Source organism: Curtobacterium sp. MCJR17_043 (genome assembly GCF_003224315.2).
Lineage (GTDB): Bacteria > Actinomycetota > Actinomycetes > Actinomycetales > Microbacteriaceae > Curtobacterium.
On the sequence record NZ_CP126259.1, the window covers coordinates 2,346,378 to 2,404,048 of the forward strand.

At 72.4% G+C, this 57,671-nt stretch carries 32 protein-coding genes, 1 other RNA gene and 23 pseudogenes (1 of these 56 only partly in view); 30 read left to right on the forward strand and 26 right to left on the reverse strand.

Going from position 1 to position 57,671, the window contains the following annotated elements; all coding sequences use genetic code 11:
- Positions 1–52 precede the first annotated feature (52 nt).
- Positions 53–592: pseudogene (locus tag DEJ15_RS12115) on the reverse strand (NAD-dependent epimerase/dehydratase family protein); the annotation flags it as partial.
- A gap of 106 nt (positions 593–698) precedes the next feature.
- Between DEJ15_RS12115 and DEJ15_RS12120 the strand changes: the two are divergent.
- A pseudogene (locus DEJ15_RS12120) lies at positions 699–2,364 on the forward strand (ABC-F family ATP-binding cassette domain-containing protein).
- 21 nt (positions 2,365–2,385) lie between these two features.
- Entirely contained in the window at positions 2,386–2,871 is a 486-nt protein-coding gene (locus tag DEJ15_RS12125) for a tetratricopeptide repeat protein (RefSeq protein ID WP_110825143.1), read from the forward strand.
- Positions 2,872–2,892: 21 nt separating this feature from the next.
- Here the strand turns inward: DEJ15_RS12125 and DEJ15_RS12130 are convergent, their stop codons facing one another.
- Entirely contained in the window at positions 2,893–4,209 is a 1,317-nt protein-coding gene (locus tag DEJ15_RS12130; RefSeq protein ID WP_110825144.1) for a cytochrome P450, read from the reverse strand.
- Positions 4,210–4,317: 108 nt separating this feature from the next.
- On the opposite strand from DEJ15_RS12130, the gene DEJ15_RS12135 reads away from it, so the two are divergent.
- The gene (locus DEJ15_RS12135) at positions 4,318–5,244 is read left to right on the forward strand and encodes an SPFH domain-containing protein (RefSeq protein WP_284175046.1); all 927 of its coding nucleotides are present in this window, start codon (positions 4,318–4,320) and stop codon (positions 5,242–5,244) included.
- The gene (locus tag DEJ15_RS12140; protein ID WP_284175047.1) at positions 5,171–5,323 is read left to right on the forward strand and encodes a hypothetical protein; all 153 of its coding nucleotides are present in this window, start codon (positions 5,171–5,173) and stop codon (positions 5,321–5,323) included. Before DEJ15_RS12135 ends, DEJ15_RS12140 begins: the two co-directional genes overlap by 74 nt.
- A 12-nt stretch (positions 5,324–5,335) precedes the next feature.
- On the opposite strand, the gene DEJ15_RS12150 is transcribed toward DEJ15_RS12140, so the two are convergent.
- Positions 5,336–7,405 carry a GntT/GntP/DsdX family permease gene (locus tag DEJ15_RS12150; protein WP_349814706.1) on the reverse strand — a complete coding sequence of 690 codons (2,070 nt, stop codon included), beginning with the start codon at positions 7,403–7,405 and terminating at the stop codon, positions 5,336–5,338.
- A 215-nt stretch (positions 7,406–7,620) separates the two neighbouring features.
- Here DEJ15_RS12150 and DEJ15_RS18590 point away from each other — a divergent pair.
- Both DEJ15_RS18590 and DEJ15_RS12155 read left to right on the forward strand, forming a co-directional pair.
- Positions 7,621–7,815, forward strand: a pseudogene (locus DEJ15_RS18590) (FadR/GntR family transcriptional regulator); the annotation flags it as partial.
- Between the two features lie 49 nt (positions 7,816–7,864).
- The gene (locus tag DEJ15_RS12155) at positions 7,865–8,320 is read left to right on the forward strand and encodes a FadR/GntR family transcriptional regulator (protein ID WP_284175048.1); all 456 of its coding nucleotides are present in this window, start codon (positions 7,865–7,867) and stop codon (positions 8,318–8,320) included.
- Positions 8,321–8,345: 25 nt separating this feature from the next.
- Here DEJ15_RS12155 and DEJ15_RS12160 read toward each other — a convergent pair whose 3' ends face one another.
- The 5 genes and pseudogenes from DEJ15_RS12160 to DEJ15_RS12180 all read right to left on the reverse strand — a co-directional run bounded on the left by DEJ15_RS12160 (position 8,346) and on the right by DEJ15_RS12180 (position 11,758).
- Positions 8,346–8,954, reverse strand: coding sequence for a GNAT family N-acetyltransferase (locus tag DEJ15_RS12160; protein ID WP_110825149.1), 609 nt, complete (start codon positions 8,952–8,954; stop codon positions 8,346–8,348).
- A 23-nt stretch (positions 8,955–8,977) separates the two neighbouring features.
- Positions 8,978–9,666: pseudogene (locus tag DEJ15_RS12165) on the reverse strand (uracil-DNA glycosylase).
- Between the two features lies 1 nt (position 9,667).
- Complete coding sequence (locus tag DEJ15_RS12170) at positions 9,668–10,336, reverse strand: Type 1 glutamine amidotransferase-like domain-containing protein (protein WP_349814887.1); 669 nt, start codon at positions 10,334–10,336, stop codon at positions 9,668–9,670.
- A gap of 48 nt (positions 10,337–10,384) precedes the next feature.
- Positions 10,385–10,915 carry a phosphoribosyltransferase gene (locus tag DEJ15_RS12175; protein ID WP_181419527.1) on the reverse strand — a complete coding sequence of 177 codons (531 nt, stop codon included), beginning with the start codon at positions 10,913–10,915 and terminating at the stop codon, positions 10,385–10,387.
- Positions 10,916–10,958: 43 nt separating this feature from the next.
- Positions 10,959–11,758: pseudogene (locus tag DEJ15_RS12180) on the reverse strand (SDR family oxidoreductase).
- A 194-nt stretch (positions 11,759–11,952) separates the two neighbouring features.
- On the opposite strand from DEJ15_RS12180, the gene DEJ15_RS12185 reads away from it, so the two are divergent.
- Positions 11,953–12,936: an acyltransferase family protein gene (locus tag DEJ15_RS12185; protein ID WP_284175049.1), complete on the forward strand. Its 984-nt coding sequence runs from the start codon at positions 11,953–11,955 to the stop codon at positions 12,934–12,936.
- Between the two features lie 7 nt (positions 12,937–12,943).
- Here the strand turns inward: DEJ15_RS12185 and DEJ15_RS12190 are convergent, their stop codons facing one another.
- On the reverse strand, positions 12,944–13,315 hold the full coding sequence (locus tag DEJ15_RS12190) for a helix-turn-helix domain-containing protein (RefSeq protein WP_284175050.1): 372 nt from the start codon (positions 13,313–13,315) through the stop codon (positions 12,944–12,946).
- On the reverse strand, positions 13,215–13,859 hold the full coding sequence (locus DEJ15_RS12195; RefSeq protein WP_284175051.1) for an AraC-like ligand-binding domain-containing protein: 645 nt from the start codon (positions 13,857–13,859) through the stop codon (positions 13,215–13,217). The genes DEJ15_RS12190 and DEJ15_RS12195 overlap by 101 nt, the downstream gene beginning before the upstream one ends.
- A 289-nt stretch (positions 13,860–14,148) precedes the next feature.
- Here DEJ15_RS12195 and DEJ15_RS12200 point away from each other — a divergent pair.
- The 5 genes and pseudogenes from DEJ15_RS12200 to DEJ15_RS18595 all read left to right on the forward strand — a co-directional run bounded on the left by DEJ15_RS12200 (position 14,149) and on the right by DEJ15_RS18595 (position 20,277).
- A pseudogene (locus DEJ15_RS12200) lies at positions 14,149–15,481 on the forward strand (bifunctional o-acetylhomoserine/o-acetylserine sulfhydrylase).
- A 135-nt stretch (positions 15,482–15,616) separates the two neighbouring features.
- Positions 15,617–16,818: pseudogene (metX, locus tag DEJ15_RS12205) on the forward strand (homoserine O-acetyltransferase MetX).
- A 182-nt stretch (positions 16,819–17,000) separates the two neighbouring features.
- On the forward strand, positions 17,001–17,270 hold the full coding sequence (locus DEJ15_RS12210) for a hypothetical protein (RefSeq protein ID WP_284175052.1): 270 nt from the start codon (positions 17,001–17,003) through the stop codon (positions 17,268–17,270).
- Between the two features lie 25 nt (positions 17,271–17,295).
- Positions 17,296–18,159, forward strand: a complete 864-nt coding sequence (locus DEJ15_RS12215) for a sensor histidine kinase (RefSeq protein ID WP_284175053.1) — start codon at positions 17,296–17,298, stop codon at positions 18,157–18,159.
- A 1,446-nt stretch (positions 18,160–19,605) separates the two neighbouring features.
- Positions 19,606–20,277, forward strand: coding sequence for a response regulator transcription factor (locus tag DEJ15_RS18595; RefSeq protein WP_110825158.1), 672 nt, complete (start codon positions 19,606–19,608; stop codon positions 20,275–20,277).
- 227 nt (positions 20,278–20,504) lie between these two features.
- On the opposite strand, the pseudogene DEJ15_RS12225 reads toward DEJ15_RS18595, so the two are convergent.
- The 4 genes and pseudogenes from DEJ15_RS12225 to DEJ15_RS12240 all read right to left on the reverse strand — a co-directional run bounded on the left by DEJ15_RS12225 (position 20,505) and on the right by DEJ15_RS12240 (position 23,877).
- Positions 20,505–21,774 (reverse strand): annotated as a pseudogene (locus DEJ15_RS12225) (MFS transporter).
- Between the two features lie 210 nt (positions 21,775–21,984).
- Positions 21,985–22,161, reverse strand: coding sequence for a hypothetical protein (locus DEJ15_RS12230; RefSeq protein WP_181419526.1), 177 nt, complete (start codon positions 22,159–22,161; stop codon positions 21,985–21,987).
- A 131-nt stretch (positions 22,162–22,292) separates the two neighbouring features.
- A pseudogene (locus tag DEJ15_RS12235) lies at positions 22,293–22,603 on the reverse strand (thiamine-binding protein).
- A complete protein-coding gene (locus DEJ15_RS12240; RefSeq protein ID WP_110858044.1) occupies positions 22,600–23,877 on the reverse strand; it encodes a glycosyltransferase family protein in 1,278 nt (425 codons plus the stop codon). Before DEJ15_RS12240 ends, DEJ15_RS12235 begins: the two are co-directional and overlap by 4 nt.
- Positions 23,878–24,061: 184 nt before the next feature.
- Here DEJ15_RS12240 and DEJ15_RS12245 point away from each other — a divergent pair, with 184 nt between their 5' ends.
- The gene (locus DEJ15_RS12245) at positions 24,062–24,787 is read left to right on the forward strand and encodes a YceI family protein (protein ID WP_258365875.1); all 726 of its coding nucleotides are present in this window, start codon (positions 24,062–24,064) and stop codon (positions 24,785–24,787) included.
- 104 nt (positions 24,788–24,891) lie between these two features.
- Here the strand turns inward: DEJ15_RS12245 and DEJ15_RS12250 are convergent, their stop codons facing one another.
- Complete coding sequence (locus DEJ15_RS12250) at positions 24,892–25,740, reverse strand: ADP-dependent NAD(P)H-hydrate dehydratase (protein WP_110825162.1); 849 nt, start codon at positions 25,738–25,740, stop codon at positions 24,892–24,894.
- Between the two features lie 24 nt (positions 25,741–25,764).
- Between DEJ15_RS12250 and DEJ15_RS12255 the strand changes: the two genes are divergently transcribed.
- The 3 genes and pseudogenes from DEJ15_RS12255 to DEJ15_RS12265 all read left to right on the forward strand — a co-directional run bounded on the left by DEJ15_RS12255 (position 25,765) and on the right by DEJ15_RS12265 (position 29,011).
- Positions 25,765–26,388, forward strand: a complete 624-nt coding sequence (locus DEJ15_RS12255; RefSeq protein ID WP_110825163.1) for an HAD-IA family hydrolase — start codon at positions 25,765–25,767, stop codon at positions 26,386–26,388.
- 209 nt (positions 26,389–26,597) lie between these two features.
- Positions 26,598–27,877, forward strand: a pseudogene (locus tag DEJ15_RS12260) (hemolysin family protein); the annotation flags it as partial.
- 91 nt (positions 27,878–27,968) lie between these two features.
- Positions 27,969–29,011: pseudogene (locus DEJ15_RS12265) on the forward strand (hemolysin family protein).
- 78 nt (positions 29,012–29,089) lie between these two features.
- Here DEJ15_RS12265 and guaB1 read toward each other — a convergent pair.
- Positions 29,090–30,530 (reverse strand): annotated as a pseudogene (gene guaB1 / locus DEJ15_RS12270) (GMP reductase).
- Between the two features lie 189 nt (positions 30,531–30,719).
- On the opposite strand from guaB1, the pseudogene DEJ15_RS12275 reads away from it, so the two are divergent.
- Positions 30,720–34,546: pseudogene (locus tag DEJ15_RS12275) on the forward strand (multifunctional oxoglutarate decarboxylase/oxoglutarate dehydrogenase thiamine pyrophosphate-binding subunit/dihydrolipoyllysine-residue succinyltransferase subunit).
- 101 nt (positions 34,547–34,647) lie between these two features.
- On the opposite strand, the gene DEJ15_RS12280 reads toward DEJ15_RS12275, so the two are convergent.
- The 3 genes from DEJ15_RS12280 to DEJ15_RS12290 are packed head-to-tail and all read right to left on the reverse strand — an operon-like array spanning position 34,648 to position 36,204.
- A complete protein-coding gene (locus tag DEJ15_RS12280) occupies positions 34,648–35,085 on the reverse strand; it encodes a GNAT family N-acetyltransferase (protein WP_110825166.1) in 438 nt (145 codons plus the stop codon).
- Positions 35,086–35,143: 58 nt separating this feature from the next.
- Positions 35,144–35,386, reverse strand: coding sequence for a zf-HC2 domain-containing protein (locus DEJ15_RS12285; RefSeq protein WP_110825167.1), 243 nt, complete (start codon positions 35,384–35,386; stop codon positions 35,144–35,146).
- Positions 35,383–36,204, reverse strand: a complete 822-nt coding sequence (locus DEJ15_RS12290; protein WP_110825236.1) for a sigma-70 family RNA polymerase sigma factor — start codon at positions 36,202–36,204, stop codon at positions 35,383–35,385. Before DEJ15_RS12290 ends, DEJ15_RS12285 begins: the two co-directional genes overlap by 4 nt.
- 152 nt (positions 36,205–36,356) lie before the next feature.
- Between DEJ15_RS12290 and aroA the strand changes: the two are divergent.
- The 10 genes and pseudogenes from aroA to DEJ15_RS12330 all read left to right on the forward strand — a co-directional run.
- Positions 36,357–37,700: pseudogene (gene aroA, locus DEJ15_RS12295) on the forward strand (3-phosphoshikimate 1-carboxyvinyltransferase); the annotation flags it as partial.
- 72 nt (positions 37,701–37,772) lie between these two features.
- Positions 37,773–38,826 (forward strand): annotated as a pseudogene (rsgA, locus tag DEJ15_RS12300) (ribosome small subunit-dependent GTPase A).
- A gap of 113 nt (positions 38,827–38,939) precedes the next feature.
- Positions 38,940–39,701 (forward strand): annotated as a pseudogene (locus tag DEJ15_RS12305) (inositol monophosphatase family protein); the annotation flags it as partial.
- 475 nt (positions 39,702–40,176) lie between these two features.
- Positions 40,177–40,569: pseudogene (locus tag DEJ15_RS18600) on the forward strand (ATP-binding protein); the annotation flags it as partial.
- 2,191 nt (positions 40,570–42,760) lie between these two features.
- Positions 42,761–42,898, forward strand: a complete 138-nt coding sequence (locus tag DEJ15_RS18605; RefSeq protein ID WP_349814888.1) for a LuxR C-terminal-related transcriptional regulator — start codon at positions 42,761–42,763, stop codon at positions 42,896–42,898.
- Positions 42,899–43,061: 163 nt separating this feature from the next.
- Positions 43,062–43,172, forward strand: a pseudogene (locus tag DEJ15_RS18610) (hypothetical protein); the annotation flags it as partial.
- Positions 43,135–43,668, forward strand: coding sequence for a M50 family metallopeptidase (locus DEJ15_RS12320; RefSeq protein WP_284175058.1), 534 nt, complete (start codon positions 43,135–43,137; stop codon positions 43,666–43,668). The pseudogene DEJ15_RS18610 and the gene DEJ15_RS12320, both read left to right, overlap by 38 nt.
- A 139-nt stretch (positions 43,669–43,807) precedes the next feature.
- A pseudogene (locus DEJ15_RS18615) lies at positions 43,808–44,443 on the forward strand (aminotransferase class I/II-fold pyridoxal phosphate-dependent enzyme); the annotation flags it as partial.
- 232 nt (positions 44,444–44,675) lie between these two features.
- Complete coding sequence (locus DEJ15_RS18620) at positions 44,676–45,188, forward strand: PLP-dependent transferase (protein WP_349814889.1); 513 nt, start codon at positions 44,676–44,678, stop codon at positions 45,186–45,188.
- A 171-nt stretch (positions 45,189–45,359) separates the two neighbouring features.
- Complete coding sequence (locus DEJ15_RS12330; protein WP_502866167.1) at positions 45,360–46,493, forward strand: LLM class flavin-dependent oxidoreductase; 1,134 nt, start codon at positions 45,360–45,362, stop codon at positions 46,491–46,493.
- 16 nt (positions 46,494–46,509) lie between these two features.
- Here the strand turns inward: DEJ15_RS12330 and DEJ15_RS12335 are convergent, their stop codons facing one another.
- From DEJ15_RS12335 to DEJ15_RS12365, 7 genes and pseudogenes are all read right to left on the reverse strand, one after another.
- Positions 46,510–47,322 (reverse strand): hypothetical protein, encoded by an 813-nt coding sequence (locus tag DEJ15_RS12335; RefSeq protein ID WP_146232847.1) that lies wholly within the window; start codon positions 47,320–47,322, stop codon positions 46,510–46,512.
- 198 nt (positions 47,323–47,520) lie between these two features.
- Positions 47,521–47,898: a transfer-messenger RNA gene (ssrA, locus tag DEJ15_RS12340) on the reverse strand.
- 125 nt (positions 47,899–48,023) lie between these two features.
- Positions 48,024–48,501 (reverse strand): annotated as a pseudogene (gene smpB, locus DEJ15_RS12345) (SsrA-binding protein SmpB).
- A 121-nt stretch (positions 48,502–48,622) separates the two neighbouring features.
- Positions 48,623–49,538 (reverse strand): annotated as a pseudogene (gene ftsX, locus DEJ15_RS12350) (permease-like cell division protein FtsX).
- Positions 49,535–50,290, reverse strand: coding sequence for a cell division ATP-binding protein FtsE (gene ftsE / locus DEJ15_RS12355; RefSeq protein ID WP_110825177.1), 756 nt, complete (start codon positions 50,288–50,290; stop codon positions 49,535–49,537). Before ftsE ends, ftsX begins: the two are co-directional and overlap by 4 nt.
- Positions 50,291–50,366: 76 nt before the next feature.
- Positions 50,367–51,476 (reverse strand): peptide chain release factor 2, encoded by a 1,110-nt coding sequence (gene prfB / locus DEJ15_RS12360; RefSeq protein WP_110825178.1) that lies wholly within the window; start codon positions 51,474–51,476, stop codon positions 50,367–50,369.
- 81 nt (positions 51,477–51,557) lie between these two features.
- Complete coding sequence (locus DEJ15_RS12365; RefSeq protein WP_284175059.1) at positions 51,558–52,724, reverse strand: cysteine desulfurase family protein; 1,167 nt, start codon at positions 52,722–52,724, stop codon at positions 51,558–51,560.
- Positions 52,725–53,131: 407 nt separating this feature from the next.
- On the opposite strand from DEJ15_RS12365, the gene DEJ15_RS12370 reads away from it, so the two are divergent.
- The 3 genes and pseudogenes from DEJ15_RS12370 to glgB form a co-directional block, all read left to right on the forward strand.
- On the forward strand, positions 53,132–54,835 hold the full coding sequence (locus DEJ15_RS12370) for a glycogen debranching protein (protein WP_284175060.1): 1,704 nt from the start codon (positions 53,132–53,134) through the stop codon (positions 54,833–54,835).
- A gap of 126 nt (positions 54,836–54,961) precedes the next feature.
- Positions 54,962–56,922, forward strand: a pseudogene (locus DEJ15_RS12375) (maltotransferase domain-containing protein).
- Between the two features lie 377 nt (positions 56,923–57,299).
- Positions 57,300–57,671: pseudogene (gene glgB / locus DEJ15_RS12380) on the forward strand (1,4-alpha-glucan branching protein GlgB) (it continues 1,753 nt past the right edge of the window).

The following is a 57,671-nucleotide window of genomic DNA, read 5'->3' on the forward strand; positions in this document are numbered from 1 at the left end:
CTGCCCGGACGATCCACGCCGCGAGGTCCGCGACGTCGACGACCTGCACCGCCCGGTCGTCGAGGACCGGCGTCAGCACTTCGCCGCCGCGGAGGAGCCGAGCGGGCCAGTACCCGAACCGATCGCTGGGGTCACCCGGTCCGACGACGAGGCCGGGTCGGACCACGAGCGCATCCGTGCCCCGTACACGACGGGTGGCGCGCTCGCCGGTGGCCTTCGCATCGGGGTACTGCGTCACGTCCGCTGGCTCGACGACCGGGGCGTCCTCGTCATCACCGGCCCGGTCGGTCCGCGCGTACACGGAGACCGTCGACACGAACGACCAGTGTGCAGCCGCCGACGAGAGCGCCTCGAGCGCGCCCTCGACGTGCGCCGGGTCGGTCGCGAGCTCGACGACTGCGTCCCAGTCCCCGAGCACGTGCTCGTACGCGCCGGTGTCCGAGCGGTCGGACCGGACGAAGCGTGCACCGGTCGGCGGCGCCCCGGACGCACCACGGGCGAGGCAGGTCACCTCCGCGCCGTCCCGCAGAGCGGCCTCGGCGATCGCCCGCCCGAGCCATCCGGTCCCACCCAGCACCAGCACGCGTCGCATGCGGTCAGTCTGGCAGCGTGGGGACCGGACGGGAGGCACAGGACGGGCGCGCACCGCGCCTCCCGTCCGGTCGGTGGCCGGCCCGACGAGGTGGGACGATGGACGGATGACCGCCACGCTCGTCGCCAAGGGGCTCGCCGGCGGCTACGCCGCCCGCACGCTGTTCGACTCCCTCGACCTCACGGTCGCACCCGGTGACGTGATCGGCGTCGTCGGGGTGAACGGGGCCGGGAAGTCGACGCTGCTGCGCCTGCTCGCCGGGGGGCGACGAGCCGCTGGCCGGGACCGTCTCGCTGTCACCGACCGACGCGTTCGTGGGGTGGCTGCCGCAGGAGCACGAGCGCGTGCCCGGCGAGACGGTCGCGGCCTACGTCGCACGACGGACCGGCTGTGCGGCGGCGGCGGCGGAGATGGACGCGACGGCCCTGGCGCTCGGCGAGCCGGACGCCGGCGATGCCGCGGCGGACCGGTACTCGGTCGCGCTCGAGCGCTGGTTGGCCTCGGGCGCCGCCGACCTCGACGAGCGGATGCCGGTGGTGCTCGCCGACCTCGGTCTGACGCTCGACGCGCGTGACGGCTCGGTCACGGCGGACTCGCTCATGACGTCGCTGTCCGGTGGGCAGGCGGCACGGGTCGGCCTCGCGGCACTGCTGCTCTCACGCTTCGACATCGTGCTGCTCGACGAGCCGACGAACGACCTCGACCTGGACGGCCTCGACCGGCTCGAGGAGTTCGTCCGCGGCCTCCGCGGCGGGGTCGTGCTCGTCAGCCACGACCGGGAGTTCCTCGCCCGCTCGGTGACGGCCGTCCTGGAACTCGACCTCGCGCAGTCCTCGAACCGGCTGTTCGGCGGCGGGTACGACGCGTACCTCGAGGAGCGCGAGATCGCCCGCCAGCACAAGCGCGACGCGTACGACGAGTACGCCGCGACGAAGGCCGACCTGGTGTCCCGTGCGCGGACGCAGCGCGAGTGGTCCAGCCAGGGCGTGCGCAACGCGATGAAGAAGGCGCCCGACAACGACAAGATCCGCCGCAAGGCCGCGAGCGAGTCGAGCGAGAAGCAGGCGCAGAAGGTCCGGCAGATGGAGTCGCGCATCGCCCGGCTGGACGAGGTGGAGGAGCCGCGCAAGGAGTGGCAGCTCGCGTTCACCATCGGCCAGGCCCCGCGGTCCTCCGCCGTCGTGGCGACCCTGTCGGACGCCACGTACGTGCAGGGCGACTTCACGCTCGGGCCGGTGTCGCTGCAGGTGAACGGCGGCGACCGGATCGGCATCACGGGGCCGAACGGCGCCGGCAAGTCGACCCTGCTCCGCGCGTTGCTCGGGCGCCAGGAGCCGACGACGGGCACCGCGTCCACCGGGTCGAGCGTCGCGATCGGCGAGGTCGACCAGGCCCGGTCGCTGTTCACGGGGACCGAGTCGCTCGCGGCCGTGTTCGAGGGCCTCGTGCCGGAGATGAACACCGCGGACGTCCGGACCCTGCTCGCGAAGTTCGGGCTGAAGGCGGACCACGTCGGCCGTGCCGCCGGTGAGCTCTCCCCCGGCGAGCGCACCCGCGCCGGACTCGCGCTGCTGCAGGCCCGCGGGGTGAACGTCCTCGTGCTCGACGAACCCACGAACCACCTGGACCTCGTCGCCATCGAACAGCTCGAGCAGGCGCTCGAGTCCTACGAGGGCACGCTGCTGCTCGTCACGCACGACCGGCGGATGCTCGACACGGTGCAGCTCGACCGGCAGTGGCGGGTCGAGGCGGGGCGGGTCACCGAGGGCTGAGACCCGCCCTACTGTGGGCTCATGGACCTCGCGGAGTGGGAAGAGCGCGTCGACGCCCTGTGGGCGGACACGCAGGTCGACGACGAGGGCCGGATCCGGCGCATGCGTGCCCTCGCGGCGACGGCACCGCACCCGGCGCTCGGCGCGTTCGAGCTCGGTGGCGCCCACGACTCCGGTGGGCAGGAGGCCGAGGCGGACGTCGAGTACTCCCGCGCCACGGCAGCGGGCCTCGACACCGTCGACCCGACCCTTGCTGCACAGATGGTGATCCAGCACGCCTCGACGCTGCGGAACCTCGGTCGGACGGACGAGGCGATCGCCATGCTCCGGGCCGCACCGGCACACCCGGCCGTCGGCGATGCGCCGGCGGTGTTCCTCGCTCTGGCCCTGCACAGCGCAGGACGGAGCGACGAGGCGCTGCGGCTCGCCCTCGAGACCATCGAACCGACGCTGCCGCGCTACAACCGGTCGGTCCGCGCGTACGCGGCGGCGCTCACCGGCGACTGACCGGGCAGCGCCACACCGCGGTCAGTGTCCGCCGACACGGTGGAACGGGCAGCCGCCCGACCGGGTCGCGCCGCCGTGGGACCGGGAGGCCCGCACCTTCCCTCCGGACGCCGGCTTGGTGGGCAGACGGCGCCGGTTGACCCCGAGGCCCTCGTCGAGCACGGTCAGTCGCGGGTCACTGAGGGTCGCCACCGCAGCTGCGAGCCCCGCGATCGCGAGCTTCTCCCCGGGGCACCGGTGGCCGGTCGCCGGGTCCGCTCCGCCGTGCGGGATGAAGGTCCGGATCGCCTCGTAGTCGTCGACGCCGAGGAATCGCGTCGGGTCGAACCGCTCCGGCTCCGCCCAGGACGCCTCGTCCGTGTCGGTCCCGAGGATGTCGAGGACGACCCGACCGCCCGCCGCCAGGTGCTCGCCGTCGAGCTCGACGTCCTCGCTCGCCCAGCCGGGCAGCATCGGGACGAAGGGCGCCGTCCGTCGGATCTCCTGCGCGAACGCGGTCGCCAGCGGGCCGTCCACGAGGGATCCGCGGGTGCGGGCCTCCTCGGCGAGGCGCTCGCGCCACTCCGGGCGGTCGTGTAGCTCCGCGGCGGCGAACGCGACGAACCGGGCGACGGCGATCATCGGGCGGATGCTGTTCTGCAGCTCGATGCCGGCGGTCGCAGCGGGCAGGAGCAGCGCGGAGCGGTCGCGGTGCCACGCCCACTCGTACAGCGCAGTGCCCTCCGCGGGCTCGAGCTCGCCGGCCCGGACCGCGCGGATGAGTCGCTCGGCGTGCCGGTCGGACCACCAGCGGTTGGCCGCGGCGAGCAGGTACTCCGGCGAGTACGGTGCACCGAACCCGTCGACGATCTGCGCGAGGCGGGCGGCCCAGCGGGTCTTCGCATCGGCGGTCCCGGGCAGTCCCGCCCACCGCATCGACGCACGGCCGAAGGCGCCCACCGCGGCGTCGTAGGCGGACCGGCGCCCACCGGCGAGCCAGTCGTCGAGTTCGCGCTGCCACTCCTCCGCGAAGAGCTGGGTCAGCCGCGCGACCTGCTCGTCCTCGTACGCGACGTCGAGGAACGTGGCCTTGCGGTGCCGGTGCTCGTCCCCGTCGAGGCTGTGCACCGACCCGTCACCGAACAGGGTCTGCTGGACGATCGCGGGCATCGCGCCGTGGCGGGCGATCCGGTCACCGTCGTAGAAGAGGTCGACGGCCTCGCTCCCGCGGACGAGCAGGGCGTCCTTGAACAGGAACCGCATCGGCACCGCCCGGGCGCCGTCGGACGCACGGCGCCAGATGTGGGCGCCGAAGCCGTAGCCGCGGGTGAGCAGGGACACGGAGTCGTCGATCGCCATGCGCCCATGCTGCCGGGAGCCGCCCGGCCGTCCTCCCAAGGGCCGCCGCGGGAACCGTGACCGTTGGGGTACGGCAGACTGCAGAGACCAACTCCAGGAGTGTTCTTCATGTTCGTGCTCGCCATCCTCTTCCTCGTCGTCGCGCTCGCTGCGCTGTGGTTCCGCACACGGACCTACACCACCCCGGCCCGACCGGCGACGCCGGGTCGAGAGGCCCAGGAAGCGGCACCCACCCGTCGCCCGAACCGCGTCGCCGCCTGGTTCGCCGTCGGGGCAGGCTTCCTGTTCGCCGTCTGCACGCTCGCGAGCACCCTCTACGCGCAGGACACCGGCGAGTCGAAGGTCCAGGTGGACATCTCCGGCAACATCGTCGGGCAGACGACCGACTCCGGCTTCCACTTCACGGCGCCGTGGGCGACGCTGCACACGTTCAACATCCGCAACCAGACGGTGACGTACATCAACGCGGTCAACGGCTCGGACTCGGACAACAACGGCAACGTCCGCTCCGGCCCGTACGTCACCGTCCAGGACCGGGACGGCGTCTCGTCGAACATCAGCCTGAACCTGCAGTACAGCATCGACGCGAAGGCCGTCACGGACATCTACCGGTCGTACAAGACCGAGGAGAACTTCAAGACGCAGTTCATCGGCAACTCCGTGCGGAGCGTCGTGCGCCAGGTCCCGAACGACTTCACCACGATCGCCCTCATCACCAAGCGCGGGGCGGTCGAGAAGTCCATGATCCAGGCGCTCGAACGACGGTGGCAGGGCTCGGGCGTGCACGTCGACAACTTCGCACTCCAGGAGATCACGCCCCCCGAAGTCGGTCACGGACTCGTACGCGGCCGCGCAGCAGGCACAGATCCAGGTGACGAAGGAGCGCGCGCTGCTCGACGCCAAGAAGGTCCAGGCGCAGCAGCAGGTCGCCGAGGCGCAGGGGCAGGCCGACGCGAACAAGGTGCTCAACGGCCAGCCGCTGTCGGACGCCGCGCTGAAGCAGCGGGAGATCGAGGCCCTGAAGAGCGCCGGTGACAACGGCTCGCTCATCGTCGTCCCGCAGGGCAGCGACAACATCCTCAGCCTGCCCGGCACGCGCGGCGGCTCGGAGTGACGGGCGGACCGGTCAGCGCGTGCCGGAGCGCCCGCTGCTCACGCGGCCCGGAGCGCCAGCGCCCGCAGCACCTCGGCGCACTCCTCGGCAGGGGTACGGTCGGCCGCGACGGTGACGTGGACCTCGTCCGCCTGCGGCGGCTCGAGCGTCGCCAGCTGTGAGTCGAGCAACGACGTCGGCATGAAGTGCCCGGACCGTGACGACATGCGCTGTCCGAGGAGCGCCCGGTCCCCCCGCGACGTGCACGAAGACCACCCCGGAGGCCCGGAGCACGTCCCGGTAGGACCGCTTGAGTGCGGAGCAGGTCACCACCCCGTTCGTACCGGCGGCGAGGTGTCCGCGGATCCATCCGGCCACGACGTCGAGCCACGGCCACCGGTCCTCGTCGCTCAGGGGTGTCCCGGCCTGCATCTTCGCGACGTTGGTCGCGGGGTGCATGTCGTCGCCCTCGGCGAAGGCCCATCCGAGCTCCTCGGCGAGCATCGCGGCGACCGTCGACTTGCCCGAACCGGACACGCCCATGACCACGAGCACCCGTGCGTCGAGCGGTACCGGCTGCTGGTCGGTCGCGTGTCCGCTCATCGGATGAAGACCCCCCGCGACGAGCACACCGACCAGCCCGGTGACCGAGATGAGGCACTCGAGCACCGACCACGTCTTGAAGGTCTGCCCGACGGTCGTGTTGAGGTAGCCCTTGACGAGCCAGAACCCGGCGTCGTTCACGTGCGACAGGAAGACCGACCCGGCACCGATGGCGAGCACGAGCAGCGAGGTCATCGGGGACGAGAGGTCCTGCGCGATCGGGGCCATGATGCCCGCGGCGGTGACCGTCGCGACGGTCGCGGACCCGGTGGCGACCCGGACGAGCGCGGACACCACCCAGGCGACGAGCAGCACCGACACGCCGGACTCCTGGACGGCGTCGGCGATCACGCCGCCGATGCCCGTGTCGATGAGCACCTGCTTGAAGCCGCCGCCCGCGCCGACGATGAGCAGGACGCCGGCCACCGGCGGCAGGGCGCTCTCGAGGGACTTCGCGACGGCCGACCGGTCCATGCCACCGCCGACCGCGAAGAACACCATCGCGTAGACGGTGGCGATGCCGATCGCGATCATCGGCGTGCCGAGGAAGTCGAGCACGCCGACCCACGCGCCGCCGGCGTCCGGCACCGTGGCCTCGCGGATCGCCTGCGCGAGCATGAGCACGACGGGCAGCAGGATGCCGACGAGGGCGACCGCGAAGGACGGGCTGCGCGGTTCGCTGATGACCCGGGTGAAGTCGCTCTTCCCGTTCGGCAGGGACGCCGTGTCCTGCGTGGCGGAGCCGCGGCGTGCCTCCCGGCCGGAGTGCGCGGGGTCCGCGTCCCGTGAGCCGAACATGTCCGGAGCGGGGACGTCGACCCAGCGTGCCGCGAAGCGGGCGAACACCGGACCGGCGACGACGATGACGGGGACCGCGAGCACGATGCCGAAGGCGAGCGTCGTCCCGAGGTCTGCGCCGACCGTCGAGACGGCCACGAGCGGACCGGGGTGCGGTGGGACGAACGCGTGCATGGTCGACAGGCCGGCGAGGGCCGGGATCGCGATCTTCATGATCGGGACGCTGCTGCGCTTCGCGACGAGCACGATGATCGGGATGAGGAGCACGAGGCCGACCTCGAAGAACATCGGCAGGCCGATGAGCGCGCCGATGAGCGCCATCGTCCAGGGCAGGGCGGCGGCCGAGGACCGGCGGACCAGCGTGTCGACGACCCGGTCGGCGGCGCCGGAGTCGACGAGCAGCTTGCCGAACATCGACCCGAGCCCGACGAGGATGCCGACGCTCGTCATGGTCGCGCCGAAGCCGTTGCCGAAGCTCGTGACCGTCTGTTCCGGGGCGAGACCCGCGCCGAGACCGACGCCGAGCGCGCCGATCGTCAGGGCGACGAACGGGTGCACCTTGAGCCAGGTGATGAGCGCGATGATCACCACGATGCCGACGAGGGCAGCGATGACGAGCTGTGGGATCGTGCCCGACGGTTCGACCGGCTCGGGGCCCGCCGCGAGCAGGGTGCCCGCCGCCGAGGTCTGGAGGTGAGGCATCTGCGCCCCTTCCTGGTGCAGCTCCTGCGCTGCGCCGTCCTGCTGCTGGTGGCTGGTTCGTGCCGGTCACTGTCCATCCCGACCGTCGAACCAATAATCTGATTAATCAGACTACATCGTCGACGCCCGCGCGCCAGCTCGTCCTGCGCGCAGTCTGCCGCTGCAATGGGGTCCGCGTCACACACCCGTACCCGACGGTCCGACCAGGAGGAACGATGCCGACACCCCGCGGCCTGCACGCCCACGTGCTCGACACGCTCGGGCAGCGCATCGTCGACGGCGCGGTCGCCCCGGGGACGGTGCTCCGACCGGAGGACGTCGCCGCCGAGTTCGGCGTCTCACGATCGGTCGTCCGCGAGGCACTCCGCGTGCTCCAGTCGCTCAGCATGGTCCGGCCACGCCAACGGGTGGGCACCCAGGTGCTGCCGTCGTCGGACTGGGAGCTCCTCGCCCCCCTCGGTGATCCGCTGGCGCGGGGCCTCGGACGCGTACTTCACCCAGCAACGCGAACTGCTCGAACTCCGGCTCGGGATCGAGCCGGTCGCCGCCACCCTCACCGCGGACCGGGGCGGTCCGGCCGCCGACGCCGTGCTCGTCGCGGCCCGCGAGATGGTCGAGGCCGTCGGACGCGGGGACGGACATGCCTACCTCGAGGCGGACGTGCGCTTCCACCGTGCCCTGCTCACCGGATCCGGCAACACGGTCTTCGCGCACTTCGCGCACACGGTCGAGGCGCTCCTCCGCACCCGGACGAGCGAGTCCCGCGACACCATCACCCGATGGACCGCCGAGGCCGCCGCCCGACACGAGGCCGTCGGCCGGGCGGTCGTCGACCGGGAGGCCCGACTCGCGTCCGACGCGGCCGCCGCCCTGGTGCGCACCACGCGCGACGAGTTCGTCGCCGAGGCCCGCTGACCGGTGCTCGCTGAGCGGTGCTCGCTCAGCGCCCGCCGGAGGGCCGCCTGCGCAGACCGCGGAGCCGCAGGCGCATCGTCACCGTGCCGAGCCACCGGTCGTACTTGAAGCCGACCCGTCCCATCCGGCCGATCTCCTCGAACCCGAGCCGCTCGTGCAACCGGATCGAGGCGTCCGCGGACCGGTCGGCGATCACGGCGATGACCTCGCGCACGCCGGCCGCCCGGCACGCCTCGAGCAGTGCCTCCATGAGTGCCCGGCCGAGGCCCTTCCCGCCCGAGGCCGCCCCGAGGTAGATCGAGTCCTCGACCACGTGGTTCGACCGGTCCCGCGGGTTCCAGGGCTCGACGAGCGCGTAGCCGAGCACCTGCCCGGACGGTGCCTGCGCCACCAGGAACGGCAGCTTCCGCCGCTGGAGGTCGTCGTACCGGCGCTTCCACGCGGCGAAGGTGAAGGCCGCCGCGTCGAACGTCACGGAGGAGTTCCGGACGTAGTGCGTGTGGATCTCGCGCACCTCGGGCAGGTCCGCGGTCGTCGCCGGTCGGATCGCGTACGTGAAGACCGGTTCCGGCGGGGCCGGGGCACGCAGGTGTCGCGGCAGGGTCCGCCGCTGCTGGTATTCCTCCTCGAGCACGGTCCGAGCCTACGGGAGGCCCGTCACGGCTCGGTCGGCAGGGTCCAGTCGACGGGGTCCGCGCCCTGGGCGGCGAGCAGGTCGTCGACCGCGGAGAACGGTCGGCTGCCGAAGAACCCGCGGGACGCGCTCAACGGACTCGGGTGTGCCGACGCGACGACCGGGGTGTCGCCGAGGAACGGCCGGACCGACGCCGCCTGCGCACCCCAGAGCACGGCGACGAGGGGACGGTCGCGGGCGACGAGGGCCCGGACGGCCTGCTCGGTGACCGCTTCCCAGCCCTTGCCGCGGTGACTGGCGGGCGCGCCCACGCCGACGGTGAGCACCCGGTTGAGCAACAGCACGCCCTGCCGGGACCACGCCCGCAGGTCGCCGTGCGGTGGGGGGCGTCACGCCGAGGTCGTCAGCGAGCTCCCGGTAGACGTTCTGCAGGCTCCGCGGGACCGGGCGCACGTGCGGGGCGACGGCGAAGGACAGGCCGATCGGGTGTCCGGGGGGTCGGGTACGGGTCCTGCCCGACGACGAGCACCTTCACGCGGTCGAACGGGTCCTCGAAGGCACGGAGGACCGCCGGTCCGGCGGGCAGGTACGGTCGGCCCGCCTCGTGTTCGGCCCGGAGCCACGCACCGATCCGGTGGACCTCGTCCTCGACCGAGGCGAGCGCCTCGGCCCAGCCGGGGTCGACGAGCTCCGCGAGGGGCTTCGGCTGCACGCTAGGCGCCCATGGTGGCGACCGAGACGGACTCCTCGCCCGCCATCACCCGCCAGACGCTCCCGGTGCCGCGGACCTCGAGCGCACCTTCGCCGACGACGAGCGCGGTGTCCTCGTCGATGGCGAGACCCGCGGTGACGAACTCGGCCTCGGCGCTCGCGACGAGGCGGGCGAGGGTGCCGGCCTGCGCGGCGTGCACGTCGATGGTGAGGTCGACGAGTCCGAGTCCCTCGCGGAGCTCGACCTCGTCCAGGCCCTCGGAGGCGTCCTCGGGGCAGACCTCGACGCCGCCGATCCGGTGTCCGCCGACCAGGGCGCGGTCCGCGGCGATCATCGCACCGGCGGAGTACCCGAGGTACGGCAGACCGTCCGACACGAGCAGGCGGATCTGGTCGACGAGCGGCGTGACGGCGTCCAGGTAGTCCGGGGTCCGGCCGCCGCTGACGACCAGGGCGTCGACGTCGCTGAGGACCGTCGTGTCGAAGACCCCGCCGGCGGGGACCTCGGTGACGAGGACCTCGGCCGCGCGGGCACCGCCGAGGACCTCGGCGATGTCGGCGGTCGAGCCGGGCGACCTGCCGTCGGCACCGGCGACGGACAGCAGCGCGATGCGGGGGGACGGTGCGCCCGACCGCGGCGGAGCGAGCGGTGGCCTCGGCGGTGAAGGCAGCGGCGACGTCCGCGGCGACGAAGGGGCCGCCGCCGACCAGGTGGATGCTCACGACTCGGCCGTCACCGGCGCGAGGGCGCTCCACGGGAACGTGATCCAGCCGTCGACCCGGCGCCACACGTGGTCGGGCTCGAGCACCGTGCCGGGCTTGGAGTAGAGGCAGGCGCTGCGGACGTCGGCACCGGCGTTCCGGATGATGTCGACCACGAGCGCGAGGGTGCGGCCGGAGTCCGACACGTCGTCGACGACCAGGACCCGCTTGCCGGCGAGGCTCGGCGCGTCGAGGGCCGGCGCGAGCACGACCGGCTCCTCGAGGCGCTGCTCGACGTCGGTGTAGAACTCGACGTTGATCGAGCCGCACTCCTTGGTGCCGAGCGCGTAGGCCACGGCACCGGCGATGATGAGTCCGCCGCGAGCGACGGCCACGACCACCTCGGGCTCGAACCCGGCGGACAGGACGTCCTTGGCGAGCAGGCGTGCGGCGTCGCCGAACTCGAGCCAGCCGAGCACCTCCGGTCCGCTCGTCACGGTCACGGTCGACGAGGCGGACGGCTCCGCTGGTTCGCTGCTGATCGGCATCCGCCCACGGTACCGGCAGGGGTGCGCCGCCCGCGACCCGTCGTCACCGCCCGGGCGCTGCGGCCTGCCCCTTGGGCGTGAGCGGCCCGCGGGCGAGCTTGTGCTGCGCCGACTGCGCCACCGGACGGACCGTCACGAGGTCGAGGTTGACGTGCGGCGGCAGCTCCACGGCGTGCACGATCGCCTCGGCGACGTCGTCCGCCACGAGCGGCGCCTCGACCCCGTCGTAGACGGCCGCGGCCGCCGCGGTGTCGCCGCCGAACCGCACGACGGAGAACTCCTCGGTCTTCACCATGCCGGGGGGCGATCTCCACGACGCGGATCGGCTCGCCGTTGAGCTCGAGCCTGAGCACACCGACGAGGGCGTGCTCGGCGTGCTTCGCGGCCACGTAGCCGCCGCCGTTCTCGTAGGTGACGAACCCGGCCGTGCTCGTCACGGTGACGACGTCCGCACCGCCCGTCGCCGCGGCACGGCGGCGCAGCGCCGGCAGCAGCGCCGCGGTGACCCGCTTCGTGCCGAGGACGTTCACCTCGAACATCGCGCGCCAGTCCTCGACATCGGACTCCTCCACGGACGCCGAGCCGAACGCTCCCCCCGGCGTTGTTGACGAGCACGTCCGCCCCGCCGAGCTCGTCCACGCGGGCGGCGAGCGCCGACACGTCCGCGTCCGAGGTGACGTCGACGACGAGCGTGTCCGCACCGGTCTCCGCGGCGAGCGCCTCGAGCCGGTCGGCCCGGCGCGCGACCGCGAGGACGTCCCACCCGTGCTGGCGGAAGCGCCGGACGGTGGCGGCCCCGATCCCCGAACTGGCTCCGGTGACGACGGCTCGACGGTTGCTCATGGTGCTCCTCGTGGTGGTCGGTGGTGCGGGGTGTCGTCAACGCTACCGACACGCCGGGGGGCCGCCGGACGGTAACGTGCGGGAGATGACGACGGACGCCGCTCCTCCCGCGCCTTCGGTCCCGGCCGCTCCGCTCGAGGCGGGCCGGTCGAAGCGCCGCATCCCCCCTGTGGGACACCTCGCGGTTCGTCGCGGTGACCCTCGTGGTGATCGGGCACGCGATCCAGCGGCAGACGACGGGCAGCGAGCACGCTCTGGCGCTGTACACGTTCATCTACGCCTTCCACATGCCGGCGTTCGGCGTGATCAGCGGGTACTTCTCGTCGGCGGACACCCCGACCGCGCAGCGCATGCGGCGGACGTTCACGGACATCGTCGTGCCGTACATCGTCATGCAGACGATCTGGACCGTGGTGCAGGCGATCGTCGAGGGCGGCAAGGAGTTCAACCCGACGAAGCCGACGTGGACGCTGTGGTTCCTGCTCGCGCTGGGGATCTTCCGGCTGATCCTGCCGTACCTCGCGCAGCTGCGGTGGCCGCTGTTCTGGGCGGTGGTGCTGAGCATCGGCGTCGGGTACTTCGACAACGTCGACTCGACGCTCTCGCTGTCGCGCGCGATCAGCCTGCTGCCGTTCTTCCTGCTCGGGTGGCAGGTCAAGCAGTGGGGCGTGTTCGACCGCTGGTACGAGGCGCCCCGCCGGGTCGTGGTCCGGGTGCGGGTCGTCGCGGCGCTGCTCTTCGCCGCGTGGGCGGCAGCGTGCGTGCTGTTCACCCCGCAGTTCGAGCAGTTCGACCTGCACCACTGGTTCTTCTACGACGACTCGTACTCCGGGCTCGGCGAGGACACGTGGTGGGCCGGTGGCGTCCGCTTCGGGCTGATGCTGTTCGCGGCGCTGCTCACGGCGGCGTTCCTGCTGCTCGTGCCCCGCCGGACGGTCTGGCTGACCCGGTTCGGTGCGGCGACGATGTACGTCTACCTCCTGCACACCTTCGTGCTCTACCCCATCCGCGAGTCCGGGATCCTGGCCGGGGAGCACTCGGCGTGGCCGTACGTGCTGCTCATGGTGCTGCTCGCGTGCGCGGTGAGCCTGTTCCTCGCGCAGCCGTTCGTCCGGCGCGGGATGCGGTGGCTGCTCGAGCCGAAGGTCGACTGGTTGTTCCGCCGCGACCCGGTGTGACGCGCGGTCAGGACCGGAGCGTGTCGTTCGGACGTTCGCCGAACCGCTCGGCGTAGTAGCCGGCGAAGCGGCCGAGGTGGACGAAGCCGTGCGCCCGTGCCACCGCTGCGACGCTGTCCTCGCCGACGCGCCCGTCGGCGAGCGCCGTGCGGACCCGTCGGAGTCTGGCTTCGCGGAGGGCCTCGAGCGGTGTCGGGAGGTCGTTGCGGGCGAACGCCTGCTGGAGTCCGCGCTGGCTGAGGCCGGCGGCACCGGCGATGTCGGCGGCGGTGACCGGCTCACCGAGGTGCTCCTCGATGTACTCGAGCGCTCGGGAGACGTTGCGCGGGTGTCCGGCGTGGTGCGGTGCCGCCGGAGCAGGGACGAAGGCGTCGAGCATGCGACGGCTCAGGGCGTCCACGTGTCGAGCACGCTCCAGGCGGTCGGCGGCGGGGTCGAGGAGGACGGGGGCCGAGGCGGAGAGCACGGCGCGCAGGGCGGCGAGGCCCTCGGCGTCCGGGCGTCGGGCGATCGTGAGCGGTCGGGGGGGCGGTGCCGGTGCGGGCGGCGTGCAGGTCCTCGAGGGCGCGCGCGTCGACGTCGATGGTGTGCAGCGTGATGCCGGCGGGCGCCTCGATCGTGAAGGGGCGGCCGGTCGGGTACACCGCCGGCACTCCCGCGTGGGCGACGAGCTCCTGGTCCGCCCCGGCGTCGAAGGCGAGCTGTCCGTCGTGCGCCCACGCCACGAGGATGCGACCGACGGGTTCGATGCGGCCCCAGCGGTCGGCGCTGAGGGCGGAGCTGCGGAGGCGGAGTCGGTCGTCACCCACGGCACGGAACCGGAACCCGAACGGCCGCGACTCGTCCTGCGTGAGCCGGACCTCGTGGGCGTCGTGCACCCGCTCGTAGAACCTCGTCGCTTCGTCCACGTCCCGCCCGGCCACGTCGTCCCGGCGCACGGCGGCGTGCCCGGGTCCGTGCTGCGGTCCGCGGTCCGGCGGCGTCGGCGGGGGAGGTCATGACGGCAGAACTGTAGGCCATCCGCCGCCTGACCGCCCTCGCCCCGGACGGGATGCGCATCCTGCGTCGCGCGAGCGCGTTACGCCCGACGACGCCCGCGCTGGTAGCAGCCCCGCCATCTGCGTAGCGTGAGGCGTGACGGACAGACGCGGCGGTCCTCCCGGCCCGCGTCCGTGTCGACCCGACGACCACGGTGACGGACAGGAGCTCCCGATGACCACGAACGACGCAGCCGCCTGGCGGTTCGAGACCACGCAGGTGCACGCGGGTGCCGCTCCGGACCCGACGACGGGTGCCCGGGCGACGCCGATCTACAAGACGACCTCGTACGTGTTCGAGAACTCGGACCACGCCCGCGACCTGTTCGCGCTGGCGCAGCCGGGCAACATCTACTCGCGGATCATGAACCCGACGAACGACGTCGTCGAGCAGCGGGTCGCGGCACTCGAGGGCGGCACCGGCGCCCTCCTCGTGTCGAGCGGCCAGGCGGCGGAGACATACGCGGTGCTCAACATCGCGGGCGCGGGCGACCACATCGTCTCGTCGTCGTCGATCTACGGCGGCACGTACAACCTGTTCAAGTACACGCTCGCCAAGCTCGGCATCGAGACGACGTTCGTCGAGGACCAGGACGACCCCGAGGAGTGGCGTCGCGCGGTCCGCCCGAACACGAAGCTGTTCTTCGCCGAGACGATCGGCAACCCGCGGATCAACGTGCTCGACATCGAGACCGTCGCGGGCGTCGCGCACGAGTCCGGGGTGCCGCTCATCGTCGACAACACGATCGCGACGCCGTACCTCATCCGGCCGTTCGAGCACGGGGCGGACATCGTCGTGCACTCGGCGACGAAGTTCCTCGGCGGGCACGGCACGGTCATCGGCGGGCTCATCGTGGACGGCGGCACGTTCGCCTGGTCCGAGCACGCCGAGCGGTTCCCGGAGTTCAGCACCCCGGACCCGTCGTACCACGGGGCGGTGTTCTCGCAGGTCGTCGGCGACGCGGTCGCGTACATCGTCAAGGCGCGGGTGCAGCTGCTCCGTGACCTCGGCGCGTCGAACTCCCCCCGACACCGCCTTCGCACTCCTGCAGGGCATCGAGACGCTCAGCCTCCGGATGGAGCGCCACGTCGCGAACGCGCAGGAGATCGCCGAGTGGCTCGACCGGCACCCGGACGTCGCGACGGTGGCGTACGCGGGCCTGCCGACCAGCCCCTGGTACCCCGCCGCGACGAAGTACGCGCCGCGCGGTGTCGGTGCGGTGCTGTCCTTCGAGCTCAAGGGCGGTGTGGACGCGGGCCGCGCGCTCGTCGACGAGCTGCAGCTGTTCTCGCACCTGGCGAACATCGGCGACGTCCGCTCCCTCGTCATCCACCCGGCGTCGACGACGCACTCGCAGCTCACGCCCGAACAGCAGCTCACGACCGGTGTGACGCCGGGGCTCGTCCGCCTGTCGGTCGGGATCGAGAACGTCGAGGACCTCAAGGCCGACCTGGAGGCCGGGCTCGCCGCCGCACGGGCCGTCGCCCAGGCGGGCCTGCGCGCCTAGCCCCGCCGCACGGAACGTGGGCGGTTCCCCGCAGCGGTCCACCGCTGCGCGGACCCGCCCACGTCGCGTTCCGCGGCCCGTCGCGACGTAACACGGCGACGGTGCGGCGGGCCTCCCGGCAGACTGGACCCCACGATGGACTGGCAGACGACCCCCCGAGGACTCCGTGCCGTCCACCCTGGTGCCCGGCGCCGAACTCCGCACGCTCGGCAAACCGCCCGTGACCGGTGCGTGGCGACCGGGTGACCCGCCCGGGGCACGCCGGTTCGAGGACCTCGGCGAGCAGACCGTCCGCGGCGGGCTCGTCCCCGCCGTCCGCGTGGCGTACGAGACCTGGGGGGACGCTCTCCCCCGCGCGGGACAACGCCGTCCTGGTGCTGCACGCCCTGACCGGCGACTCGCACGTCACCGGACCCGCCGGCCCCGGCCACCGCACCGCCGGCTGGTGGGGCGACGTCGTCGGGCCGGGGCGGGCGATCGACACCGACCGGTTCTTCGTCGTCGCGCCGAACATGCTCGGCGGGTGCCAGGGCACGACCGGCCCCTCATCGCTGGCACCGGACGGCGTCGAGTGGGGCTCCCGCTTCCCGTTCGTCACCGCCCGCGACCAGGTGGCGACGCAGCTGCGGCTGGCGGACCGGCTCGGCATCGACCGGTTCGCGGCCGTCGTCGGCGGCTCGATGGGCGGCATGCACGCGCTGGAACTCGCGGTCACCGCCCCGGAGCGGGTGGCGCGCCTCGCCGTGCTCGCGACGACCGCGCAGACGACCGCGGACCAGATCGCCGCGAACTCCCTGCAGCGGGCGGCGATCCAGATGGACCCGGGCTTCGCCGGCGGCGACCACCACGACGCCGAACCCGGCGAGGGGCCGCACCGGGGGCTGGCGCTCGCGCGACGCATGGCGATGATGACCTACCGCGCCTCGGACGAGCTCAACGGCCGGTTCGCCCGGACGTGGCAGAGCGACGTCTCCCCGCTCGGCGACGACGGCCGGTTCTCGGTGGAGAGCTACCTCGACTTCCACGGCAACAAGTTCACCCGGCGGTTCGACGCGGCCTCGTACGTCGCGCTCACACACGCGATGGACTCGCACGACGTCGGGGCCGGCCGCGGTGGGGTCGCCGCGGCCCTGGCCCGTGTGACCGCACGGACCCTCGTCGTCGGCGTCTCGAGCGACCGTCTGTTCCCGGTCGAGGACCAGCACCGCATCGCCGCCGGGGTGCCCGACACGCTCGACGGTGACCGGGCCGCGGTGATCACGAGCGAGTTCGGCCACGACGGCTTCCTCATCGAGTCCGAGGCCGTCGGCGCGCATCTCCGGCGCCTGCTCGTCTGATCGGGGTGCAGCGCGTGTCCTCGGAAGACGGGACACCCGCAGACCGATCCGTCGACCCCCCGCGCGCCGAACACCCCACAACGAGTGTCGCCCGTGGAATGATGCAGAGTGCACGGTCTCGACCAGTGCTCGGTTTCCCAAGACCAACCAGTTTCCCGAACCAGGAACAGCCAGGACCAACGATGGAACTCCTCGCGCAGGAACGCGACCGCCTCCTCCGGTCGACGACGCGTGTCGTGGGCATCGTCTGCGCGCTCGTCAGCGTCGTCGCCGTGGCCACGTCGCTCGCCGTGCCCGCGCTGCCGCTCGTGGTCGGGTTCACGTGCATCGCCGTCATGATCGGTGCACTCGTCGCCTTCGGGTGGAACGGGTCGACCTGGTGGACCGCCCTCACGGTGCTGAGCGGTCTCGGCGCCGTCGCGGTCCTCGCCACCGCCGTCGCCCCCCGATGACCGCGGAGTCATCGCGAGCGCGCTCGTGCCGCTCGCCGGCGGCGGACTGGCCTCGCTCCTCATGGCGCAGCGCGGACACCCCGTCGGCCTCGGCATCGCGGCCGCCGCCGGTGTCGTCTCGGTCACCGTGATGTCGCGGGCGAGCGGCACGGTCCTCTCCCTGCCCGTCAGCGGTGTCCTGCTCGGCTGGGTGCTCGTCGCCGTCGTCGCGGTGTGGATCAGCCGGAGCATCCCCCGCGTGGCGCGACGCATCTACACGATCGGGACAGCGCACCGCGCCGAACGGCAGGCCAGCGAGACCGAGGCGCAGCGGCGGCAGGGAGCACGCCTGCTGCACGACACCGTCCTCGCGACCCTGACCCTCCTCGCGCACAGCGGTGTCGGCGTCTCCGAGCACGCGATGCGCGAGCAGGCCGCCGAGGACGCCCGCCTCCTCCGCCACCTCCGCCTCGGCGCGACCCCGCAGCCGCAGCAGTCCGGGGACTACTCGCTCACCCGCACCGAGGAGTCCCCGCTCGGGCAGACCCTCGAGTCGGTCAAGCAGCGGTTCGGCCGGATGGGGCTCGAGGTCGCCTGGCACGGCACCGGACAGGTCCTCCTGCCGACCCACGTCCTCGACGCCTTCCTGCTCGCGCTCGGCGAGTGCCTCGAGAACGTCCGTCGGCACGCCGGGGTCCCCGAGGCACACGTCACGATCGTGCACGACGAGGCGATGGTCCGCGCCATGGTCACCGACTCCGGCGTCGGCTTCGAACTCGACGCCGTCAGCTCCGAACGACTCGGCTTCAAGGAGAGCGTCGTGAACCGTCTCCGTGAGGTCGGCGGCGACGCCCGGCTCTTCTCCGCGCCGGGCTCCGGCACCACGGTCGTGTTGGAGGCACCGCGGTGAGCCGCATCCCCGAGGACACCATCAGCCGGGGGGCTCACCGGTGACCAGGACGCACCCCGTACCCGCCGGGAGGCCCGGGAACGGTACCGGGGCACCGAGCGTCGGCAGGCGCGCGGCCTCCCCTCCACGTCGACCGGTGCACGTTCGCTCCGCCAGGCCGCCCAGCCCGGCGCCTCCCTCGGAGCCGGCCACCTCGGGCTCGGTGCGGCCGTCCTGACCGGTCTCGAGGCACTCGGCGGCATCGTCTTCTTCCTCGTGCACTGGGAGGACTACGGCAACCCCTGGTTCACCGCCAGCGCGTGGCTCCTCTTCGTGGCCGCCGCGACCTGCGTCATCGCCATCGTCCTCACCTACGGCGAGCGGTTGACCGGTCTCGCGTTCGGCCTCATCTGCGTCGTGCTCGCCAGCGTCGTCGCGCTCGACTTCATCGGCATCTGGTCCCAGCACGACCTCGGGCACACCTCGACCGCGTCGATGGCGGCCGGGTTCGCCCTCCTGCCGATCACGACCCTCCGGCCCGCGCGCGAGGTCATCGCGGCGATCGTCGGCCTCGGTCTGGCCTTCGTCGTCTACGCGGTCGTCTCGACGCCGATCAACCCCGAGACGCTCCCCGGCCTCGTGACGCTCCTGTCCGTGACGGTCGTGCCGCCGTCGCTCGCGCTCTTCGTCGTGCACCGGTTCCGCCAGCTCGTGCAGCGCGAACTCGACCGGGTCCTCGTGCAGAGCAACGTCGGTGCGCCGCAGTTCGCCGTCGGGATGCTCGCGTCGGACGAACTCGCCCGGCTCGACCTCGCAGCCGAGAAGCTCCTCGACGCCGTCGCGAACGGATCCGACCCGTTGCCGCTGTCGGACGCGTCCGCCTCCGTCGCCGCCTCCCTCGCGACCGAACTCCGCCTGCACCTCATCGAGGGGGCGTCGCGAGACGTGGCTGTACCACGCCATCACGGAGTCGGACCGGCTGGGTCGCGCCGTCGCCGTCGCCGACCCCGGTGCCCTGGCCGGACACCTGTCCCCGGCGCAGCGCGACGGTCTGCTCCAGGCCCTCTGGCTGATGGTCGGCGACGGCCGGAGCCAGCAACCCGGCGCCCCCCGTCGTGTCGGTCACCCTCGGACCGGTCGGGACCGACGGCCACCCGGTCAGCGACGACCGAATGGACGTCCCCGTCGTCATCGAGTCCCGCGGGGTCCCCCGTCGGCGCCTCGGGCCCGCAGCGTGGGCCGCCCTCCAGCGCATCGGCCCGTACACCGACAGCGTGCGGGACGGCGTGCTGCACGTCACCGCGCACTGCGTCGTCGACCGGCACCCGCAGATGTGACGCACCCCGCGCCTCCCGGCACCGTCGACGTGCGTCATGCGGACAACCAGGCCAGCCTCCCCAGACCGGACCACCGACCCTCCTAGGATCGGCAGGCCCCGGACGGACACCACGAGAAAGGACGCCGAGCATGGCGACTCCAGCGGAACCGATCAGACTCGCACTCGTCGACGACCACCGGATGCTCCTCAGCGCCCTGACCGAGTGGATCCGCAACGCCGCGGACGACATCCAGATGGTCACCGCGGTCACCACGTGGCCCGAGCTGCTCACCAGCCCGGGGTTCCCGGTCGACGTCGTGCTCCTCGACCTCGACCTCAAGGACTCCATCCCGGTCTCGCTGAAGATCTCGACGCTGAAGACCGCCGGCGTGAAGACCGTCGTGATGAGCACGTACTCGGAGCCGAACGTCGTCCGCGAGGCCCTCGGCGCCGGCGCCCTCGGCTACCTCGTCAAGAGCGAGGACGCGGCCATGATCGTCGAGGCGATCCGGACGGCGCAGCGCGGCGAGCAGTACGTCTCCGCCGAACTCGACCTGGCCATCAACTCCGGTGACGTCGGCGGCGTCCCGAAGCTCAGCGCGCAGGAGCGTCGCGTGATGGCGCTCTACGGCGGTGGCGAGCCCGTGAAGAGCGTGGCGTACCAGCTCGGCATCTCCGAGGAGACCGCGAAGAGCTACCTCAAGCGCATCCGCGAGAAGTACCGCGTCGCCGGCTTCGACGTGGGCACGAAGGTGGCGCTCCGGAAGCGGGCGATCACCGACGGCATCATCCTGCAGGACGGGTCCCCGCACGGGCTGTAGCAGCGCGCCGACCCGCCGCGCCCTGCCGCGCCCCGCCAGGTTCCGGAATCTCGGCATCTCGAGCGTCGAGATGCCGCAATCGTGGAACCGGAACGGTGCACACGCGGCGCGTCGTGGAACCGCGACGACAGCAGCCGGATGCGTCGACAGCGCTGTGCGCACGGGAGGCGCGGCACCAGTCAGCGCGCCCCGTCGAGCCCGACGGACGCCGGGTGGGGCCGGACGCGTCAGTGCGTGGACACGACCTCGCGGATCGGGCCGGTGCTCGCACCCGCCGTCCGGAGCGCCGCTGCGCGACGCTTCGAGCGGCCCTCCACCGCGTAGCTGATCACCGCGACGACGACGCCGAGCAGCGCCAGACCGATGCCGAGCCAGCCCGGCGCGAGGAACCCGAAGCCGGCCGCGATGACTGCCCCGCCGAGGGCCGCACCGAGCGAGTTGCCGAGGTTGAATGCCGAGTGGTTGAGCGCTGCCGCGATGGTCCGGGCGTCGCCGGCGATGTCCATCAGGCGGGACTGCACCGCCGGCGGGATCGCGGACGAGGTCGCTCCGAGCAGGAACGCGCCGACGAAGAGCCCGACGACCCACTGCGCGGTGAGCACCGTCACGAGCAGCGCGCCGATCAGGGCGAAGAGCCCCACGAAGATGGTGGCCTTCACGCTGTGGTCGGCCAGGAACCCACCGAGCAGGCCGCCGACGACCATCCCGAGCCCGACGACGACGAGCACCAGGGGAACGGTGGACTCGGACAATCCGGTGACGTTCTGCACGAGCGGCGAGATGTACGAGTAGACGGCGAAGAACCCGCCGAACCCGACCGCGCCGAGGCTCATCACGATCCACGCCTGCGGCAGGCGGAAGACCCGGAGCTCACGGCCGATGGTCGCGTGGACATCCCGGGCGCTGCGGGGCACGAACGCGGAGACCGCGAGGAAGGTCAGGGCGAACAGGGCGGCGACGACGCCGTAAGCGACACGCCAGCTCGCGACCTGCCCGATCCACGTCACCGCGGGCACGCCGACGACGTTCGCGACGGAGAGGCCGAGCAGCACGAGCGCGATGCCCTTGCCCCGCTTGCCCGGGCCCATGATGTCGCCGGCGACGATCGAGGCGATGCCGAAGTACGCGCCGTGCGGGAGTCCGGCGACGAAGCGTGCGACGACGACGAGCCCGAAGGACGGCAACACCGCGCTGGCGACCGTCGCGACCGCGAACCCGATCAGCAGCACCATGAGCAGGCCCTTGCGGGGGGAACCGGGCCGACATCGCGGCGATCGTCGGCGCTCCGACGACCACACCGAGGGCGTATGCGCTCACGAGCCATCCCGCGTGCGCGACGCCGCCCTCCGGGTCGGCCGCGTACTGCCCGGGCAGGAGCGCCTCGGCGATGTTCGGCAGCAGACCCATCGCGACGAACTCGGTCGTGCCGATGGCGAACCCACCGAGCGCGAGGGCGAGGATGGCGAGCGTGCGGCGGGCCGGCGTGAGCTGCGACATGGGACCTGTTCTCGTGCCGGAGCACGGTGGGATCGGAGGCGGTGGACGACCGAGGTCGCGGCTGGAACAGTGTAGACCGCTCCAACACCGCGGCGGAAGGAACTGGTCGCATCGATTCGATCCGCTGGCAGGAGCGGACGACGACGAGGGGACAGAACGCGGCCCTGCCGACCGGGATTCCCGATCGGCAGGGCCGCGGACACGGGCGCCTCAGGCTGCGCGCTGCTCCGGCGCACGGGAGGCGGTGCGCGCCTCCGGCAGCTCGTCGCGGTGCACCCAGCCGGTGCCGCACTCGGTGCAGCTCGCCCAGGCGTTGTCGCCCTGGTCGTCGACGTCGATCACGGCCGAGCGGAGGTCACAGTCCGGGCACCAACCGTCGTGCATCATGAGCGGGCTCCTTCCGTCGTGGTGCCGGTGCTCGTGCACCGGCTGATGGAGACAGCACACACCCGACCGCCGACATCACGGCGATGTCAGCGGCGTGTCGGGCGGACCCACACCAGCCGGTCGGGCGGGGCTCAGTCCCCGAGCGCCGCCTCGAGCCGCTCGAGCTTCCCGTCGATCTCCCCCCGTGTGCCCCGGCCGGATGTCCGCCTTGAGCACGAGCGAGACACGGGTGCCGAACGGTGCGACGGCCTCGGTCGCCCGCTTGACGACGTCGAACACCTCGTCCCACTCCCCCCTCGATCTCGGTGAACATCGACGAGGTGCGGTTCGGCAGTCCGGACTCGCGGACGACCCGGACGGCCGCGGCGACGGCGTCGTGCACGGAACCGTCCTCGTTCGCAGCGGGTCCGCCGGACGGGGCGATGGAGAAGGCGACGATCATGCGCCCATCCTGCCCCGCTCATGGTCCGCGTGCGCGGGTCCGGTGGCCGGACGGGAGGCCCGTGGCTCGATCCCGTCCCGACACATCCGGACCAGGACGACGACCGTCCAGACGAGCACCGCGACCTCCAGCAGGTTCCGCAGCGACAGCACGACGAGGATCCACGGCTGCACGCCGAGCACCTGGTCGTAGTACGCCGGGTAGACGAGCTGCGTCAGGAAGGCCATCGGCAGCATCGCCCCGGCGACCGGCAGGAACCGCCACGCACTGCCGCGCCCGGCGACGAGCCCCCAGACCACCGGCACGGCGAACCAGCCGATGTACTGCGGTGACCCGACCTTGTTCGTCGCGATGAGCGCCGCCACGAACAGCAGCGCGAGGACCGGTGCCACCCGTGCCCGCTGCGCGCCGGTGCGGACGGCGAGCAGGGCGAGGACGACGCCCACCACGACGACGACGGCCATGAGCGGGGTCGAGAGCGCTGCGACGACCTCCGTCCCGGCACCGGACACCTCGAAGGTCAGGATCTCCTGGTCGTAGAACACCGCGGCGCCCGGCACCCGCGCCGCTGCCGCCCACAGGTACGGCGTCGCGAGCGGTGACTCGATCTGCAGGCCGCGCCCGGTCTGTTCACCGATGAACGAGAACAGGTGCGCGGCGCCGCCGAACAGCACGTCAACGAGCACCACGAGCGCGGTCACGGTGAGCGCTCCCGCGACCACCTCGACACGACGCCCGCGACGGAGGACGACGAGCACGCCGACGAGCGCCGCCGGCCAGACCTTGACCCAGGCGGCGACGGTGAACACCGCGGCGGCGATCCCCGGACGGGCCGCGACGGACGCGACCCCGACGAGCGCGACCGCGGTGGCGACGGTGTCGACGCGTCCGAGGCCGATCGGCCCGAGCGCGAGCAGGAACGCCAGCCACCACCAGACGACCCGGACGCCGAACGCCCGGTAGCGCCAGAGCACCGCGCAGACGACCGCGTGCAGCAGCACCATGAGCAGCAGCCAACCGGTGCCGATCGCCGCGGTCCCGCCGAGCGATGCGGCCGCCATCGGCACGATCGCCAGGATCGGGTACACCCACGGGGCGTCGATCCCCACCCAGAAGTGCGAGGCGTGCCCGGACTCGATCCAGCGACGGTACGTGATCGTCACGTCGCCGATCGGCTGGTTCGGGACGACGAGGGTCAGGGTCCAGAGCAGCGCGTGCACCGCGGCGAACGCGACCACGAACGCGACGATCTCCGGCCACGGGTTCCTGCGCACCGGACGAGCGTACCGAGTCGGGACGGGCCGACCGCCGCTGTCCACAGGGCCGGTGACGCTGCCACCGCCGTCCGGGCACCACGGCGGCCCTGGCCCACAGCCGATCCGGATCGACAGCCGATCCGTATCCACAGCCGACCCGGATCCACAGCCGATCCGGAGAGTGACGTGTCACCGTCCTCCTGTGACCCCAGCACCGGACCGTCCCGCGCCCCGCCGCCCGCGCCGCCGTCTCCTGACGTGGCTCGTCATCGCCGTCGTCGTCCTGGCCGTCGCGGTCGTCGCCGTCGTGGTCGGCACCCGCGCCTACACGTCCACCGAGAACGCGAAGGCCTCGGCCACACCCAGCGTCGCCGCCACCCGCGCGCCCTCCACGCTCGAGCCGGAGGACCTGTCCGGCGAGTGGACGATCGGCGACGGGTCCGAGGCGGGCTACCGCGTGCACGAGGTCCTGAACGGCTCCGACGTCACCGTCACGGGTCGTACGTCGAGCGTCACCGGCACGGCGACCGTCGACGGGACGACGATCAGCGCGGCCACGATCACGGTGCAGGTCGGCGACATCGCCACCGACTCGGAGCAGCGCGACTCGTACTTCCGCGACTCGGCGCTCGACACCCAGGCGTTCCCGACCGCCACCTTCACGCTCACGGAGCCGATCGAGGACGCGGTCCCGTCGGGCGACGCCACCACCGAGGTGCGGGCCACCGGCACGCTCGACCTGCACGGCGTCACGAAGCCGGTCACCGCGACGCTGCAGGTCGGACTCAGCGGTGACGGCGTCGACGTCTCCGGCTCGGTCCCGATCACGTTCTCGGACTACTCGGTGCAGGCCCCGGACCTCGGGTTCGTCAAGGTCGACGACGCAGGCGCGGTCGAGTTCCTCGTGCACGCCACGCCCGCCTCCTGACCACCCGTCCGGAAGGTCGCGACGCGGCCACCTGACGGCCGGGAGGCGCGGCACCGGTCGGCACCGCGCCTCCCGTCGGTCCCTCGGTCCAGACCGGCGGCCCGTCAGTCCGCCTGCGCGTCGCCCCGCACCGCGAGGTCCCGCACCACACCCGGCAGCTGCTCCACGAGTCCCGTCATCGGGAACGGGCCACCACGCGACGCCCGACGTGCCGCGACCCCGTGCACGACCGCAGCGGCGGCGGCGAGGTGCGCCAGCTCCTCCGACCCGACCTCGCTCGTCCCGGCCCGCGCTGCGACGAGGGCTCCGAGCACCCCGCCGAGGACGTCCCCAGCACCGGCCGCGGCGAGCCACGGCGTCGCCGAGGACGCCACCAGCCGGACCCCGCCGTCGGGCGTGACGACGTGCGTGTCCGCACCCTTGAGCAGCACGACGCTGCCGGTGCGCTCCGCCGCACGCAGCGCAGCACCCTGCGGGTCCCCCTCGACCTCGTCACGGGAGACCCCGAGCAGGGACGCGGCCTCGCCGGCGTGCGGGGTGAGGACCGCGAGCGGCCCGAGGTCGACGAGCGGGATCGCACCGGCGTCGACGACGACCGGCACGCCGTCCTCGGACGCGCGCGCGAAGCCGTCGCGGGTCGTCGCGTCGAGCTCGTCCAGCGAGGCCGCCGAGATGCCCGACCCGACGAGCCACGCCTGCACGCGGCCGCCCCCGGCGACGATCTCCGGCCGTCGGGCCAGCACGAAGTCGGTGGCACGGTCGGGTCCGACGTACCGGACCATGCCGAGCCCGGTGTGCACGGCGGCGTCGACGCCCATGACCGCGGCACCCGGGTAGGCGGCGGAGCCGGTGGCGACCCCGAGGACCCCGCGCCGGTACTTCGAGGTGTCCCCGGTGGGCACGGTGATCCAGGCGGCGGCGTCGGCGGGTCGGACGGAGACGAAGTCGTTCATCGTCCCCACGGTACGGTGACGGGCATGAGCCTGTCCCTGCCCGGCCGTGTCGTCGTCTTCGACTACGGCGAGGTGATCAGCCGCACCCCGCACGCCGCCCGTGCCGCACTGCTCGAGGCGACGCGGCTCGAGGCCGACGAGCTGTTCCCCGTGTACCAGGAGCTCCGGAACGACCTGGACCGTGGCGACCTGTCTGTGCTCGCCTACTGGCGGGCGATCGGCGAACGGACCGGACGGTCCTGGTCGGTGACCGAGATCCACCGGTTCTGGGCGCTCGACTACACCGGGTGGTTCGACGTCGACCCCGAGGTCCTGGCGCTCGTCGAGGAACTGCACGACGCCGGCACGCGCCTGGCGCTCCTGTCGAACGCGGGGTTCGACTTCGGCGACCCCTACCGGTACTCGCCGATGGGCTCGATGTTCGAGACCGTCGTGGTGAGCGCGGAGGAGCACGTGCTCAAGCCGGACGCGTCCATCTACCGCGACACGTGCGACCGCCTCGGGATCGAGCCCGCCGCGATGGTGTTCGTCGACAACCGTGCGGAGAACGCCGCCGGCGCGGACGCGGTCGGCGCGGTCGGCGTGCACTTCACCTCGGCGGCGGCCCTGCGGTCGGCGCTCGAGGAGCTCGCCGCCCCGACGGGGTGACGGCGACCGACGGCGTGACGGCGGGCCGGGATCGGTCGGGAGGCCCGGCGCACCGTCCGGGCGCCTCCTCGGTTCCTCCGAGCGAGCGCCCGGTACGATTCCCTCATTGTGGACGACCCTCCTAGTTGCGCTGACCATCACATGCCCGCCGCTCACACAGTGAGCTGCCCGACTTCGAGGTGTGCCTCGTGAGCCCCGTCGACGTCCTCATGCTGATCGGCGGCATCCTGCTGACGCTCGGCACCGGGGTCTTCGTGGCCTCCGAGTTCTCGCTCGTGAACCTCGACCGCGCCGACGTCGAAGCCCGCCGCGACCGCGGCGAATCCGGCCTGAGCCCCGTGATCGGTGCGCTGAAGGTCACGTCGACGCACCTGTCGAGCGCCCAGCTCGGCATCACCCTGACGACCCTGCTCACCGGGTACCTGCTCGAACCGTCGATCGCGAAGCTGCTCGAGGCACCGTTCCTCGCGATGGACCTGCCCGAGGGGGGGTCGTCGAGACCGTCGGGTCGATCGTCGCCCTCGTCATCGCCACCCTGCTGTCGATGATCCTCGGCGAGCTCGTGCCGAAGAACTTCGCCCTCGCGCTGCCGCTCCAGACCGCGAAGCTCGTCGTGCCGCTCCAGGTGGGCTTCACGACGGTGTTCAAGCCCGCGGTCGCCGTGCTCAACGGCACCGCGAACGCCGTGCTCCGCTCGATCGGCATCGAGCCGCAGGAGGAGCTGTCCGGCGCCCGGAGCGCCGAGGAGCTCACCTCGCTGCTCCGCCGTTCGGCGTCCGAGGGGTCGCTGGAACAGGACACCGCGACGCTCCTCGAGCGGACGCTGGCGTTCTCCGAGCTCAACGCGAGCGACGTCATGACGCCCCGGCCGCGACTGTCGACGATCCGTGTGTCCGACAGCGCCGACGCCGTGATCGCCCTCGCCCGCCGGACCGGCTTCAGCCGCTTCCCGGTGATCGAGGAGGACGCGGACGACGTCGTCGGACTCGTGCACGTCAAGCAGGCCGTCTCGGTCCCGCGCGAGAAGCGCGCCGAGGTCCCGGTCGGCGCGCTGATGACCGACGCCGAGCGCGTCCCCGAGACCATGCCCGGCGACACGCTGCTGACCGAGGTCCGCGGCCGTGGGTACCAGATGGTCATCGTCGTGGACGAGTACGGCGGGACGGCCGGTGTCGTCACGCTCGAGGACCTGGTCGAGGAGATCGTCGGCGAGGTGTCGGACGAGCACGACCGCGCCCGCATCGACGTCGTGCGCAGCCGCGGCTGGCTCACCTTCCCCGGGCTGCTCCGTCCGGACGAACTCGAGGACCGCGCGAGCGTCACGGTGCCCGAGGACGGCCCGTACGAGACCGTCGGCGGGTTCCTCATGCAGGAGCTCGGACGGCTCCCGGTGGTCGGTGACGAGGTCGCGATCGACTCGGGCGTGTTCCGCGTCGAGCGCCTCGACGGCCGTCGGATCGACCGCATCCGCTACACGCCGAACCCGGTCGACTCCCCCCAACGGAAGCGCCCCCCACCCCGACGGGGAGCACCACGAAGACGACGAGCACGACGACGACCGACACCGCGGAGGCCGACCGATGAGTTCCGACTGGTGGGGCATCTTCTGGCTCTTCGTCCTCCTCGGGGGGCAACGCGTTCTTCGTCGCCGCCGAGTTCGCCGTCATCTCGGCACGCCGCTCGCAGATCGAGCCGCGGGCCGAGCAGGGCTCCCGTGCCGCGCAGATGACGCTGTGGGCGATGGAGCACGCGACCCGCATGCTCGCGACCACGCAGCTCGGCATCACGGTCTGCTCGCTGCTCATCCTGAACGTGTCCGAGCCGGCGATCCACCACCTGCTCGAGGTCCCGCTGCACCTGACCGGGGGGGAGCGCCGAGGTCATCGGCGTCGTGGCGTTCGTGTTCACGCTGCTGCTCGTGTCGTTCCTGCACGTCGTGTTCGGCGAGATGGTCCCGAAGAACATCTCGTTCTCGATGCCGGACCGGGCCGCGCTCATGCTCGTCCCGACGCTCTGGTACATCGGCCACGGCCTGCACTGGGTGGTCGTCGGCCTCAACGAGGTCGCGAACGGCGTCCTGCGGCTCTTCAAGGTGGAGCCGAAGGACGAGGCGGTCAGCGCCTACACGGTCGACGAGGTGCAGACGATCGTCGAGCAGTCCCGGCGCGAGGGCACCCTCGCCGACGACTCGGGCACGCTCCGGATGGCGTTCGAGTTCACCGAGAAGAAGGTCAAGGACGTCGCCGTGCCGATGTCCGGGCTCGTGACGCTGCACGAGGACGCCACCCCGGCGGACGTCGAGCGGATGGTCTCGCAGCGCGGGTTCTCGCGCTACGTGCTCGTCGACGACGCTGGTGACCCGACCGGGTACGTGCACGTCAAGGACGTCATCGACCTGCGGCCGGACGAGTTCGACGACCCCGTGCCGCCGAAGCGCATCCGCCAGCTCATCTCGCTGTACACGGAGATGGACCTCGAGGACGCGCTCGCCACCATGCGCGGGGCCGGGCGCCACGTGGCCCGGGCGTTCGACGCCGAGGGGCGGACGACGGGCGTGCTCTTCCTCGAGGACATCCTCGAGGAGCTCATCGGCACCGTCGAGGACGCCACCCGGCGTCGCTGACGCCGGTCGCTCCCGCGACCCGGGACGGACGGGAGGGGCCCACCTCCCGTCCGTCGTGGCGCCGGCGGCGCGACCGCGCTACCAGCTGACCGGCAGGGGCTTGCCCTCCTCGTACCCGGCGGCGGACTGGATGCCGACCAGCGCGCGGTCCGAGAACTCGGCCAGGCTCGTCGCGCCCGCGTACGTGGCGGAACTGCGGAGCCCCGTCGTGATCATGTCGAGCAGGTCCTCGACGCTCGGACGCTCCGGGTCGAGGAAGATCGTCGACGACGAGATCCCCTCGGCGAACAGCGCCTTGCGAGCACGCTCGTACGGGTCGAGCCGCTCGAACCGCTCCCGCACGGCCTTCGCGGACGCCATCCCCCCAGCTCTCCTTGTAGGCGCGACCGGCTGGGTCGCGGCGGAGCACGCCGGGCGCCTCGAGCGTGCCGGCGAACCACGAGCCGATCATCACGGCGGACGCCCCGGCGGCCAGCGCGAGCGCGACGTCACGCGGGTAGCGGACGCCGCCGTCGGCCCAGACGTGCGCGCCGAGCGACCGGGCGGCCGCGGCGGTCTCGAGCACCGCGGAGAACTGCGGGCGCCCGACGGCGGTCATCATGCGCGTCGTGCACATGGCACCGGGGCCGACACCGACCTTGATGATCGACGCGCCGGCGGCGACCAGGTGCGCGACGGCGTCGGCGGTGACGACGTTGCCGGCGACGAGCGGGATGCCGAGCTGCAGGGCCGACACGGCACGGAGCGCGCGGAGCATGCCCTCCTGGTGGCCGTGGGCGGTGTCGAGGACGAGCACGTCGACCCCGGCGTCGGCGAGGGCCGAGGCCTTCGCGGCGACGTCGCCGTTGATGCCGACGGCCGCCGCCACCCGGAGCCGACCGGACGCGTCCACGGCCGGTCGGTAGATGTCGGAGCGGATGGCGCTCGTCGGGCTCGTCGTGCCGACGACCTTGCCGTGCCGCACGACGGGAGCGAAGTCCACGCCGGCCGCGGTCAGCACGTCGTACACGTGCCGCGGGGTGCCGGCGTCCTCGGCGTCGATCGCGACCGTCGCGCCGTGCAGCAGGTCGCCGAGGACGGCGTCCGCGCCGGCGGTCGCGAGCCGGGTCGCCGGCACGCAGCCGAGGTACTCGCCCGCCGGGTCGCGCACGACGATGCCACGGCCCTCGACCGGCAGGAGCTGCTCGAGCGCCTCGGCCACGGTCGCGTCGGCGCCGAGCTCGAGTGCGGAGTCGTACGCGACCGGCTGCGCCTTCACCCAGCGGATCGCCTCGGCGAGGTCCTGCAGGTGCATGTCCTGCGGCAGCACACCGAGACCACCGCGTCGGGCGAGCGTCGCGGCGAGGCGGGGACCGGTCACCGAGTTCATGTTCGCGCTGACGATCGGGATGGTCGCGCCGGTGCCGTCGTCCGTCGCGAGGTCCACGTCGAAGCGGCTCGTCACGCTCGACCGACTCGGGACGAGGAAGACGTCGGAGTAGGTCAGGTCGTGGGTCGGCCGCGTCTCGTAGAACCTCATGGGGCCAATCGTACGGCGGGCAGCGTACGGCCCGCCCTGGAGGCCCAGGACGCCCGCCGGGAGGCCCGACTCGCCCGACGTCTCCCACCTCGCGGCCACGGAGGAGCGGCTAGGGTTGACGGCGTGCAGGACAGGGTTGCCCCGCACGACACACACGAGCATCAATCGACGGAGAGTGGGCGATCGGCTGTGTCGAGCCATCTGACCGGAACGGACGAGACCGCGGGCGATTTCGGCGCGAACGAGTGGCTGGTGGACGAGCTCTACGAGCAGTTCGTGGCCGACAGGAACAGCGTCGACGAGTCCTGGTGGCCCGTCCTCGAGAGCTACCACCGGACGCAGGCCGCCACGACGGACGCCGCCTCCGGCAGCCCGGTCGACACCGGCTCGGGCACCCCGGCCGCCGCCGACTCGAGCACCCCCCGCCCGGGCACAGGCAGCCGCCGCGCAGGACGCCCCCCGCCGGTCAACCCGCCGCCGCCTCCGGCCCCTCCTCCACGCAGCAGCCCGCCACAGGAGAGGCGAAGACCCCGCTCCAGGCCCGCACCACCTCGCGCCAGCCGTCCCCGCAGCCGATCCCCGCCGAGGCGAACGACGCGGCGGACGACCACGAGGAGACCCACGAGGACGTCGCCACCCCGCTGCGCGGCATGGCGAAGACCCTCGCGTCGAACATGGACGCGTCGCTCACCGTCCCGACCGCGACCAGCGTCCGGACCATCCCGGCGAAGCTGATGATCGACAACCGGATCGTCATCAACAACCACCTGCGGCGTGCCCGCGGCGGCAAGATCTCCTTCACGCACCTGATCGGCTGGGCCATGGTGCAGACGTTGAAGGAGTTCCCGAGCCAGAACGTCTCGTACGAGGAGCGCGACGGCAAGCCCTTCCTCGTCACCCCGGCGCACGTCAATCTCGGCATCGCGATCGACGTCCCGAAGAAGGACGGCACGCGCTCCCTGCTCGTCCCGAGCATCAAGCGCGCCGAGGCCCTGACGTTCGGCCAGTTCCTCTCCGTGTACGAGGACGTCGTCAAGCGCGCCCGGGACAACAAGCTCACCCCGTCGGACTTCCAGGGCACGACGATCTCCCTCACGAACCCGGGCGGCATCGGCACCGAGCACTCGGTCCCGCGTCTCACGAAGGGGCAGGGCTGCATCGTCGGCGCCGGCGCCCTCGAGTACCCGGCGCAGTTCCAGGGGTCGGCGCCGAAGACCCTCATCGAGCTCGGCGTCGGCAAGACCATCACGCTGACGAGCACGTACGACCACCGTGTCATCCAGGGCGCCGGGTCGGGTGAGTTCCTCAAGAAGGTGCACGAGCGGCTCATCGGCCAGCACGGCTTCTACGACGACATCTTCGCCGCGCTCCGGATCCCCTACAAGCCGATCCAGTGGGCGAACGACATCAACGTCGACCTGGCGCACCGGGTGAACAAGACCGCGCGCGTGCAGGAGCTCATCAACAGCTACCGCGTCCGCGGGCACCTGATGGCCGACATCGACCCGCTCGAGTACCGGCAGCGCACGCACCCCGACCTCGAGATCGAGAGCCACGGGCTGACCTTCTGGGACCTCGACCGGGAGTTCGTCACGGGCGGGCTCGCCGGCACGACGACCGCTCCCCTGCGCGACGTCCTCGGGATCCTCCGCGACGCCTACTGCCGCACGGTCGGCATCGAGTACATGCACATCCAGGACCCGGAGCAGCGTCGCTGGGTGCAGGAGCGCATCGAGGTCCCGTACTCGAAGCCGTCGAAGGACGAGCAGCTCCGCGTCCTCGGCAAGCTCAACGAGGCCGAGGCCTTCGAGACCTTCCTGCAGACGAAGTACGTCGGCCAGAAGCGGTTCTCGCTCGAGGGCGGCGAGTCGACCATCGCGTTCCTCGACACGCTCATCCAGCACGCCGCCGTGGACGGTCTCGACGAGGTCGCGATCGGCATGGCGCACCGCGGCCGCCTCAACGTGCTGACGAACATCGCCGGCAAGACCTACGGCCAGATCTTCCGCGAGTTCGAGGGCACCCAGCTCCCGGGCACGGTCTCCGGTCAGGGTTCCGGCGACGTCAAGTACCACGTCGGCACCGAGGGCGTGTTCCGCGCCTCCGACGGGTCCCGCATCCCCGTCACGATCGCCGCCAACCCGTCCCACCTCGAGGCCGTCGACGGGGTGCTCGAGGGCATCGTCCGCGCGAAGCAGGACCGGAAGCCCGCCGGCACGTTCGGCACGCTCCCCGTGCTCGTGCACGGCGACGCGGCGATGGCCGGCCAGGGCGTGGTCGTCGAGACCCTGCAGATGTCGCAGCTGCGGGGCTACCGCACCGGCGGCACCGTGCACCTCGTCATCAACAACCAGGTCGGCTTCACGACGCCGCCCGAGTCGGCGCGCACCTCGGTGTACTCGACCGACGTCGCGAAGACGATCCAGGCGCCGGTCTTCCACGTGAACGGCGACGACCCGGAGGCCGTGGCCCGCGTCGCGGACCTGGCCTACGCGTACCGCGAGGAGTTCCACCGCGACGTCGTCATCGACCTGGTCTGCTACCGCCGCCGCGGTCACAACGAGGGCGACGACCCCTCGATGACGCAGCCGCTCATGTACAACCTCATCGAGGCGAAGCGCTCGGTCCGCACGCTGTACACCGAGGCCCTCGTCGGCCGCGGTGACATCACGCAGCAGGAGTACGACGACGCGCACCGCGACTTCCAGGACCGCCTCGAGCGTGCCTTCGCGGAGACGCACGAGGCGCAGACGGGCTCGGTGTCGACGCCCGCCACGGACGACTCCGGTGCCGTGAACGGCCTCGAGCGCCCGACCTCACAACGCGACGACTCCGAGCTCGAGGTGCACGACACCGCGGTCTCGCAGGAGCTCGTCGAACTCATCGGCGACGCGCACGGCAACCCGCCGTCGGGCTTCTCGATCCACCCGAAGCTGCAGCAGCTCCTCACCAAGCGCCGCGAGATGACCCGGACCGGCGGGATCGACTGGGCCATGGCCGAGCTGATGGCGATCGGCTCGGTCCTGACCGAGGGCAAGCCGGTGCGGCTCGCCGGGCAGGACGCCCGTCGTGGCACGTTCGTCCAGCGCCAGGCGGTCTTCCACGACCGGACCAACGGCCAGGAGTGGCTGCCGCTCGCGAACCTCACCGAGGACCAGGCACGCTTCTTCATCTACGACTCGCTCCTGAGCGAGTACGCGGCGATGGCGTTCGAGTACGGGTACTCGGTCGAGCGTCCCGAGGCCCTCGTGCTCTGGGAGGCGCAGTTCGGCGACTTCGCGAACGGCGCCCAGACCGTGATCGACGAGTTCATCTCGTCCGCCGAGCAGAAGTGGGGCCAGCGCTCCGGCCTGGTGCTCCTGCTCCCGCACGGCTACGAGGGTCAGGGGCCGGACCACTCCTCCGGGCGCATCGAGCGCTACCTGCAGCTGTGCGCGCAGGACAACATGGTGGTGGCGCGCCCGTCGACCCCGGCGTCGTACTTCCACCTGCTCCGGCGCCAGGCGTGGGCGAAGCCGCAGAAGCCGCTCATCGTGTTCTCCCCGAAGGCGATGCTCCGCCTGCGACAGGCGACGAGCGCGGTGACGGACTTCACCTCCGGCACGTTCCAGGAGGTCCTGGACGACGACCGCCTGCAGGCGAACGGTGTCGACCGCGGGTCGGTGCGCCGGGTGGTCCTGCACTCGGGCAAGATCCACCACGACCTGCGTGCCGAGGCGGAGAAGCGCGGCGTGACCGACGTGGCACTGGTCCGGCTGGAGCAGCTCGCCCCGCTCCCGCTCGACCGCATCCTCGAGGTCATCGCGGGCTACCCCGAGGCCGAGGTCGTGTTCGCCCAGGAGGAGCCCGAGAACCAGGGCGCCTGGCCGTTCGTCTGCATGAACCTGTCCCCGCACCTGGACGGTCGGCCGCTGTCCGTCGCGGCCCGGTCCGCGAGTGCGGCGCCGGCGACCGGCTCGTCGAAGCGCTCCGCCGCCGAGGCGGCCGAGGTCATCGACCGGGCGTTGAGGGCATGAGCGCTTGAGCGCGTCGGCCTGATGACGAGGGAGCGCCTCGTGCAGGAGTCCGTGGGACTCCAGCACGAGGCGCTCCGACGTCCGCGAGGGATCAGTACAGTTCAAACCAGCCTGGTGTAGCGGACGCCCGCCTCGTGGTAGCCGCGGCGCTGGTAGAACCGGTGCGCGCTGTCCGTCGCGGCGGCGCTCACGGCGCTCAGCTGGCGCGCGCCCTGCTCGACGGCCCACGTCTCGAAGGTGCCCAGGAGCGCAGAGCCCGTGCCGTGCCTCCTGGCCGTGGGGTCCACGACGAGGAGGAGCAACTGCGCGGTCGGCGCATCCCCGGCGTACGTCCACGTGAGCTGCGCCCCGGCGACCGCGACGGGCCGACCGTCGTCCCCGCGCACGACCCACGTACGGTGCCCGGCCTCGGCGGTGAGCCGGTCGAGGCGCGAGCGCATCGACGCGGGCTCGACCTGGTGGCCGAGCAGGCGCACCAACTCGGTCACCGCGACGACGTCGGGTTCGGTCCAGGTGCTGATCGGCTCGGCGTCGGTCATGCCCGCACCCTACCCGCTCGCGGCGCCGCGGCCGCCGGTGTGACGCGGCCGGGTGCCGTCAGTGTGTGGACTGCACTGCGCGGAGCCGGGCGAGGACCTCGCCGCGGAGCTGCTCGGGAGCGGTCTCCTGGCAGGCGCGCTTCACGGTCTCCATGAGCACCACGCCGACGCGGTGTTCCGTCAGGCAGTCCTCGCAGCCGTCCATGTGCTCGCGGATGTCCGCGGCGTCCTCGTGACGGAGCTCGTCGTGGAGGAACTCCTCGAGTTCCGCCTTCGCCTTCGAGCAGTCGCACCCGCTCATCGTGCGTCCTTCCGGGTCGTGCGGGCACCGGCCGTCGTGGCCGCCCGCGTACCTGCACCACGGCCTCGCCCGCGCATCGTCGCCGTCGACGCTGCGTCCGGGACGACACCGGTCTCGCGTGCGTGGTCCGCCAGCAGCCCACGCAGGAGCCGGCGACCACGGTGGAGGCGGCTCATGACCGTCCCCACGGGGGTCTTCATGATGTCGGCGATCTCCTGGTAGGAGAACCCCTCGACATCGGCGAAGTAGACCGCCATCCGGAAGTCCTCCGGGATGGCCTGCAGCGCGTCCTTCACGGCGGAGGACGGCAGGTGGTCGATGGCGTCGGCCTCGGCGGACCGGGCAGAGATCGACTGCGTCACGCTCTCCGCGCCGCCGAGCTGCCAGTCCTCGAGCTCGTCGATGGTGCCCTGGTACGGGTTCCGCTGGTTCTTGCGGTACGTGTTGATGAACGTGTTCGTCAGGATCCGGTACAGCCACGCCTTGAGGTTCGTGCCCTGGCGGAACTGCCGGAACGCGGCGAACGCCTTGACGAACGTCTCCTGCACGAGGTCCGAGGCGTCGGCGGGGTTGCGCGTCATCCGCATCGCCGCGCCGTACAGCTGGTCCATGAACGGCAGCGCCTGGTCCTCGAACAGGCGGCGCAGCTCGTGCTCCGAGACCGTCTTCGCGTCGACCGGCTCGTCGTCGGCGGTCGGGTCGTCCGACTCGTCCACCGTGTCCGACGCGGCGAGGTCCTCGTCCTCGACGGCGTCGAGCTGCGCCTCGGTCTCCTCGACCAGGTCGTCCGGTGCGTGCTGCGGTTCGTCGGTCGTCATCGCCCGCCAGTCTAGGCGGACGAGGACGTCCGGGCCCTGCGGCTCGGTCAACGTCGTGACGACCGTCGGCAGCTGGTCCGCGGCGGCCGGTCGTGACGGTGCGAGTGCGATCACCGTGCTCCTCCCGATGGGTTCAGTAGTGTGGTGAACCGATGGCAGCCACGACGCATTCCCGCCCCTGGACCGCCCCCGTCGCGCCGGGCCCGCTCGCCGGGGACGTCGCCCTGCCCGGGTCGAAGTCGCTGACGAACCGCGAGCTCGTCCTCGCCGCGCTCGCCGACGGCCCCTCCACGATCCGGCTGCCCCTGCACTCCCGGGACTCCGCCCTCATGACGACCGCGCTCCGCCAGCTCGGCGTCGGCATCGACGAGGTCGAGCCGGTCGCGGGTGACCCGGCGAACCCGTACGGACCGGACCTCCGCGTGGCGCCCGCCGCCATGCACGGCGGTGTCCGTGTCGACTGCGGCCTCGCGGGCACCGTCATGCGCTTCCTGCCGCCCCTGGCGGCACTGGCCGAGGGACCGGTCACGATCGACGGTGACCCCTACGCCCGCAAGCGACCGATGGCTGCGATCATCCGCGCGCTCGTCGACCTCGGCGTGGACGTCACCGACGACGGCGGCGGCGCGATGCCCTTCACCTTCGTCGGCAGCGGTTCGGTCCGGGGTGGGACGCTCGAGATCGACGCCTCGGCGTCCTCCCAGTTCGTCTCCGGCCTGCTGCTCTCCGCGCCCCGCTTCGACGAGGGCCTGCACCTGCGGCACGTCGGCGACCGGCTGCCGAGCATGCCGCACATCGCGATGACGGTCGCGGTCCTCCGTGCCCGCGGCGTCCGCGTCGACGAGCCGGGCGTCGGCGAGTGGGTCGTGCACCCCGGACCCATCGCGGCACGGGACGTGACGATCGAACCGGACCTCTCGAACGCCGCACCCTTCGCGGTCGCCGCACTCGTCGCCGGTGGGACGGTCCGGATCCGGACCTGGCCGACCGGGACGACGCAGGTCGGTGCCGACCTCGAGACGCTCCTGCCGCTGTGGGGCGCGACCGTGACGCGGGACGGTGCGGACCTGGTGTTCGACGGCGGCGTCGGGGTCCGGGGTGGCGCCTCCCTGCCGGGTCTGGAGCTGGACCTGACCCGCGGCGGCGAGCTCGCCCCGGCACTCGTCGCGCTGGCGGCCCTGGCCAGCGGCCCGAGCGAGGTCTCCGGGATCGGGCACCTGCGCGGGCACGAGACGGACCGGCTCGCGGCGCTCGCGGCGGACCTCAACGGGCTCGGAGGCGCGGTCACCGAGCGCGAGGAGGGCCTCCGGATCGAACCGGCGCGGCTCTCGGGCGGTGACTGGGCTGCGTACGAGGACCACCGGATGGCCACCGCAGGTGCCGTCGTCGGTCTGGTGACCGAGGGCGTCGCGGTCGACGACATCGGCTCCACCGCGAAGACGTTGCCGCAGTTCCCGGAGCTGTGGGCCGACCTGGTCGCCACGGCGGGCCGGACCGCTCCGGCAGACCGGGACACCGACGTCGCGGGAGCAGCGGGCGCGGCCGAGACAGCAGAGGGGGGCGCCGGCATGAGCTGGTGGGACGACACCGACGGCGGCGACGAGGACGAGCCGTACGGCCAGTACGACGAGTCGAGCGTCCGCGTCCGGCCGAACCCGAAGGGCAACCGACCCCGGACGAAGACCCGACCGACGTACGAGGACGCGCCGTCGGGCTGGGTCACCAACGTCGACCGCGGACGCTTCGGCGTGCTCGTCACCGACGCGGACGGGGAGCACGTCATCACCGCGACGAAGGCCCGCGAGCTCGGCCGGAAGTCGGTCGTCACCGGCGACCACGTCTCGCTCACCGGCGACGTCTCCGGCAGCGAGGGCTCCCTGGCCCGCATCGTCCGGGTGGCCGAGCGGACGACCCTGCTCCGGCGGAGTGCGGACGACTCGGACGAGGTCGAGCGTGTCATCGTGGCGAACGCCGACCAGATGCTCATCGTCGTGGCCTCGGCGGACCCGGAACCCCGGCCGCGTCTCATCGACCGGTACCTCGTCGCGGCGTTCGACGCCGGCCTCGACCCGGTCCTCTGCATCACGAAGACCGACCTCGCCGACCCGGCGCCGTTCCTGGCGCACTTCGCCTGCCTCGACCTGCGCATCGTGACGAGCCGGGCCGACGACGTGCCGTTCGAGGCACTGCACGAGCTCCTCGACGGCAAGGTGACGGTCACCGTCGGCCACTCCGGCGTCGGCAAGTCCACCCTGGTCAACGCGCTGACCGGCTCCACGCGGGCGATCGGCGTCGTCAACTCGGTCACCGGGCGCGGCCGCCACACGTCCTCGTCGTCCGTCGCCCTCCGGGTGCGGGACGGCGGGTGGGTCATCGACACCCCCCGGCGTCCGGTCGTTCGGCCTCGGGCACGTGCAGCCGGAGAACGTGTTCCGCGCGTTCGCCTCGCACGCGGTGCCGGTGCAGGACGCCCCGGACGGCATCCCGCTGCACCAGGCGCACGACTGGGAGATCGTCGACCGGGTCGCGGGCGGCGAGCTCGGGCCGACCGGGATCGAGCGGCTCGACTCGTTCCGGGCGCTCCTCACCGGGATGGGCGCGGAGGACCCCGGCACGGCGTGAGCTACCCCGCGCGGCGTTCCCCGACGTCGGGTGGACCCGCTCGGCCCAGTCCGCGTGGGGGTCCGCCGGACCGCCGCTACGCTCGACCCGTGGACCTCAGCGCCGACCTGGCATTCGCCCGTTCCCTCGCCGACACCGCCGACGCGATCAGCCTCGACCGGTTCCGCGCCGCCGACCTGCACGTCACGGAGAAGGCCGACCACACCGCGGTCACCGACGCCGACCAGGCCGTCGAGCGCGCTCTCCGCGAGCGGCTCGCCGCGGAGCGCCCGGAGGACGCCTTCCTCGGCGAGGAGACCACGGCGGACACCGGCGAGGAGGCCGTGAGCGCCGGACACCGCCAGTGGGTCGTCGATCCGATCGACGGCACCGCCAACTACCTGCGCGGCGTGCCGGTGTGGGCGACGCTCATCGCGCTCGCGGTGGACGGCCGTCCCGTCCTCGGGGTGGTCAGCGCACCGGCCCTCGGCAAGCGCTGGTGGGCGGCGGCGGGCCTCGGCGCCCACTCGTTCGACGGACCGCTGCACGTGTCCGGCGTCGCCGCCCTCGGGGACGCGAGCCTGAGCTACAACTCGCTGCAGCAGTGGGACGACGACGACCGACTCGACGCCCTCGTCACGCTGTCGCGCCGGGTCTGGCGCACCCGCGCCTACGGCGACATGTGGTCGTACATGATGGTCGCGGAAGGGGTCCTCGACGTCGCCGGGGAACCGGACCTCAAGCCGTGGGACATCGCCGCCCTCGTCCCGATCGTGGAGGAGGCCGGCGGCCGCCTCACCTCGCTCGACGGCGACCCCGGTCCGTGGCACGGCAGTGCGCTCGCCTCGAACGGCCTCGTGCACGACGCCGTCGTCGAGGTGATCCGCCGGGCCTGACCGCTGACGGGGCACCTGCGACGCTGCTCGCCCCAGCGCCGCCGTCACCCCCCCCCCGTTCTGGGGGGCACGCCTATCGGCGCATCGGACTGACGGTTCCTCCAGCACGACCGATGGTGGGTTACCGTTCTCGTGGCGGCAGGTCAGTACTCGTCGGGATCCCTAGTCCCGGTCACCACGGACCCACCGTCATCTCGTCCGACTGCCCTAACCCGAGGGGTGACCACGACGATGGATTCATCGTTCCCGAGCGGGACCGAGCCCACCCAGGCTCGTCGTCCGCGATCCGTCCACACATCGACCCTGCCAGTGTCCCGGGCCACCCACCCGATGCACACCGGCACCTCCCACCGCGGGGCCACCCACCCCGCCGCGGGATCCCCCCGCCGTCGGCTCCCCCGGCCGACCCGTCCTGCTCCCCCCGTCCCTGGCGCCGGAGGCCGGTGAGTCCGCATGGAACTCACCGGCCGACGCACTGAGGTCGACCGGATCACGACCCTCGCCGTACTCCCCCCGGGAGTCCGCGCTGGTCGTCGTCGGCGACCCCGGCTCCGGACGCACGAGCGTCCTCGACGCGGCCAGTGGCCGCGTCCCCGTCCCCGTCGTCCGCATCGGCGTCAACGGGACCGAGTCCCGTTGGCCGCTCAGCGGCGTGACGACCCTCTTCGGCGCACTCGACGACCCCCGGGCCGCCGCGCACGTGACACGGATCCTCGCGACGGTCCGCGACGCGGACCCGTCCCGGGCGATCGTCGTGGCGCACGAACTCCTCGCGACGCTGCGTGTGCTGCAGCTCCCGCCGACGCTCGTCCTCATCGACGACCTCGACCGGATGGACGCGGCGAGCCAGACGCTCATCGCGTTCCTCGCCGGTCGGCTGGTCGGCACGTCGCTGCGGATCGTGGCGACGGTGGCGAGCCTCCCGTCCGACGGGCCGCTGACGGCACTGCCGTCGATGCGCCTGGAGGCCCTGCCCGCGGACGAGACGCTGCTGCTCGCCCGCAGCATGGTCGCCGAGGACGCGAACGACGGCGTGCTGGCGGTCGTCGCCGAGCAGACCGCCGGCAACCCCGGCGTGCTCCGCGAACAGCTCGACGTGCTCAGTCGGGACCAGCTGCTCGGCTCCGAGCCGCTCGTGCTGCCGTTGCGACCCACCGACACCACCGGCCGGATCGCCGCCGCGGCCGTCGCCGGGACCGGCACCCGCGACCTCGAGGTCCTGGCCCGCCTGGCCCTGGTGCCCGTCACCCGCGCGGTCGGGCCGGAGTGGGACCGGGACGTCGTGGAGGACCTCGCCGCACTCGGTCTCGTCACGGTCCGCGGGCAGTCGATCGCCGTCCGTTCGCCGCTCGTGCGGTCCTGGCTGCACTGGCAGATGCCCGCCCGTGACCGTCGTGCTGCCCACGCCGGGCTGGCTGCGTCCGCCGACACCTCGGACCCGCGTGCCGCTGCCTGGCACCGGAGCTTCACCGCGGACGAGCCCGACGCCGTGGCGCTCCTGCACGCAGCGCGCGAGTACGCGGCCGACGGTGAACCCGGCGCCGCGGTCACGCTCACCGAACGGGCCCTCCACGTCGGGACGCGCTCGGAGCCGGAACACCTGGCGCTCCTGGCCGTCGCGGAGGTGCTGCTCACGCGCCGTCTCCTCGGCTACGCGGCGCGGTACCTCGCCGCGATCGAGCCGTTCGCCTCCCGCTTCGACGACGTCCGCCGCCTCCGCCTGCACTACTCGGTGCAGTACCTCAGCGGCGAAGCAGTGGTGGCCGACGAGCTCATCGTCCCGGCCGACGCCGGCGACCACGACGAGGCCCTGGCCGTGACGGGCCTCGTGGCCATGGTCGCGAGCTTCCGGGCCGAGGCGTGGGAGCTCGACCAGGCCCGTGAACTCCTGGAGCGCGCCGAACCGTACGAGCACGACCTCCCCACACCGACCGCACAGGTCCTCCAGGCCGCCCGCACCATGGTGGCCGCGATCGCCGGTCACCTGCCGGCCGACCGGGACCTGCACGACGGACTCGCGACGCCGAGCCTGCTCGCGCTGTCCGACCCGGCGCTGCTCATGCTCGCGCACGCGCTGAGCCTGTCCGATCGGCACCGGAGCGCCCGCCGTGTGTTCGCCCTGGTCCTCACCCGGTCCACGCACACCGCGCCGGTGTGGCTCGAGGCCGCGCGGTACCTCTCCGCGGAGAACGAGGTGCGGTCCGGCGACTTCCGCCTCGCGCACCGGGCCATCGACGCGTGGGAGTCCGGGTCGAGCGTGGTCGAGCGCCTCCGGGAGCCGTCGCGGGCGATCGCGATCGCGTGGCGGCACTTCCTCGAAGGACATCCCTCCGCGGCCCTCGACGTCCTCGACCGGTGCCTCGCGGACCGGTCCACGAGCGGGCTCTGGGGTGCGACGGCGAAGCTGCACGCGTTCCGCGGGCGGGTCCTGCTGTCCGAGGACCGGCCGGACGAGGCGGTCACCGCGCTCGAGACCGCGGACGCGATCGGTCGGACGCTGCGGAACCCGACGGTCCTCCGTCACCTCGGCGACCTCGTCGAGACGTACGTCCGGCTCGGCCGGACCGAGGACGCGCGGTCGACGACCGCTCGGCTCGCGGCCGATCACCGTGCGCACCCGTCGCGCTGGGGCGCGCTCGTGCTGGCGAGGAGCCTCGCGCTCGTCGCCGACGAGGACACGCGTGACGCCGCACGGTACCGGGCGCTCGAGCTGTTCGAGCCGACGGACCCGCAGTACGAGCGTGGCCGCACGCTGGCCGCGCTCGCTGCGACGAGCACCGGCCCGGACCGCGCCCGACTCGGTACGACCGCTGCGGCTGCCTTCGAGGCCGCGGGGCTGCGGCGTCCGCTCGTCGCACCGCAGGGCGACGTCGCGATGCCCCCGGTCCACGCCGTCGTCGTGGACGGCGTCGGGGTGCACGCGGAGGCGAGCGGTACGGCGCCGGTCAGTGCGACCCGGTTCCGCACCGCTCCGTCGCCGACCACGCCCCGGAGCGCCCCGGACGCCGTCCCGGTCCTCCCCCCTGCTCACCGCGGAGGAGCGTGCCGTCGTGCAGAAGGTGACCGAGGGGTACCGCAACCGCGAGATCGCCTCGTCGCTGTACATGTCGCAGCGGACGGTCGAACTGCGCCTCACGCAGATCTACCGGAAGGTGGGCGCCCGGTCACGCTCGCACCTGGTGGCACTGCTGGGGTGACGCCGGACTCCCAGTGAACACCAGCGGGCGGTCTGGGACGATGGCGCCTTGACCGCCCTGCCCGCCTCCGCCGTGTCCGGCGCCCTGCTCATCGGCGCCGTGCTCCCCCCTCCTGCCGTTCCTCGGCCGGATCGCGCGCCTCGCCGCGACGATCGCCCACGAGGTGGGCCACTGCGTCGTCGTCGTGCCGTTCGGCGGTCGCATCCGGCGCATCGACCTGCACGCGGACGGCTCGGGTGAGGCGTGGGTGTCGCTGGGCCGGGTCCCGGGGGCCGTGCGGTGGCTCGTCCGGGTGCTCAACCTCTTCGCCGGGTACAGCGCACCGCTCTGGGCGGGGGGCACTGCTCGTCACCGGCGCGGTGGTGGGCACGCCCTGGCTCCCGGTCGTCGTGCTCGGCGTCGTCGGTCTCGTCGCCCTGGCGTTCGTCCGGAACTGGTTCGGCCTGCTCGTCGTCGTCGGGTTCGACGCCCTCGCCCTCTGGGTGGCGCTCCGCCCCTCCGACCTCACCCTGCTCGTCGTCGCGGCCCTCGGCGCCGCGTTCCTCGTCGACGGACTCCGCTCGCTGCTCCAGGTGTTCCGCTGGCTGCTGACCGGGGCCCGCGTCCAGACGGACTTCCACATCGCCGCCGCCGAGTTGCGCCTGCCCGCCGTCGTCTGGTTCGTGCTGTTCCTCGGCGTCAACGGCGTCGCGGTGTGGGCCGCCCGCGGACCGCTGCTCGCCGTGTGGGACACCGTCGTGGTGGGCGTCCGGGCGGTCGTCGGGGCGTAGCCGGACACCCGGACCGACGGACGCCGCACCCGGGATGCCGTAACGCGACGTCGTGTTCGCTCCCCCCGGCGCCGGGGCCTGCGAGAGTACCGCCCACAGCAGACCCGAGAGCGCGGGGCGGCAGCACGGAGGTGGACGGATGACGGACGAGCGACCCGGGTTCGCGACGGAGCAGGTGCACGGCGGGTTCCTCCCGGACACCGGACACGGGGCGCGCGTCCCCGCGATCCACATGTCCTCGGGCTTCCTGTTCGACGACGCCGCGCAGGCTCGCGACCGCTTCGCCGGCACCGACGACGGCTACACGTACACGCGGCTCGGCAACCCGACGAACGGGGACGTCGAGCGGCGCATCGCCCTCCTCGAACACGGCACCGAGGCCGTCCTCGTCGGCAGCGGACAGGCGGCGGCGACGGTCGCGTTCCTCGGGCTGCTCGCCGCCGGGGACCACGTGGTCAGCGCGTCGAGCATCTACGAGGGCACCCGCGGACTGCTGCTGCAGAACCTCGGACGACTCGGGATCGAGGTCGACTTCGTCACCGACGCGCGTGACCTCGACGCGTGGGCCGCCGCGGTCCGCCCGGAGACGAAGCTCTTCTTCGCGGAGACCATCCCGAACCCGAAGAACGACGTCCTCGACATCGCGGGCGTCGCGGAGGTCGCGCACCGAGCCGGCGTCCCGCTCGTCGTCGACAACACCCTCGCGACCCCGTACCTCGTGCAGCCGGTCGACCACGGCGCCGACGTCGTGATCCACTCCGCGTCGAAGTTCCTCTCCGGCCACGGCGCCGGGCTCGGCGGTGTCGTCGTGGACGGCGGCCGTTTCGACTGGACGGTGACCCCCCGAGCGCTGGCCGCACCTGACCCGGTCGGACCGTGCCCTCGGCGGTGCGAGCCACACCGACCGGTACGGACGCGGCGCGTTCATCGCCTACGCCCGGGACGTCGTCGCCGCCCGCATCGGCCCCACACCGTCGCCGTTCAACGCGTTCCTCCTCCGCCAGGGCATCGAGACCCTGTCGCTGCGCGTCGAACGCCACGTCGCGAACGCGCTCGCCGTGGCGACCTGGCTCGAGGCGCAGCCGGAGGTGACGAGCGTGGACCACGCGGGGCTCGCCTCCAGTCCGTACCACGACCTCGCCCGTCGCTACCTGCCGCGCGGTGCCGGGTCGGTGTTCGCCTTCACGCTCGCCGGCGGCGAGGTCGCCGCGCACGCCCTCATCGACGCGGTCCGGCTCTTCAGCCGGATGACCCACCTCGGCGACGTCCGGTCGCTCGTGCTGCACCCCGCGTCGACGACGCACGCCGGACGGACCCCGGAGGAGCGCGCGGCGCAGGGCATCCACGACGGGCTCGTCCGCCTGTCGGTGGGGATCGAGGACGTCACGGACCTCATCCGCGACCTGGAGCGCGGGTTCGCGGCCGTCCGTGCGCTCGCCGAACCCGGCCGGGAGGCTCGCCCCGACCCCGCGACGGACGGCGCGACGGTCGGCGTCCCGGCCCCGGCAGGCGTGCGCTGATGGCCCGGATGCAGCACATCGGCTACTTCTTCTCGCGGGGCTTCGGGCCGCAGGCGTGGGGTCGGCCGGACTGGCACTGGGGGGCACGACTGGACGAAGCCGGACCTGTACCAGCAGTCCGTCCGGGCGCTCGAGGACGCCGGGTTCGACCTCGTCATCGCGGAGGACGCGATCTCGCTCGGGAACCCCGCGACGCTCGACCTCCGGATCCGCCAGGCGTACGGCGGCCCGAAGCACGACCCGCTCCTCCTCGCGCCGTGGCTGTTCGCGGCGACCCGGCACATCGGCATCGCCCCGACCGTGAACGCCGGGGTGACGCCGCCGTACCTGGCCGCCCGGCAGCTCGCGACCCTCGCGCACCTGTCCTCCGACCGGCTCGGGGTCAACGTGGTCACCGACGTCGGCAGCGCCCGGCACGCCGGCCTCGACCCGGTGCCGCACGACGTCGCCTACGACCGCGCCGAGGAGTGGACCGGTCTGCTCCGCCGCCTCTGGCACTCGTGGGGCGACGGGTACGTCGGGTCCGAGGCCGACTGGCACTTCGCGGACGGCGACCGCCTCGACGCGTTCAGCCACGCGGGCGAGCACTTCCGCACCGCCGGGCCGTTGAACGCCCTCCCGCTCGCCACGGACCCGGTCGTGGTCTCCCCCGGCGGGTCCGGACGCGGGCTCGGCTTCGCGGGGACGCACTCCGACGTGCAGCTCGCCCTCGCCCCGCTCTCCGCGGCGGCGGTGTCGGCGTACCGGCGGACGGTGCACGACGCGGCCGCCCGCGCCGGTCGCGGCCCGGACGACGTGCGGGTCCTCTTCGTCCTGAAGCCCGTCGTGGTGTCCTCGGCGGCCGAGGCCGACCGTGTCGTCGAGGCCTCGCGGCACCCCTCGGACGACGACCTCCGCGCCGCCGCCCTGGCCTGGTCGAGCGACGCGGAGACCGACCTGCTCGCGCTCGACCTCGACGCGCCGATCCCGGAGGGCACGTTCGCCGACCACGTGTCCGCCGGCACGGTCCGCGGACTCGTCGGGGACACCCCGGACGCACCGCTCCGGGAACTGCTCACCCGGAAGGCCCGGCTCGGCCGCGTCGCCGACCGGTCCGGGTTCGTCGGGACGGCGGAGGAGTTCGCGGACTTCATCGAGGAACTCGGGTCGGACGCGGACAACGACGGCGTGATCCTGTCGGGCGACCTGCACCCGGCGCAGGTGTACCGCATGCTCGGGGACCTGGTGCCGGTGCTCCGGCAGCGCGGGGTGCTGCGCCGGGAGTACGGCGACGGTGGGCTCCGGTCGAACCTGTTCGACTTCTGACCCCCCGCGGAACGGGCTACTTCTTCTTCTTCGAGGCCTTCTTGTCGGACTTCTCCTTCCCGTCCGACTTCTTCTTCCCGCTGTCCTTCCCGCCCGACTTCTTCTTCCCGCTCACCTTCTTGTCCGACTTCTTCCCGCCCGACTTCTTCTTCCCGCCGGGCTTCTGCGCGTCGGCATCGGGAGCGTCGGCACCGGAACCGTCGACACCGGAACCGTCGACACCGGGACCGTCGACACCGTCGACCGGTTCGACCACGACCGAGGCACCGGTGTCCGTGATGGTCCCGACGGCCCGCCCTTCGACCTCGGTCGCGAGCGCGTCCTCGATCCGCTCGACGACGATCTCGGCGCCGGACCCGGCGAGACGCACCAGGGCCTGGGCGGCACGGAGCCGCGTCGTCGACCGGCGGGCCAGGGCGTCCGCACGTGCCCCTTCGAGGAAGGTCCGCAGCGCACGCTCCGGCTGGCTCCGGCCACGCGGCGCCGCGCGGTCGAGACGGTCGAGCGCGCCGGCCGTCCCCGCCATGTCGTCCTCGACGTGCTCGTGCCGCACGGTCTCGACGAGCGCCGCGACCGCTGCCGCCGCCTGCTCGACCGCGGGGCTCCGCTGGTCCATCACGACGAGCATCTCGAAGACCGCGCCGTACGACATCGTCTCGAGCCGCACCGGCTCCGCGCCGCGCCCGCGCAACACCAGACGGGCCTCCGGCGTCGGCAGCCACGCGACCACGGCCGCGACCGAGGCAACGGACCCCACGATGCGCTCGTACTCGGCCAGACCCAGACGGTCCTGCTCTCGCAGACGGACTCGGATCGCGATCTCCTGCACGGCGTACCTCTCGCTCGGGGACGGCACCGCGGACGCGGAACCGTGCCCTCGAACGTAGTCCTCACACCCGGCAGCTCCGGGGGGCGCGCGCCCGCGCCTGCGCAACGGGCCCGGACACGCAGAACGCCCCGCTCCGTCCTAGGACGGTGCGGGGCGGTCAGTGGCGACTCACGTGACAGTGGTCCGACGATCGGCAGGTGGTGGAGATGGGGGGGAATCGAACCCCCCGTCCATCGCTGCAATTCGACGTCTTCTACGGGCGTATCCGGATGTTCGTTCTGCTCGGCCCCGTCCGTTGCTACCGGCTTCTCGGACGACAGGCCCAGTCTCAGTGCACGTCCCGCACGGCCCTGAGGCACAACCGCGCAGCAAGTCCCCTTGATGACGCCGGACTCAGGTTAGGGAACGATCACCTGGCCGACGGACTTCATGTGCTGGGCTGCTTACGCAGCGAGAGCGAAGTCAGTGCGCTTGGAATTGGCACTTGTTGTTTTCCACGGATCGTTGACGAGATGACCGTGGGTCCTCGGCCCGCTTCCCGTCGGCACACAGGCGATGTCGAAACCGATCATCCCCATGCAGGCCGTCGTGCGGACCACTGTCACGCTGTTGAGTTGCCAAGCCCGTCCCCGGAGACCTCCGGGTCAGGCAGCTGTTCAGTCTACCGACCGGACAGCATCAACGCTAGTCGACCCGGCTGGTCACTCGCCGAGTCGGTTGCGCGACCGCATGGCCCGCTCGGCCTCGCGCTTGTCGGTCTTCTCGCGCAGCGCCTGGCGCTTGTCGAACTCGCGCTTGCCCTTCGCGACCGCGATCTCGACCTTGGCCCGGCCGTCCGAGAAGTAGATCTTCATCGGCACGAGCGTGTACCCGCCCTGCGCGGTCTTGTGCGAGATCTTCACGATCTCCTGCTTGTGCAGGAGCAGCTTGCGCTTCCGCCGCGGTGCGTGGTTGTTCCACGTGCCCTCGGTGTACTCGGGGATGTGCACGGCGTCGAGCCACGCCTCCCCCCGCGTCGACGAACGCGTACCCGTCAACGAGCGACGCTCGGCCTTCCCGCAGCGACTTCACCTCGGTCCCGCTGAGCACCATGCCGGCCTCGTACGTGTCCTCGATGAGGTAGTCGTGGCGCGCACGACGGTTCGTCGCGACGACCTTCTCCCCGCGCTCCTTCGCCATGCCCGGCTCCTTCTCGATGGTGTGCACTCGCCCGTGCGAGCCGCCCAGCATATCGAACACGGACGGGCCCGCGCACCTTCCCGGTGCGCGGGCCCGTCCGGGGTCCGCGGGCGTCGCCCGATCAGACCTTGAGGTAGCGGCGGATCGCGATCGACGCCGACAGCGCCGCCAGGACGACCCCGATGACGATCACCGCCGGGACCACGACCGCCGCGTCGTCCATGCCGATGAACGCGGTGCCCGAGAAGCGTTTCGTCAGGTAGTTCCGGACGAAGAACCAGACCACCGCCAGGATCGCGCCGCCGGCCAGGACCGCTCCCACCGCAGCGGCGATCACGCCCTCGAGCACGAACGGCGTCTGGATGAACCGGTTCGACGCCCCCCACCAACCGCATGATCCCGAGCTCGCGGCGTCTCGAGAACGCGGACAAGCGGATCGTCGTCGCGATGAGCAGCACCGCGGCGACGAGCATCAGGGACGCGATGCCGATGGCCGTGTAGGACGAGGCGTTGAGCAGGTTGAAGATCGGCTGCAGGTACCCGCGTTGGTCGACGACGCTCTGCACGCCCGCGACCTTCGACAGGCTCTCCACGAGCACGTCCGCCTGCGACGGGTTCTTCAGGTTCACCCAGAAGGTCTCGTTGAGGTACTCGGGCTTGACGAACTCCGTGGCCGGGGAGTCCTTGAACTGCTGCTTGAACCGCGTGTACGCGTCCTGCTGGTCCTCGAAGTAGGACTTCTCGATGTACGGCTGGAGCGTGGACGAGTCGAGCTGCTGCTTGATCTGGTCCCGCTGGTCGGCGGTCGCCTTCGCGCCGGTGCAGTTGCCGGTCGTGTCGGTGTCGGTGCACAGGTACACCGCCACCTGGGCCCGGTCGTACCAGTAGCCCTTCATCTGGTTGATCTGCATCTGGAGCAGGATCGCGGTGCCGACGAAGGTCAGCGAGATGAAGGTCACGAGGACGACCGACACCACCATCGAGGCGTTCCGTCGGAGACCGGAACCGACCTCGGCCATGACGAGTCCGAGCCTCATCGGATGAGCCCCGGGATCGTCTGGATGCCGGTCGTGTTCGAGACACCGCCGCGCTGGATCGGCAGGGCCTGGGTCTGGTACCCGCCGGCCTGCTCGTCACGGAGGACCGTGCCGCCGGAGAGCTCGATGACCCGCCGCTGCATCTGGTTCACGATGCTCGCGTCGTGCGTCGCCATCAGGATCGTCGTGCCTCCCTGGTTGATGCGTTCGAGGAGCGCCATGATGCCCGCCGAGGTCGTCGGGTCGAGGTTGCCGGTCGGTTCGTCGGCCAGCAGGACCGCGGGCTTGTTGACGACGGCACGGGCGATCGCGACGCGCTGCTGCTCACCGCCGGAGAGCTCGTGCGGCATCCGGGTCGCCTTGCCGGAGAGCCCGACGAGCTTGAGCACGTCCGTGACGGACTCGCTGATGAAGCCCTTGCTCTTGCCGATCACCTGCAGCGAGAACGCGACGTTGTCGAACACGTTCTTGTTCGGGAGCAGCCGGAAGTCCTGGAACACCACGCCGAGGTTGCGGCGGAAGTACGGGACCTTGCGGGACGAGAGCGCGCCGAGACGCTGTCCGAGGACGTGGATCTGCCCGCGGGAGGGCTTCTCCTCCTTGAGGACGAGCCGGAGGAAGCTCGACTTCCCGGAGCCGGACGCACCGACGAGGAAGACGAACTCACCCTTGAGGATCTCGAGGGTGACGTTGTCGAGAGCGGGACTCGGGTTGCCCGAGTACACCTTGGTGACCTGGTCGAATTTGATCATGACCGGATCAGGGTAGGTCGCGATCCGGTGATCCTGCTCCAGGCGCGCGGCTCACGACCCCGTGGACTCGTGCAGGTCAGTCCTCGTCCGGGCGCTTGCGCCAGCGGATCCCGGCGTTGATGAAGCCGTCGAGGTCGCCGTCGAACACCGCCGAGGGGTTGTTGACCTCGTAGTCGGTGCGCAGGTCCTTGACCATCTGGTACGGGGCCAGCACGTAGTTGCGGATCTGGTCGCCCCAGCTGGCCGTGATCGTGCCCGCGAGTTCCTTCTTCTTCGCGTTCTCCTCTTCCTTCTTCAGGAGCAGGAGGCGCGACTGCAGCACGCGCATGGCGGCGGCACGGTTCTGGATCTGCGACTTCTCGTTCTGCATCGAGACGACGGTGCCGGTCGGGATGTGGGTCAGGCGCACGGCCGAGTCGGTCGTGTTGACGGACTGCCCGCCGGGGCCGGAGGACCGGAACACGTCGACGCGGATGTCGTTCTCCGGGATGTCGATGACGGCGGTCTCCGGCATGAGCGGGATGACCTCCACCGCGGCGAAGGACGTCTGGCGCTTGCCGGCGGCACCGAACGGCGACATCCGGACGAGGCGGTGCGTGCCGGCCTCGACCGACAGCGTGCCGAACGCGTGCGGACCGTCGACCTCGAACGTGGCGGACTTGATGCCCGCTTCCTCCGCGTAGGAGGTGTCCATCACGGTGACCTTCTGGTCGTGCTGCTCGGCGTACCGCAGGTACATGCGCATGAGCATCTCGGCGAAGTCCGCGGCGTCGACACCGCCGGCGCCGGCACGGATGGTGATGACGGCGGGACGGTCGTCGTACTCGCCGTCCAGGAGGGTCTGCACCTCGAGCTCGCCCATGGTCTTGGTGATCGCGGCGAGTTCGGCGAGCGCCTCGTCGGCGGACTCCTGGTCCTCCGCCTCGTTCGCCATCTCGACCAGGACCTCGAGGTCGTCGAGGCGCTGCTCGGTGGCCGTGAGCTTCTTCAGCTCGGCCTGCCGGTGCGCGAGCGCGCTCGTCACCTGCTGCGCGTGGTCGGTGTCCTCCCACAGGTCGGGCGCGCCGGCCTGCTCGCTGAGCTCCGCGATCTCACGCTCGAGGCGGTCCACGTCGACCACCGAGCGGATGTTCCCGAAGGTCACGCGGAGGGCGTTGACCTGTTCGGCGATGTCCAGTTCGACCATGGTCCCCGATCCTACCGGCGCTTCCCGGCCGGGAGGACCGGGCCGGCTCCGTCCCGTCGCCCGCGGAACCGGGTGGGCCGGTCAGCGTCCGAGCGACGGTTCCCGGGACGCCATGCCGGCGGCACCCGCGCGCGCCACCGCGGCGGGCAGCGCCGCCAGGAACGCGTCGACGTCGTCGTCCGTCGAGGTGTGTCCGAGCGTGATGCGGAGCGCACCGCGCGCGTCGTCCTCGCTGAGCCCCATCGCGAGCAGCACGTGCGAGGCCTCCGGGACCCCGGCCTGACACGCGGACCCGGTGGAGACGGCCACGCCGGCGGCGTCGAGCAGGAAGAGCAGCGAGTCCCCCCCTCGCAGCCGGGGAAGGTGAAGTGCGCGTTGCCCGGGAGCCGGTCGTCCGGGTCCCCCCATGAGCACCGCGGTGGGGACCGCGCTGCGGACCCCGGCGACGAGCCGGTCACGGAGGTGCCGGACGTCGGCGTGCGGCGTGGCGGCGGCCACCCCGAAGGCGGCGGCCGCCGGCGCGTCCTGCGTCCCGCTCCGCACCTGCCGCTGCTGGCCCCCGCCGTGGATGAGCGGCTCGACGACGGCGCGACGCCCGAGCACGAGGGCCCCGACGCCGACCGGTCCGCCGATCTTGTGGGCCGACACGCTCAGCGCGTCGAGCCCGGACGCGGCGAAGTCCACCGGGACCTGGCCGTAGGCGGCGACCGCGTCGCTGTGCACCGGCACGCCGGCGTCGTGCGCGAGCGCGACGATGCGCTCGACCGGCTGGATGGTGCCGACCTCGTTGTTCGCCCACAGGAACGTCACCAGGGCGACGTCGTCCGCGGCGGCGAGTCGGGCCTCCAGTGCGGCCAGGTCGACCCGACCCTGCGCGTCCAGCGGGACGACGTCGACGACGGCGCCCTCGTGGCGCTCCAGCCAGTCGACGGTGTCCACCGTGGCGTGGTGCTCGCCGGCCGGGACCACGATGCGGGGTCGCCGTCGGTCCCGCTGGCGCGCCCAGAACAGGCCCTTCACGGCGAGGTTGATGCTCTCGGTGCCGCCGGAGGTGAAGACGACCTCCACCGGGTCGGCGCCGAGCGACGCGGCGACCCTCGCTCGTCCGTCCTCGAGCAGCATGCGGGCGTGCTGGCCGGCGCTGTGGATGGACGACGGGTTCCCCACGGTGCGCAACGCATCGGTGAACGCGGCGAGCGCCTCGGGCAGGATCGGCGTCGTGGCGGCGTGGTCGAGGTAGACGGGCACGGGGTACCCCTTTCTGGAGCGTTTTCAGGATACCCGGGTGTCCTCGTACCCTGGGGTCGTGTACCAGACGGCGATCGACACCATCCCGGGCTTCCGGCTCGACGACGGCGACCCGCGCTTCGCGCTCCGGTCGGCGACGGCGACGGCCGCGGCGGTGGTCGTCGACGGCCGCGGACGCTTCGACCTCACCCGGCAGGGCGACTCCGACCTGTGGACCGCGGTCACCCCCGGCGTCCGAGCGGGTGACACCTACCACCTCCTCGTCGACGGGCCGACGGGGCCGCGGCACGGGTTCGACCCGGCGCTGCCGCTCCTCGACCCGTACGCGCGGGGCATCGTCCCCACCGGGCACGACCCGGTGGACGGCGCCGACACGGACGGCCACCCCCCGGTGGACGAGCGTCGTCGTGGACGGTGCGTTCGACTGGGGCGGTGTCGGCAAGCCCGAGGTGCCCCGCGACCGCGTGGTCGTGTACGAGGCGAACGTCCGCACCCTGACCGCGGCGAACCCCGCCGTGCCGGAGGACCTCCGCGGCACGTACGCGGGCGTCGCGCACGAGAGCACCATCGCGCACCTCCAGCGGATCGGCGTGACGACGCTCGAACTCCTCCCCGTGCAGGCGTTCGACACGGAACGCTGGCTCCGCGAGGCCGGGCGCGAGAACGCATGGGGCTACAACACGCTCGGGTTCTTCGCCCCGCACGCCGGGCACGCCTCCGCCGCCGCACGGGCAGCGGGTGCGGACGCGGTGCTCCGCGAGTTCAAGGGCATGGTGCGACTGCTCCACGAGGCCGGCATCCAGGTCGTGCTCGACGTCGTTTACAACCACACGGCGGAGGAGGGCCTCGGCGGCCCGACCACGTCGCTGCGCGGCATCGACGGCGCGAACCGCTACCGGTGGTCCGACACGGACACCTACTACGACACGACGGGCTGCGGCAACACGCTCGACACCTCGGTGGAGGCGACCGCCGACCTGGTCCTCGACAGCCTGCGCTACTGGGCGCGCGAGGTGCAGGTCGACGGGTTCCGCTTCGACCTGATGGCCGCGCTCGCCCGGGACGCCGACCACCGGTTCGACCCCGAGCACCCGCTGCTCGACCGCATCCGCAGCCACCCTGACCTGCAGGACACCCTCGTCATCGCCGAGCCGTGGGACGTCGGCCCGGACGGTTGGCGCACCGGGTCCTTCGGTGCCGGGACCCTCGAGTGGAACGACGGCTTCCGGGACACCGTCCGGAAGTTCTGGCTCGGGGACGTCGCCGACGAACGCCGGCACGGATCACCCGACACCGGGATCGGCGGCCTCGCCGGCGCACTGACCGGGTCGCAGCACCTGTTCGGGAGCCGCGGGCCGCTCTCCGGCGTCAACTTCGTCACCGCCCATGACGGGTTCACCCTGCACGACCTGGTGTCGTACGACGCCAAGCACAACGCGGCGAACGGCGAGGACGGCCGCGACGGCTCGAACGACAACCGCTCGTTCAACCACGGCGTCGAGGGCCCGACGGCGGACCGCGGCGTCCGCGCTGCCCGTGGTCGGTCGATGCGGAACCTCATGGCGACCGTGCTGCTGTCCGCGGGCGTCCCGATGATCACCGCGGGCGACGAACGCAGCCGCACCCAGCACGGCAACAACAACGCGTACGTCGTCTCCGAGGACCTGACCCCGGTGGACTGGTCCGACGACGAGGACGCCGAGTCGATGACCGAGACGGTCGCGGCCCTCACCCGCCTCCGCGCCGCACACCCGGCGCTCCGTCCGTCACGCTTCGGCGTCCCCGGGCAGACCACGCCGTCGGCGTCCCGGATGACCTGGTACGGCCCGGACGGTCTGCCGATGACCGCCGAGGGCTGGGACCAGCCGATCCACCGCGCGCTGCAGTACTTCGTCGAGTCCACCCCGGAGCACGAGCCGTACGACCGCGTCCTCGTCGTCGTGCACGGCAGCGGCCGCACCCGCGACCTCACGCTGCCGTCCCGCGAGGACGTCTTCGCGTACCGGCTGGCGTGGTCGAGTGAGAAGCACCGGGACCACGAGCGGCACCGCCCCGCCGGCACCGTGTTCACAGCCTACGGACCGGGCATCCACGTCTTCGAGGTCGTCTGACGATCCGTCGCGCCGCAGCCGGTCCGCCGGGCCCGACACACCAAACGGGGAACACGGACGGCCCGGCCGGGTAGCGTCTGCTCCGTGGCCTCCGTAGACCGACCCCGGCGTCCGAAGATCGGGCGCATCCCGATCACCGAACTCGCCCCGACGACGCCGAACGGCTTCCCGGGCAAGGGCTTCGACGGGGAGGTGATCACGTTCGGCGCGACCGTCTTCCGAGAGGGACACGGTGTCATCGGCGCCGACCTCGTCCTCGTCCGGCCCGACGGCGCGACACGCACCGTCCCGCTGACCCTCGTCGCACCCGGGACCGACCGGTACGAAACGACCGTGCAGGTCGAGGGCGTCGGCGTCTGGGAGTGGCACATCGAGTCCTACGCCGACGACTGGGCGAGCTGGGTGCACGGCGCACGGCTGAAGATCGCCGCCGGCGTCGACACCGACGCGACCCTGCTCGACGGCGCCGCGCTCCTCGAGCGACTCGCCGCCGAGACCGACTCGACCACGGCTGCCCGCGCAGCGGCCCGCCTGCAGGACGAGGACCTCGACCCGGCCGAGCGCCTCGCCGCCGTGGACGACCCCCGTGTCGTCGCCGAGCTCGCCGAGTCGCCGCTCACCTCGCTCCGGACGCGTTCCGCGACGCAGCTGCTCGACGTCGAGCGCACGCGCGCCGGAGTCGGTGCCTGGTACGAGTTCTTCCCCCCGCAGCGAGGGCGCCAAGCGGAATCCGGACGGTTCGTGGAAGAGCGGCGACTTCCGTACCGCGGCACGTCGTCTGCCCGCCGTCGCCCGGATGGGCTTCGACGTCGTCTACCTGCCGCCGATCCACCCGATCGGCACGACGGCCCGCAAGGGACCGAACAACACCCTGACCGCCGGCCCCGACGACCCCGGCAGCCCCTGGGCCATCGGTGGCCCCGAGGGCGGCCACGACGCCATCCACCCCGACCTCGGCACCGAGGACGACTTCCGGGACTTCGTCGAGACGGCGAAGAACACCGGGATGGAGGTCGCGCTCGACTTCGCCCTGCAGTGCTCCCCCCGACCACCCCTGGGTCACCGAGCACCCGGAGTGGTTCACGGTCCGCGCCGACGGGTCGATCGCCACGGCCGAAAACCCGCCGAAGCGCTACCAGGACATCTACCCCATCCAGTTCGACACCGACCCCGAGGGCCTGGTCGCCGAGGTCCTGCGGGTCCTGCGGCACTGGATCGCGTTCGGTGTCCGGATCTTCCGCGTCGACAACCCGCACACCAAGCCGCTCTGGTTCTGGGAGCGGGTCATCCGCGAGGTCCGCGACGAGCACCCCGACATCGTCTTCCTCGCCGAGGCGTTCACCCGCCCGGCGATGATGCGGGCGCTCGCCGAGACCGGGTTCCAGCAGTCGTACTCGTACTTCACGTGGCGGAACACGAAGGAGGAGATCGAGACCTACTTCGACGAGCTGTCCCACGAGACGAGCGCCTACCTGCGCCCGAACCTCTTCGTGAACACGCCGGACATCCTCACCGAGTTCCTGCAGTACGGCGGTCGCGCCGGGTACAAGGTGCGTGCCGCCCTCGCCGCCACCGGCGCCCCGACCTGGGGCATGTACTCCGGGTACGAGCTCTTCGAGGACGTCGCCCGGCCGGGTTCCGAGGAGAACATCGACAACGAGAAGTACGAGTACAAGCCGCGTGACTTCGCGCTCGCCGAGGCCGAGGGCGCGAGCCTGGCCCCGTACGTGACGATGCTCAACCGCCTCCGGTCGGCGCACCCCGCGCTCCGCCAGCTCCGGAACACGACGATCCACTCCGCCGAGGACGACGCGATCGTCGTGTACTCGAAGCACCTGCCCGGGCAGTACAACCGATCGGGCCGTGACGACACCGTCATCGTCGTGGCGAACGTCGACCCGCACTCCTCGCGGGAGACCACCGTGCACCTCGACCTCACCGCCCTCGGGCTCGAGCCCGGCACCCTGTTCGACGTCCGCGACGTCGTCACCGGTGCCCGCTGGACCTGGGGCTCCGCCAACTACGTGCGCCTGGATGCCTTCCAGGAGCCCGTGCACCTGCTCGTCGTGGAAGGACCGCACCGATGACCGACCCGAACACCACACCCGAGCAGAAGCCGTCCACGTCGGCCCCCCGCGGCGGGCACGCCCGGCACCGGCCCCGGCCTGCCCCCGGTCCCGCCGCCGCCGCCCGCGCTCCCCCCGTCGGTCGGAGCAGCCCCGGACCGAGCGCGTCGAGCCGAACACCTCGGCACCCGGCGAGGACCTGCCCGGCGCGCCCGCCGCGCAGCCCGAGTCGCCCTCCCGGGACGTCCCGGAGTCGGCGACGCTCGCCGGCGGGCTGACCAGCGACGCGCCTGTCGCTCCGGAGGCGACCCCCCGCCTCCCGGACGGAGGTCCCGCCGCAGACCACGACGGCGTCCGCGACGGCCACCGAGCCGGTCCCCGCACCGGTCGACGAGTGGATCCGCCAGCAGGTCGCCGAAGGCCGTTGGTCGCAGCCGCACGACGTCCTCGGCCCGCACCCGGTCGAGGGCGGAACGAGCGTCCGCGTCGTCCGCCACCTGGCCACGGCGGTCCGGATCGTCCGTCCGGACGGCGACGACGTCGAGCTCCGACACGAGGGCGAGGGCGTCTGGGCCGGTGCCACCACCGGCGAGCTCGGCCGCTACCGCGTCGAGGCGGACTACGAAGACGACGCCACCTGGACCACCGACGACGCGTACCGGTTCGCCCCGACGCTCGGCGAGCTCGACCTGCACCTGTTCGGCGAGGGCCGCGACGAGCAGCTCTGGCACCACCTCGGCGCACACGTGCAGACCGTCGACGACGTCGAG

What these genes read in the sequence shown, in the direction of transcription:
- prfB (WP_110825178.1), bottom strand. Translation starts at nt 51,476, where the DNA reads ATGGTCGAACTGGACATCGCCGAACAGGTCAACGCCCTCCGCGTGACC.
- DEJ15_RS12190 (WP_284175050.1), bottom strand. Translation starts at nt 13,315, where the DNA reads ATGCTCGACGCCTTCGTCCCTGCTCCGGCGGCACCGCACCACGCCGGA.
- DEJ15_RS12285 (WP_110825167.1), bottom strand. Translation starts at nt 35,386, where the DNA reads ATGAGCGGGTGCGACTGCTCGAAGGCGAAGGCGGAACTCGAGGAGTTC.
- DEJ15_RS12150 (WP_349814706.1), bottom strand. Translation starts at nt 7,405, where the DNA reads ATGCCTCACCTCCAGACCTCGGCGGCGGGCACCCTGCTCGCGGCGGGC.
- DEJ15_RS12125 (WP_110825143.1), top strand. Translation starts at nt 2,386, where the DNA reads ATGGACCTCGCGGAGTGGGAAGAGCGCGTCGACGCCCTGTGGGCGGAC.
- DEJ15_RS12135 (WP_284175046.1), top strand. Translation starts at nt 4,318, where the DNA reads ATGTTCGTGCTCGCCATCCTCTTCCTCGTCGTCGCGCTCGCTGCGCTG.
- DEJ15_RS12210 (WP_284175052.1), top strand. Translation starts at nt 17,001, where the DNA reads ATGGAACTCCTCGCGCAGGAACGCGACCGCCTCCTCCGGTCGACGACG.
- DEJ15_RS12230 (WP_181419526.1), bottom strand. Translation starts at nt 22,161, where the DNA reads ATGATGCACGACGGTTGGTGCCCGGACTGTGACCTCCGCTCGGCCGTG.
- DEJ15_RS12130 (WP_110825144.1), bottom strand. Translation starts at nt 4,209, where the DNA reads ATGGCGATCGACGACTCCGTGTCCCTGCTCACCCGCGGCTACGGCTTC.
- DEJ15_RS12250 (WP_110825162.1), bottom strand. Translation starts at nt 25,740, where the DNA reads ATGAACGACTTCGTCTCCGTCCGACCCGCCGACGCCGCCGCCTGGATC.
- DEJ15_RS18595 (WP_110825158.1), top strand. Translation starts at nt 19,606, where the DNA reads ATGGCGACTCCAGCGGAACCGATCAGACTCGCACTCGTCGACGACCAC.
- DEJ15_RS12280 (WP_110825166.1), bottom strand. Translation starts at nt 35,085, where the DNA reads ATGACCGACGCCGAGCCGATCAGCACCTGGACCGAACCCGACGTCGTC.
- DEJ15_RS12175 (WP_181419527.1), bottom strand. Translation starts at nt 10,915, where the DNA reads ATGCCGATCAGCAGCGAACCAGCGGAGCCGTCCGCCTCGTCGACCGTG.
- ftsE (WP_110825177.1), bottom strand. Translation starts at nt 50,290, where the DNA reads ATGATCAAATTCGACCAGGTCACCAAGGTGTACTCGGGCAACCCGAGT.
- DEJ15_RS12290 (WP_110825236.1), bottom strand. Translation starts at nt 36,204, where the DNA reads ATGACGACCGACGAACCGCAGCACGCACCGGACGACCTGGTCGAGGAG.
- DEJ15_RS12255 (WP_110825163.1), top strand. Translation starts at nt 25,765, where the DNA reads ATGAGCCTGTCCCTGCCCGGCCGTGTCGTCGTCTTCGACTACGGCGAG.